Consider the following 56983-nt stretch of genomic DNA (forward strand, 5'->3'; position numbering starts at 1 on the left):
GGGCGGGGTCGGGAACAGGTCGCGCAGATGCACCCCGGTGAGGCCGCTCTCGGCCGGTGGGGTGGCCCAGAACACCGACAGCTGGGCGTCGAAACGGAGAACGGATGCCCAGACCAGTGGCAGGCCCAGGGCCGCGCAGGTGTCGTTGACCAGGAAACGGGTGGGGAAGTTGTCGGTGCCGTCGATGACCACGTCGTAACCGCCGATGATCGCGGCGGCGTTGCCGGCGTCGAGCCGTTCGGCGTGCTGCACGACCACGGCCTCCGGCGCGATCTGGGCGATCGATTCGGCGGCGCTGGCCACCTTGGGGCGTCCGACATCCGCCTGGCCGTGCACGATCTGGCGTTGCAGGTTGCTGGGTTCGACGTCGTCGCCGTCGACGATGCCGATCGTTCCCACGCCGGCCGCAGCCAGGTAGATGAGCGCGGGGGACCCCAGCCCGCCGGCGCCGAGCACGAGCACCCGGGCGTTGGCGAGGCGGCGCTGGCCGAGCTCGTTGAGCTGGGGCAGACGGCGTTGGCGGGCGGTGCGAACGGATTCGGCGCCGCTCAGGCGGGCGATCGGCTCGACAAGGGGGGGAATGGCCATGCTTCCACGGTAGGCGTTGGCAGCGCCCGGTGTGTACCCAAAACAGTCATCTGAGCACACCCCTTGAATTTCAGGCCGCAATGTAGTCCTCTAGATGTGAAACAGGCACCAACTAGAAATTTCGATGCAGTCTCGCGCGGCCCGACGGGTCTCGCTGTGAGGGAAGCAAACAGGAACTAGGAAGGTACTTCATGACTGGGAACAGAGCAGTTGCCTACAAGAGCCCGGGCGTCGTCGAGGTCATCGACATCGACTACCCGACCTTCGAGCTGAAAGACGGACCGGGTGTCAACCCGGCGAACGTGGGCCGCAAGGTGCCGCACGGGGTCATCCTCCGCACGGTCACCACCAACATCTGCGGCTCGGACCAGCACATGGTTCGCGGGCGCACGACCGCGCCGTCGGACCTCGTCCTCGGCCACGAGATCACCGGCGAGGTGGTCGAATGCGGACCCGACGTCGAGTTCATCAAGGTCGGCGACATCGTCTCGGTGCCGTTCAACATCTCTTGCGGCCGGTGCCGCAACTGTAAGGAGCGCAAAACCGGAATCTGTCTCAACGTCAACCCCGACCGCCCGGGCAGCGCCTACGGCTACGTCGACATGGGCGGTTGGGTCGGCGGCCAGGCCGAGTACGTGCTGGTGCCGTACGCGGACTGGAACCTCCTGAAGTTCCCGGACCGGGACCAGGCGCTGGAGAAGATCATGGACCTCACCATGCTCTCGGACATCTTCCCGACCGGCTTCCACGGAGCGTTCAGCGCGGGCGTCGGGGTCGGATCGACCGTATACATCGCCGGAGCGGGCCCGGTGGGTCTGGCCGCGGCGGCATCCGCTCAGCTGCTCGGGGCCGCCGTCGTCATCGTCGCCGACCTCAATGAGGAGCGGCTGGCGCAGGCCCGCAGCTTCGGCTGCGAGACCATCGACCTGCGGAAGGGCGAACCGCAGGATCAGATCGAGCAGATCCTGGGTGTGCCCGAGGTCGACTGCGGCGTGGACGCGGTCGGCTTCGAGGCCCGCGGCCACGGCAAGGATGCCGGAACGGAGCGTCCGGCCACGGTGCTGAACTCGCTGATGACGGTCACGGCCGCCGGTGGTGGCCTGGGCATCCCGGGCCTCTACGTCACGGGTGACCCGGGCGGGGTCGACGAGGCGGCGAAGGTCGGCTCGCTGTCCATCCGGCTGGGCCTCGGCTGGGCCAAGTCCCTGTCCTTCGCTACCGGTCAGACCCCGGTGATGAAGTACAACCGGTCGCTGATGATGGCGATCCTGCACAACAAGGTGCAGATCGCGAAGGCCGTCAACGCTCAGGCGATCAGCCTGGACGATGCCCCGCGCGGCTACGCCGAGTTCGACGCCGGCAAGTCGATCAAATACGTGCTGAACCCGAACCAGTACATCAAGTAAGCGCGTTCGACCGGTAACAGGGCATCCGGCCCGCGGTTCGCCCGGGCCGGATGCCCTGTTCTGCTGAGGCCGGGCATTTGTCACCGTCCCGAAGGACTGTTGCCGCGGAGGGCGGCGGTTAGTGTGGAGACATGATTGATCAGTTCCAACGCCCGCTGCACGATCTGCGCATCTCGGTCACCGACCGCTGCAACTTCCGCTGCGTGTACTGCATGCCCAAAGAGGTCTTCGGCAAGGACTTCGCTTTCATGGAACGCGACGAACTGCTCTCCTTCGAAGAGATGACCCGGCTGGCGCGGATCAGCGTGGCGCACGGGGTCGAGAAGATCCGCCTCACCGGCGGTGAGCCGCTGCTGCGCAAAGGGATCGAGGAACTGGTGGCGATGCTGGCGGCGCTCCGCACCCCGGACGGCCGCCCGATCGACATCGCGATGACCACCAACGGTTCGGTGCTGGCGCTGAAGGCCCGGGCTCTGAAGGACGCCGGGCTGAAGCGCGTCACGGTGTCGTTGGATTCGCTCGACGACGCCACGTTCCGGGCCATGAACGACGTGAAGTTCCCGGTCGCCAAGGTGCTGAACAGCCTGGACGTGGCCCACTCGGTCGGGCTCGGCCCGATCAAGATCAACATGGTGCTCAAGCGCGGGCAGAACGATCAGGACATCGTTGCCATGGCGCGCCACTTCAAAGGCACCCCGTACATCCTCCGGTTCATCGAGTTCATGGACGTGGGCTCGAGCAACGGCTGGGAGATGGGTGACGTGGTGCCCTCGGCCGAGGTCGTGGCCCGCATCAACGCTGAACTGCCTCTCGAGGAGGTGGCCCCCAACAAGACCGGTGAGACCAGCCGCCGGTGGCGCTACCGCGACGGCGAGGGGGAGATCGGCGTGATCTCCAGTGTCACCCAGTCGTTCTGCCATTCCTGCTCGCGGGCGCGGGTCTCCACCGACGGCAAGCTGTTCACCTGCCTGTTCGCGACCGAGGGGCACGACCTGCGTGCCCTGATGCGCGGCGGTTGCACCGATGAGCAGCTGACCGAGGTGCTGAAGCAGATCTGGCGCGAGCGCACGGACCGCTATTCGGAGCTGCGCAGCGCCGAGACCGGCCGGCTGCGCGCATCCGGCAAGAAGAGAATCGAAATGTCGTACATCGGTGGGTGAATCCAGATGAGCAGGATCACGGCCAGGCGCAAGGTCGTGCGACTGACGGCGGGCGAGAATCCCACCAGCCGGGAAGACGTGCTGGCGGTCGAAGAGCCACTCGAGATCCGCGTGAACGGCCGCTCCCTCGCCGTCACGATGCGAACCCCCGGCAACGATTTCGACCTCGCCGCCGGGTTCCTGGTGTCGGAGGGCGTCATCACCCGGAACGAGCACTTTTCCACGGCCCGGTACTGCGCCGGCGCCACCGTCGAAGGCGTGAACACCTACAACGTGCTCGACGTGTCGCTCGCGCCCGGGGTCACACCGCCCGACCCGAGCCTGGAGCGATCGTTCCTGACGACCAGTTCCTGCGGGCTCTGCGGCAAGGCCAGTATCGACGCCGTGCGCACGAAGTCGGCGTTCCCGGTGACGGCTGACCCGCTTCAGGTCGACGCAGAGCTCCTGACGAGCTTTCCCGAGGTCTTGCGCGACGCCCAGGACGTTTTCGAGAAGACCGGCGGCATCCATGCGGCCGCCCTCTTCGACGGGACCACCGGTCGGATGCTGGTGCTGCGCGAAGACGTCGGCCGCCACAACGCGGTCGACAAGGTCATCGGCTGGGCGCTGAAGGAAGACCTGCTTCCGCTCACCGGCACGGTGCTGATGGTGTCGAGCCGGGCGAGCTTCGAACTGGCGCAGAAGGCGCTGATGGCCGGGATTCCGGTGCTCGCCGCCGTGTCGGCGCCGTCGTCGCTGGCCGCCGAGTTCGCGGACGAGGTCGGCATGACGGTGGTCGGGTTTTTGCGCGGCGACTCCATGGTGATCTACGCCGGGGCGGAACGCATCACGAGCGGCGAGCGGACGCCGCAGAGCGTCCCCGGCTAGCCGCGCTCCGCGGGTTCGACCACCCGCCCGGTGCGCCAGGTGTCGACCGTGATCACGCAGCCCACCACTATCAGGGAGATCGAAACGGAGGCCAGGGCATCCGTGGTCCAGTGGTAGCCGAGGTACAGGCGGCTGAGGGCCGCCAGCGCGATGCCGACCACGGCGATGCTGAGACCGAGGGTGGTGGCCCGCATGCTGCAACGGCGCGAGAGCAGAAGGTAGGCGGTCACCAGCAGGAAGTCGGATGCACCCAGCACGTGGCCGGAGGGGAACGAGAACGTGAGATCCGTGCCGTACAGCATCAGGTCGATCGGCGGCCGCTCGCGGCCGACAGTGCGTCCGATGACCTGGGCCAGCACCACGCCGGTTGCCATGGCACCGGCGAGCAGCAGGGGGCGCCAGGCGTGCCGGGTGAGAAGACCCCAGCCGACGCACACGACCAGCACGATCAAGGGCAGCGCGACCGGCCCGAATACGACCGCCAGCACCACCATCACGGTCGTCAGAACGGGGGACCGGGCTTCCAGCAGCCACTCCTGCACGGGGAGGTCGATCGCGGTGACGCCGCCGCCGCTCTGCACACTCAGCAGCGTGAGCGTGAAGACGACGGCGCCGAAACCCAGGCAGGCGATCGCGGTGACTTGGAGCATGCGGCGGGACCGGGCATTGCGTTCCCACGTCTCGACGACGTACCGGTCGTGGAACGTGCGCCACGGATGCGACGCGCGGCTGCGTCGGCGTTCGCGATCGAGTGTCACGGCCAGGGGAGCCCAGACCGCCACCGCGATCCCGATGCCGAGCAGTGCCGCCCCGACGGTGTCGGTCAGCCAGTGAGCGCCCAGGTAGGTGCGGCTGAGCATCATCAGCGCCGTGTACAGCGCCCCGGCCAGCCACACCCACCAGAACCGGAAGAGCAGCGCCAGGATTATCGCCAGCGTCGCCGCATTGGCGACATGGCCGGAGGGGAACGACCCGAAATCGACGCTGACCAACAGATCGTCGAGCTCGACCGGGCGGGCCCGGCCGAACAGCCACTTGAGGAGGTGCACGGCGGCACCGGAGACCACGGTTACCGCGAGGGCGAAGCCCGCGGCCCACGGGTGCTTGAAGAACAGGAGCAGGCCGATGAGCAGACCGGGCACGACGACGGAGGCGGTGAGACCGCCGCCCAGGCTGTTCATCACGAGGGCGAGGGAATCCCACACCGGTGCCCGATTGCCGGACACCGCGATCATCCACTCCGTGTCCAGGGCGAACGGCTTGCCGTTCCGGGAGATGACCAGGCCCAGACCCACCGCCAGCGCGACGGTGACCAGCCCGGAGAGCAGCGGCCACCAGTGGGTGACGCGCTGTGCCCCAGCGCCCGTGTTCACGCCTCGGCTCACGTCAGCGGTGCTGAATTCGCTGCCTCGTGGGCGATGAATCGCACGGACATGGCCTTGTAACCGGGGGTGTTCGACTCCCGGGCCACGAGCTCGCGGTGCATCAGGGCGTTCGCCTCGGGGAAATACGCGGCCGCGCAGCCCCGCGGGGTGGGGTAGACCACCAGGCGGAACTCGTTGGCGCGCCGCTCCTCGCCCCGGAAAGTGCTGATCACGTCGACCATGTCGCGGTCCGCAAAGCCCAGCTCGGTGACGTCGTCCTGGTGGATCAGGATGACCCGGCGGCCGCCGGAGATTCCGCGGTAGCGGTCATCCAGGCCGTAGAACGTGGTGTTGTACTGGTCGTGGCTGCGCATGGTCTGCAGGATCAGGTGGCCGGCCGGCGGGGTGAGGTACTCGAGCGGGCTGACCGTGAACCGGGCCCGGCCGATGTCGGTGGCGAAGCTGCGGGTGTCGCGGGGTGGGTTGGGCAGTACGAAACCGTTCTTCGTCTTGAGGCGCGCGTTGAAATCGGTGAAGCCCGGGAGAACCCGCGAGATGCGGTCACGGATGACGTCGTAGTCGTCGGCCATCGCCTTCCAGTCGATCACGTGGTCGTCGCCGAGGGTGGCGCTGGCCATCCGGGCGACGATGACGGGCTCGGCGAGCAAGTGCTCGGAGACCGGGTCCAGACGCCCCTGCGTGGTGCGCACGACCGACATGGAGTCCTCGACCGAGAGCACCTGGCGACCACCCGGGTGCTTGTCGTCCGTGTCGGTGCGCCCCAGCGTCGGCAGGATCAGCGAGGTCGTGCCGTGCATGATGTGCGACCGGTTGGGCTTGGTCGACACGTGCACGGTCAGGCCCACGCGCTGCATTGCCGCCTCGAGGGCCACTGTGTCGGAGCAGGCGAGGGCGAAGTTGCCGCCCATCGACACGAACACGTCGACGTCGTCGTTCTCGAAGGCCGCGACGGTGTCCACCGAGTCGAGGCCGTGCTTGCGAGGGGACTCGATGCCGAATTCCTTGTCCAGCGCGGCGAGCATCGATTCCTTGGGCTTCTCCCAGACGCCCATGGTGCGGTCGCCCTGCACGTTGGAGTGGCCGCGAACCGGGCAGGCGCCGGCGCCCGGCTTGCCGAAGTTGCCCTGCAGCAGGAGTAGGTTGATGATCTCCTTGAGTGTGTTGACCGAGTGCGGCTGCTGAGTGAGTCCGAGCGCCCAGCAGATGATCGTGGCCGTGGAGTCGATCATCATCTGCGCGACGGTGGAGATCTCCACCGCGGTGAGCCCGGTGGCCTTCTCCGTCTCGGCCCAGTCGATGGTCGTGCGGGCGGCGCGGTACTCGTCGAGGCCCTGGGTGTTCGCCGCGACGAACTCCGCGTCGACGACGGAGCCGGGAACGCGCTCCTCCGCTTCGAGCAGCAGGTGGCCGAGGGCCTGGAACAGGGCCAGGTCGCCGCCGACCTTGATCTGCAGGTACTCGTCGGCGAGTGCTGTGCCATCGCCGATCAGGCCGGAGACCGACTGGGGATCCTTGAAATTGAACAACCCGGCCTCGGGCAGCGGGTTGACGGCGACGACCCGGCCACCGTTGTCCTTGCACTCCTTGAGGGCCGACAGCATCCGCGGGTGGTTGGTGCCCGGGTTCTGGCCGACGACGAGGATCAGCTCGGCATGGTGGATGTCTTCGAGCGAAACGGTGCCCTTGCCGATGCCGATGGTGGCGTTCATGGCGCTTCCGGAGGACTCGTGGCACATGTTCGAGCAGTCGGGCAGGTTGTTCGTGCCGATCGAGCGGGCGAACAGCTGGTAGAGGAACGCCGCCTCGTTGGCGGTGCGTCCCGAGGTGTAGAAGACCGTACGGTCGGGAACGGTGGCTCGGATCCGCTCGCCGATGAGCTCGAAGGCTTCGTTCCAGGAGATCTGGGAGTAGTGCGTGTCGCCGGGACGGATGACCACCGGATGCGTGATGCGGCCCTGGTTGCCGAGCCAGTACTCGGTCTTCGTGGCGAGCTCCTCGATCGAGTGCTCGGCCCAGAACGCCGGCGTCACGGTGCGCAGGGTGCTCTCCTCGGCGACGGCCTTGGCGCCGTTCTCACAGAACTCCGCGGTCTTGCGGTGGCCCTGCGACTCCGGCCACGCGCAGCCCGGGCAGTCGGTGCCGTCGCGCTGGTTGAGGCGCAGCAGCGCCTTCGCCGTGCGGGGAACGCCGGCCTGCGCGAACCCGCGATCGAGCGCCACCAGAACCGCTTCCACTCCGGCCGCGGACTTCTTCGGCTTCGTGACGACCAGATTGTCTTCGTTGATGTCTTCGATCGGAGCGCGTCGTGTCATGTGACCATTTTGCTCCATTTCACAGGGCGTTCCGACATCGGCTACGTGTATGTTCGGATCGGACTGCTTGAAGCAGGAGACAGGGGGGGCACCGTGGGAACTCACACGACGCTGGACACGATGCGGCAGACCCGGTCAATCCTGGACGGCATTCGCTGCGCCGACGACCTGACCATCGCAGCGAGCCGGGACGGCGGCATCCGCGCCGTGCGCCTGCTCGCGCAGGCGGCGACCGACCCTGGCGACCAGCTGACCGCGATCGCGGCCATTCACTCGCTCGGCCAGGTGTTCGACGAGTCCGCGGATGACGTGCTCGTGTCGCTGCTCACCCACGACTCCCTCTTCATCCGCGAACACACGGCCTGGGCGTTCGGCGCCCGGCTGCCCCGGTTCGAGGCGATCTCCGGACTGCTGAGCATGGTGGTCGACGGCGGCTTCTCCGGCATGATCGCCCAGCGCACGCTGGAGCAGTGGAGCTCGTCGGTGCCGGTGCATGTGGCGCTCGCCCTCGAGGGCACCCTGATCGGCGTGCATGAGTGCGGCGCCCGCGCCCGCCTGGTCGAAACGATGGGTCTCATCGCCGGGCGCATCCCCGAACGTCTGCTGCGCCGGGTCGCAGTCGACGGCTCCGAGCCGAACGCGGTGCGTGCGGCGGCGATCGCGGCCATCGGCGACCTCGGTCCGAACGAGGCCAACATCCGTATCGTGAGCGACCTGTCGCAGGGCAGCGGCGTGCTTGCCGACGTGGCCCGGCTCGCCCTGATCGACTTGACCGTGCCGGCCTACCCGCGCCCGCCGTGGAGCCGGGGGCTGACGGTGGCCCAACTCTTCCTGCACGCCGACATCGACCGCGAACTCAGCCAGGTGGGAGCCGGCGATAACGGCGGCATCGCCACGCTGCTCGTGCGCCTGGGCGACGCGCTCGTCTCCGGCGGCAGCGGCAGCGGCGGCAGTGAGCGCGGCGGCTCCGTGGAACGGGTGCTCACCCTCTCCCGCGGCAGCTTCGCCGGCGCGCTCACCTCTTTGTCCGAGGTCGGGTCTTCCCTCGCGGAGCACGCCTTCGCGACCGTGCCCTTCCTGGGCGAACCCGTCGCCTCGGTCGATGCCTGGCCGCGGCGGATTGCGACGCAGCGCGGCATCCGTCGCATTCTGCGCGCCGCCGGCACCGTCGACGCGATCCACCTGCGAATGGCCGACATCGGCACGCTGGCTGCCTCCACCGTCGCCCGCGAGCTCGACATTCCGATCGTGTTCACGGTGGCCCCCGACCCGCACAGCGTCATCCACTCCCTCGACAGTTCCGGGGTGCTCACCCGGGCGAACTTCGGCACGGTCGACGAGACCGAGCACTTCTGGTTCCGGGCCCGGCTCGTGCAGCGGCTGGCCGCGGATGCCGCGCACACCGTTCTCTTCCCGAGGCCCGAGCTGCGGCGTGACATGCGCGACCTTGTGGGAATCGATATCCGGCAGCATCCGGAACGCCACTCCGTGATCGCGGAGGGCATCGACCTCGCCGTGATCGAGCGTGCCCTGGCGGATGCCCGACTCGCGGCCGACCCGCCCGCCGCGCACGCGACCGGCGCGACCGGCGTGACCAGCGCGGCTGGCGCGGCGGGCGCAGCGGCGCTAGCTGAACTGGACGACCTGCTCACCACCCTCCCGCCGAGCCGGCGCGGGCTTCCGCTCGCCGTCACCGTCGGACGCCTGCACCGCGTCAAGGGCATGGCTGCCCTGGTGCAGGCGTGGGCTGCGGATGTTGACCTGCGCGCCCGCTGCAACCTGCTCATCCTCGGCGGGGACCTGAATTCTCCCTCCCTCGACGAGAAAAGCCAGCTGGACCAGATGGCCGCGGTCGTCGACCTCGCCAATGCGGCCGACCAGGGCCTACTGCTCGCCGGGCACCGCACCAACGACACCGTGGCGCACTGGCTGGCCGCGGCCCGGTACGGCCGGCCCGGACTGGCGGCCCCCAATGGGGCGTATGTCTGCGCGAGCATGAAGGAAGAATTCGGCATCGCCCTGCTTGAGGCCATGGCGACCGGGCTCACCGTCGTCGCCCCGAATTCCGGCGGCCCGGCCACCTATGTGGAGCACGCAGTGACGGGTTTCCTCGTCGACACCGGCAACCAAACGGCCCTGGCGGGCGGGATCATCGCTGCACTCGAGTTGGCTGCCGGCCCCCTCGGACCGGAGTACGCGGACCGGGCCGGGGAAATGGTGTCGCGTTCCTTCACGATCCAGGCCATGGCTGAGACGCTGACCCGGGTCTACCGCGACGTCGCCGACACGAACGAGTCGGGCGCGTACCTGATGAGCGTTTCATGACGCTGCTGATCATCAGCCCGGACTACGCCTCCCACCTGTTCCCGCTGGCCACTCTGGGCACCGCGTGGCTGGAGGCCGGCGAACGCGTCGTGGTGGCCAGCGGTTCGGCCACTGCCGACATCGTGGCCGCGTTCGGATTCGAGCGCATACACCTGCAACTGGGCCGCGGCTCGAACCCCGGCACGATCCGCGCCGAGGAACAGCCGACGGGCGAGGACGACGCGCTCCGCGGGTTCTTCGACGCCACCCGGCTCGGAATGGTGGAAACGCTCTGTTTCCAGGCCAAGGCACGCAGCAGCGACCTGCTCTGGAACCCGGTGGAGGTGGCCCGCGCGGTACAGCTCATCGTGGCCGAGGTGCAACCCGACCACGTGATCGTCGATCACCTGGCGTTCAGTGCGCGCCTCGCTTTGGTGAGTGCGGGCATCCGTCACGCCGATGTGGTGCTCGGTCACCCGTCGGCGCTGCCCGTGGGCGCGGAGGTCTACGGTTTCCCGCCGGAGTGGCCGCTCGCCTTCGCGCCCGACAGCGACGACCTCGGCGCACTCCTGACGATCTGCGAGAGCGTGCGGGATGCGTTCACCACCCAGTGGAACGACGCCCTGCGGGTTCTCGACCCGGCCGCGCTGCCGAGCCCGGATGCGTTCATGGAGTCCGGAGACATCCTGCTGCTCAATTATCCGGCCGAGCTGCACGACACCGCACGTGGCGAGTTGCTGCCGGCGCACGCGTTCCTCGGCTCCGCCGTGCGCAACGAGGCCGCCGACGGCGAGGTGAACGCCTGGCTCGCCGCCGACAGTGACCGGCCCATCGTCTATGTCAGTTTCGGCAGCTTCCTGTCGGTGCGCGGGGATGTTCTCGCCCGGGTGGCCGAGGCGCTTGCCGCACTCGACGTGCGGGTGGCCGTCGCCACCGGTGCCACCGACCCCGCGGAACTCGGGCCGATCCCCGACTCCTGGCTCGTGCGCGCGTTCCTGCCGCAGGTCACCGTGCTGGCGCGCTCGGCTCTGGCGGTGTCGCACGGCGGCAACAACAGCGTCACCGAGGCGATGACCTCGGGGGTGCCACTGCTGCTGCTGCCCTTCTCCACCGACCAGTTCGCCGGGGCCGCCGCGGTCGAAGCGGCCGGATTCGGGCTGTCCCTCGCGCCCAACACGGCTACGGTTGAGGAGCTTCGGGCCGGAATAGCCGAACTGCTCGCGCTCGACGGGGACGCCCGGCGAAGCCTGGATCGGTTGAGTTCCTCGCTGCAGGGCGGGGCCGGGCCCAAGCGCGCGTACGCGGCGCTGCTGGCGGTGCCGGTCGAGCTGTAGGTTGCGAGTATCCGGGAGGTCAGACGTCGATCGCGTAGACCAGGGATTCCTGCACCATACCGAACCAATCGTAGATGTCGTTCAGGAACGGTGCCGCGTCGGCGCTCCGCGCCGGCACCCCGTCGGGCCCGATCTCGAGGCGTTCGGCAAGGGTGAGGCGCAGGTCGGTGAGCGTGCGCAGCCAGGACTGCACGTCGTCGGCGTCGAGGTCGATAATCACGGGCGCCTCGGCGGATGCGGCCGCGTCGGCGGTCGCAGGTAGCTCGGCGTCGTTCGGTTCGTCGGCGATGTCGGCGGGCGGTTCCTCGCCGAGCGTCGCAAGCATGCACCGGGCGTTCCGCACCTTGCGCTCGAGCAGGTCATCGGCGGTGAACCGGCGGAATTCCGCGGCGGCCTCGGGGTCATCGGCGTAGGCATCCGGCAGCAGCCGACGCAGGGCCGGGTCACCGGATGTGCCGAGTGCGTGGGTTTCGGCGCCCTCCAGCAGGTCAATCAGCTGGCTCGCGGCCAGGCGCAACAGGCCGATCTCGACGGGTTCGAACCGGGCGGTCACGCTGCGGGCGTTCTCGCTGCCCGTCATGAACTGCATCATGCGTCGGCCTTGGCGAGGGTGGCCCACAGCCCGTAGCCGTGCATGGCTTCGACGTGGCGTTCCATTGCTTCCCGGTTGCCGGAAGCGACGACGGCCTTCCCGTCGTTGTGCACCTGCAGCATGAGGCGCTCGGACTCCAAGGCGGAGATGCCGAAGTAGCTGCGGAACACGTAGGAGACGTAGGACATCAGGTTCACCGGGTCGTCCCAGACGATGGTGATCCAGGGGCGATCGAGGGACACGGCGTCTCGCAGATCGAGTCGTTCGTCAGTCTTCGGCACGGGTTAAGCCTCACACGGAGGGGGGGCAATTCCAACCCGGTGTGGCCGGTGTCCGGGGGCGTGGTGCGGTGCGGTTTCGGTGCTCAATCGCGCGTGTCGACGTCGAGCCCGGTCTCGAGGTCGGCGCAATCGACCAGCCGGGTGTTGTGAGACTGCAGGTAGGGACGTGCGCCGGTGTCGCCGGTGGCGGTGTCGATGAGCGCGCCCCAGTGTGCTCGCCCGATCACCACCGGGTGTCCCGGGCGGGCGTCGAAGCCGGCCTGCCGGAGCGTGAGCGGGCCGACGGGGTTCGCGTCGGCATCCGTGGCACCGGGCACGGTGTCACCGGGCAGGGTGTCGATGGGCAGGGTGCCGATCAGTCGTGCGACCGTGCCGGGCAGCAGACCCGGGATATCGACCGGGACGATCGCCACGGCGACCGGAGCAGGCAGGAGCTCGGTGGCCTGCAGCTCGGTGGCTTGTCGCAGGCCCGCCCGCAGGGACGCGGAGAGTCCCTCTGCCCAGTCTTCAGCCTGCGTGAGGACGACCGACGGGGTCATGCCGAATTGGTGGAGCAGTGCCCGGACTTCTGCGGTTTCGGCGCCGAGCACGACGATCACCGGTGAGCAGCCGGCATCCGTGAGCGTGCGGATCGTGCGCACCAGCCAGGGGATGCCGTCGTCGCCTCGCGCAAGTGCCTTCGGCATGCCGTAACGGGAGCCGGCGCCGGCTGCGAGCACGAGGCCGGCGATTGGTGCGGAGGAAGTGGCCATGCCTGCCATCGTAGGGCGGTGCGGGTGTGGGCACGGGTGTGGAGGTCGGTCGGGCACGGCCCGCACGATTCTCACCTTTTAGTCCATCAACCCCTGACGAATTCGACGGAGATTTTACCGATTTCGCGCCCAAACGGATGCTCGGGGCCGGTTCTAAGCAAAATCTCCGTCGAATTCGTTCGGCCAGGGCGGGATTGAGGGCGGGACTGGAAGGCGGGAGGGCGGCTCAATCGCCGGGCGGCTCAACCACCGGTCGGGGCGAGCACCCGGCGGCCGCGCACGAAGACGCCGGCGATCGCGGGCTGGCGGAGGGCCAGCAGAAGCGCGAAGAGGGTCTGGTCGGTGGCCATCTCCTCGTCGTCGGCCCGGATGCCGCGCTCGAGCACCGTGGCAAGGGGCTCCCAGCGGTCCGGCTCGATCAGGAGGAAGTCGGCGTCCTTGCCCACGTCGAAGTTGCCGAACCGGGCCTCCATGTCGAGTGCGCGCGCGCCGGCCAGGGTGCCGGTGAAGAGCAGGGCGGCCGGATCCAGCGACAGGCCCGCCTCTCCGGGCTCGGAGAGGTGCACCTTGAAACAGTCGTTGAGCACCCGGGAGATGAGCCATTCGTCGCCCGCGCCGACATCCGACCCGATCGCCACATTCACGCCGAACGACGTCGTGCGCAGCCACGGCATGGTGCCCGATCCCAGGAACTGCTGCGACGTGGGGCAGTGCGCCACGCTCGTTCCCGTCTCGGCCAGGCGAGCCAGCTCGCTGTTCTCGCAGTGCACGGCGTGGGCGAGGATGCTGCGCCGCCCCAGCAGGCTCGACCCGCCTCGCGCCGAACCCGGCAGGAACCGGCCGTCGTAGGTGTCGAGGTAGGTGTCGACCTGGTAGACCGACTTCACGGCCTCGATCTCGCCCGTGCCGGGCCGGTTGTTCTCGTTCAGGTGGCTGTGGAAGTAGACCCCCTGGCCGCGCACCGCGTCGTAGAGCTCGCCGAGCCCCGCCAGGGTCGTGGGGGTGACGGAGAGGCTGAATCGCGGCACCACCGCCACCTGAAGCAGCGCGGTGGCGGCGTCGCCGGTGTCGACCGCGTGCCAGCGGGCGATCTCATCCGTCACAAGCTCCAGGGCCCTGGCCTCGCTCGTGAGCAGCGCCTGCGAGGGCTTCGAACCGACCGTCTGGATTCCGCGCCCGCTGACCAGGCGCAGTCCGGCCCGGTGCGACTCCTCGAACAGGGCGTCCTGCGCGGGAGGGAACGCGGAGCCGAAGACCAGGGCGCTGGTCGTGCCCGCGGCGACGCGGCGACGGGTGAAGTCCCGGGCGATCTGCTCGCCGAACCCGGGGTCGGCCAGGCGAGCCTCGGCCGGGAAGACGCAGTTGTCCAGCCACTCGAGCAGCTGGCCGCCGCCATAGGAATCCGTGGAATAGGTCTGCGGGAAGTGCACGTGGGTGTCGACGAAGCCGGGCAGGATGAAACCGCCCCGGTTGTCGGTGACCGCCAGGGTTTCGTAGACGGCAGGGAGGTCGACGAATGAGCCCACCCAGGCGATCCGGCCCGTGTCGGTGGTCACCAGGACGCCGTCGGGCAGGGACACGAGGTGCCGGTGCGCGGCGGCCACGGTGGGGGAGCCGGCAATGTGGAAGATGTGGCCGCGGTAGACCCGGCTGGACGGTGTCACGTGAGAGCCCGTTCTCTGTTCGTCGTTCTCTTCCACTGGACTCGTTTCCACCGGACTCGTTCAGTGTATTGGGGGTCGTCAGGCTCGACCGCCGCGCGATCAAGTAAACGCTTGCAGCAAACGCTTGCATAAGCGGTACGCGACGGAGTAGCGTCACATCTGTTGTTCTCAGCGCCACCGGGCGCGAGACAGGGGGAGTCACTGTTGACGAAACGCACCGCTACACGCCGCCCGGCCATCCGCCGCATTGTGGCCACGATCGGAGCCGGCGCGATCGTTCTCTCCGGTCTCGCCTTCTCCGAGATGTCCGCGGCCGCCGCCACCCCGACGGTCGCCCTGGTCGGCAGCCTGCAGAGCGAGTTGGGCTGCACGGAGGACTGGCAGCCGGCCTGCGAGTCCACCGAGCTGGCCCCGACGGGCGTCGACGGGGTCTGGTCCGCCGAGTTCACGGTGCCGGCCGGCAGCTACGACTACAAGGTCGCCCTCAACGACGCGTGGGACGAGACCTACGGGCTGGACGGTGGCGCCGACAACATCTCGCTGACCATCGCCGGTGAAAGCCGAATGAGCTTCACCTTCGACCTCGGCCGGAAGCGCGTCGGCCTCGAGGTACTCTCCCTGGCCGGTGCCTACTCCGCGGAGGACGAGGCCGTGGCGGCCGCGCCCATCCGCCAGCCCGGCAGCGACGAGCAGTTCTACTTCGTGATGACCGACCGGTTCAAGGACGCCGACCCGGCCAACAACACCGCCGGCCTCGGCGACGACCCACTGGTATCCGGCTACGACCCCGCGAACAAGGGTTTCTACAACGGCGGCGACCTCGCCGGGCTCCGTTCCCAGCTCGACTACATCGAGGGTCTCGGCACGAGCGCCCTCTGGCTCACGCCGTCCTTCAAGAACCGGGCCGTGCAGGGCGAGGGCGCGAACGCGTCCGCGGGCTACCACGGCTACTGGATCACCGACTTCACCCAGATCGACCCGCACCTCGGCACCAACGCCGAGCTCAAGGCGCTCATCGACGACGCGCACGCCCGCGGCATCAAGGTGTACTTCGACATCATCACCAACCACACCGCCGACGTCATCGACAACGAGGAGAAGCAGTACTCCTACATCGACAAGGCGACGTCGCCCTACACGACCGCGGCCGGCGAGCCCTTCGACCCGGCCGACTACGCGGGGACCGACGAATTCCCGACCCTCGACGGGACATCCTTCCCCTACACGCCGTTCGTCGCGGCCGCCGACGCCACGGCCAAGGTGCCGGCCTGGCTGAACGACCCGACGCTTTACCACAACCGGGGAGATTCGACCTTCGAGGGTGAGAGCAACCTCGACGGCGACTTCTCCGGCCTCGACGACCTGATGACCGAGAACCCGGCCGTCGTGAACGGCTTCGTCGACGTGTACACGGACTGGGTCGACCTCGGTATCGACGGCTTCCGCATCGACACGGTCAAGCACGTCAACCTGGAGTTCTGGGACACGTGGTCCACGCAGGTGCTCGACTACGCGCACGCCGCGGGCAAGCCCGACTTCTTCATGTTCGGTGAGGTCTACGACGCGGATGCCGCGAAGACGTCCCCGTACGTGCGCAAGACCGACCTCAACTCGGTGCTCGACTTCGGATTCCAGTCGCAGGCGACCAGCTTCGCCGCCGGCAACTCCGCGAAGGGGCTCAGCCAGCTGTTCGCCTCCGACGACCTCTACACGACTCCCGACTCCAACGCCTCCGCGCTGCCGACCTTCCTCGGCAACCACGACATGGGCCGGATCGGCTACTTCTTGAAGAACACCGATGACCCGCTTGCCCGCGACGTGCTCGCCCACGAGCTCATGTTCCTGACCCGCGGCTAGCCGGTGGTCTACTACGGCGACGAGCAGGGTTTCATGGGCGCGGGCGGCGACAAGGACGCCCGCCAGTCGCTGTTCGCCAGCCAGGTGCCCGAGTACGCGAACCAGCCGCTGATCACCGGCGAGACCGCCGGCTCGATCGACCGGTTCGGGACGGATGCGCCGCTCTACAGTCGGATCGCTGAGCTCTCCGCGCTGCGGAGCGACCACCCTGCCCTCGCGACGGGCGCCCAGATCGAGCGCTACGCCGACACCGGGGCCGGCGTCTACGCGTTCAGCCGGGTCGACCGCACGGAGAAGATCGAACACCTCGTCGCCGTCAACAACTCGGCCGCGGCGAAAACCGTGACGATCCCCACCCTCACCACGGGTGCGTCCTACTCGGTGCTGTTCGGCGACACCGCTTCCGCGGTATCCGGCGACACCGGGGATCTGGCCGTCACCGTGCCGGCCCGCGGCTCGGTCGTGCTCGTGGCCGACCGACCCGTCAGCGCTCCGGCCGCGGCCGCCGCGATCACGGTCGCCGCCCCGGCAGCCGGAGCCGGCGTCACCGGCGTCTCACCCGTCGGGGCCACCGTCGACGACGGGACCTGGCAGGAGACCGGCTTCGCCTGGCGGGTCGTGGGTGACACTGCGTGGACCAGCCTCGGCACCGCCGAAGACACCACTCCGCGGGTCTTCCACGACACCGCCGGCCTCGCCACGGGCACCCTGGTCGAATACCGCGCCGTCTCCACGGATGCCGCCGGCCAGCGGGCCGCCGCGTCCAGCTTCGCCTCCGTGGGCAACACGGTTTCGCTCGCCGATACCGGCACGCCCGACGCCGCGATCGACCTGGTCACGGTGGCCGGTAGTCACAACTCCGAGATGGGTTGTGCCGGGGACTGGCAGCCCGGCTGTGAGGCCGCGAAACTGGCCCTCCGGGCCGACGGCATCTACGCCGGCACCTTCGACCTTCCGGCCGGCGACTACGAGTACAAGATCGCCGTCAACGGCTCCTGGGACCTCAACTACGGTTCCGGCGGGGTTCCCGGCGGCGACAACGTGAGCTACACGACCGACGGCGGCCCGGTCACGTTCTACTTCGACCCGCGCAACAACTTCTTTCAGGGCACGGCCGAGGGCGATATCGTCGTCGCGGCCGGTTCCTTCCAGGAGGAGGCCGGTTGCCCCGGAGACTGGAAACCGGACTGCCTCGCAACCTGGCTGCAGGACGTGGACGGCGACGGCATCCTCACCCTGAGTTCGAACACCCTGCCGACCGGCTCGTACGAGGCGAAGGTCGCGCACAACCTCGGCTGGGACGAGAACTATGGCGCCGACGGCGTGCCGAACGGAGCGAACCTGTCGTTCACGGCCACCGAGGGCAAGGAAACCCTGTTCAGCTACGACCTCGCCGCCCACGTGCTCACGATCACGGTGACCGACCCGCCGCTGGCCGGCACCGGAGCGCAGCGCGCGCACTGGGTGAGCGAGAAGACCCTCGCCTGGCCGCGTGACCTGCTGCCCGCGAATGCCGACCCGGCCGCGCTCGGTTACACGCTGCACTCCTCGTCGGCCGCCGACCTGGCGGTCACCGACGGAGCGGTGACCGGCGGTGACACGGTCGCCCTCGAGTACGACCCGGCCGGTCTCTCCGACGCGGAGAAAGCGCGTTTCCCGGCCCTCGCCGGGTCCGTGGCCCTGCGCCCGGTCGGTGTGGACCGGGTGGAGCTGGAACGGCTGCTGACCACCCAGCTGGCGGTGGCCCAGTCCGGCACCGGCACCGGCACCGACGACACCACAGGCATCCTCACCGCGTTCACGGGCGTGCAACTGCCCGGCGTGCTCGACGACCTCTACGCGGATGCCGCAGCGGACCGGACGCTCGGCGTCACCTGGTCCAAGAAGCGGCCCACGATCGCGGTCTGGGCTCCCACGGCGCAGAACGTCGACGCGCTCGTCTGGACGGCGGGCGACACGGCCGACCCGGAGCGCATCGCGTTGACGCGCCAGGATGACGGCACGTGGACCGCGACCGGCGCCAAGAACTGGACCGGCGCATCCTTCGTCTTCGAGGTCACGGTGTTCGCGCCGACGACGGGGAAGATCGAGGTGAACCAGGTCACCGACCCGTACTCGGTCGCCCTGACGCAGAACTCCACCCGGTCGGTGCTCATCGACCTGGCCGATAAGGCTTACCGCCCCAAGGCGTGGGAGAAAGCGAAGGCGCCGGTCATCGAGAAGGCCGTGGACCGGTCGATCTACGAACTGCACGTGCGCGACTTCTCGATCTCCGACGACACCGTGCCGGAAGAGCTCCGCGGCACCTACGGCGCGTTCGGGGTCGACAGCGCGGGAACCCGGCATCTGTCCGAGCTGGCGGCTGCCGGGCTCAACACCGTGCACCTGCTGCCGACCTTCGACATCGCCACGATCCAGGAAGACCGTGCCCTCCAGGCCGTTCCGGCCTGCGACCTGGCCTCCTTCGGACCGGCCTCGCCGGGCCAGCAGGCGTGCATCCAGGCGATCAGGGACCAGGACGGCTTCAACTGGGGCTACGACCCGTTCCACTTCTCGGCGCCGGAGGGGTCCTACGCGGTGAATGCCCACGGCGGCGCCCGGGTGGCCGAGTTCCGCGGCATGGTGGGGGCCCTGCACGAGGACGGCCTGCAGGTCGTACTCGACGAGGTGTTCAACCACACCGCGCAGAGCGGCCAGGGGGAGAAATCGGTGCTCGACCAGGTCGTGCCCGGTTACTACCACCGTCTCAACCCGCAAGGCTCCGTCGAGACCTCCACCTGCTGCCAGAACATCGCCACCGAGCACGAACTGGCCCAGAAGCTCATGGTCGACTCCGTCGTGCTCTGGGCGAAGGAGTACCGCGTGGACGGGTTCCGGTTCGACCTGATGGGCCACCACTCGAAGGCCAACCTGCTGGCCGTGCGGGATGCCCTCGACGCGCTCACCCTGAAAAAGGACGGCGTGAACGGCCAGGCGATCTACCTCTACGGTGAGGGCTGGAACTTCGGCGAGGTCGCGAACAACGCCCTGTTCGAGCAGGCGACGCAGGGCCAGCTGGGCGGAACCGGCATCGGCACGTTCAACGACCGGCTGCGCGACGCGGTGCATGGCGGCAGCCCCGTCGACGGCAGCACCGTGCAGCAGCAGGGCTTCGGCACCGGGCTCGGCACCGATCCCAACGGCGTGGCGATCAACGGCACCCCCGAGCAGGCGCTCGCCCGGCTCGGGCAGGCCAGCGACCTGGTGCGGCTCGGCCTGGCCGCGAACCTGCGCGACTTCAGCTTCGTCACCAGCGACGGCACGGTGAAGCGCGGCGACGAACTCGACTACAACGGGTCGCCGGCCGGGTATGCGGACCAGCCGGACGAGGTGATCAACTACGTCGACGCGCACGACAACGAGACGCTCTACGACCTGCTCGCCCTCAAGCTGCCGGCCGACACCGGGATGAGTGACCGGGTGCGAATGAACACCCTGTCCCTTGCCACCGCGACCCTGTCGCAGGCGCCATCGCTCTGGCACGCCGGAACCGACCTGCTGCGCTCGAAGTCGCTCGACCGCGACAGCTACAACTCGGGCGACTGGTTCAACCGCATCGACTGGACCGGCCAGACCAGCAACTTCGGCGTCGGTCTGCCGTCAGCGGCCGCCAACGAGGACAAGTGGGCCATCATGCGCCCGCTGCTCGAGGACCCGGCCCTCAAGCCGACGCCGGACGACATCAGCTTCGCGTCGGCCCAGGCCCAGGACCTGCTGCGCCTCAAACAGTCGACCGAACTGTTCCGGCTCGGCGATGCGAAGCTGATCAACCAGAAGCTGACCTTCCCGGCCAGCGGACCGGACGCCACCCCCGGCGTCATCGCGATGAGCGTCGACGACACGGTGGGAGGCGACGTCGACAAGGAACTGGACGGCCTGCTGGTGCTCTTCAACGCCAGCCCCGAACCTCAGACGGTTCTGCTCAACGAGTTGGCCGGGCGCGGCTACGCCCTCAGCGGCATCCAGGCCGCCGGGATGGATGCGCTCGTCAAGTCGACGACCTGGGACACGGCGACCGGCACGGTAACGGTTCCCGCCCGCACGGTCGCGGTGCTCGTCGACGCGCAGGAGCGGACGGCGAAGAAGCGGTAACCCGCGGATCGCACCCCGTTCAGGAGCGAACGGGGTGCAGCAGCCGCCAGATCCGGTCGCGCGACATCGGCAGTTCGGTGGGACGGATGCCAATGGCGTCGCGCACCGCGTTCGCCAGGGCGGGTGCCACCGGGTTGTAGGGCGACTCGCTCATCGACTTCGCCCCGAACGGGCCTAGCACGTCGCTCGTGTCCGCGAAGTACACCTCGGTCACGGGCAGGTCGGCGAGCTGCGGGATGTGGTAATTCCGCAGCACGCTCGTGGTCACGGTGCCCGCCCCGTCGAGGATAACCTCCTCGTAGAGCGCGGTGCCGATCGCCTGCGCGACCCCACCCTCGATCTGGCCGCGGCACTGCTCCGGGTTCATCACGACCCCGGCATCCGCCGCCTGGATCGACTGCAGAATGCGCACCTCGCCGGTCTGCGTGTTCACGGCCACCCGGAATGCGTGCACGTTGAACGCCACCGAGCGGCGGGCGCCGTCTTCGGCGCCGACACCGCGGAGAGCGGAGGCCCCGGGCGCGGATGCCCCGGTTACGGATGCCTGCCCGGCCAGTTCGGCCAGCGACGTGAACACCGCTCCGCTGCGCAGCCCGTCGGGTTCCAGGGTCCAGGCGGCGGCGGGGATCTCCGGGTGCCTCTCCGTGGCGGCGGACCGCAGCGTGTCGGCCAGGTCGTTCGCCGCCGCGAGCACGGCCTTGCCGGCGATGACGACGCCCGCGGAGCCGAACGCGCCGGTGTCGTAGCCGATGGCATCCGTGTCGGACTGCAGGATCTCGATCCGGTCGGGAGTCGTGTGCAGGGCCGTGGCGGCGAGCTGCGCGTGCACCGTGGTGGTGCCGTTGCCGAACTCGGCCGTGCCGACGCGGACGGTGTAGTGGGTGGGGGATTCGAGGACCGCGTTTTCGAGGGTGACCGAGGCCTGCGCGTAGTGCCCGCGCGGCGGGGTGGTCGCGATCATGGCGGTGGCCATGCCCTCGCCGGTCTTCCAGTGCTCGCCGAGCGGCACGGTGGCGCCGTTGCCGCGGGCCAGGGCCGTCTGGGCCAGGTCGAAGCACTGGTCGAGTCCGTAGCTGCCGAAGATGAGGTCCTCACCCTCCACGTGGGTGACCACGAGCGGGTCGTTCGGGCCGACCGAGTTTCGCCGGCGCAGGTCGAACGGGTTGATGCCGACGGTGCGGGCGAGCTCGTCGAGTGCGGACTCGACGCCGAAGATCACCTGGCCGAGGCCGTAGCCGCGGAAGGCGCCCGAGGGGAGATTGTTCGTGTAGACGCTTCGGGCATCCACCCGCTTGTTGGGCACCCGATAGAGGCTGACCGACTCGGAGCTGCCGTGGAACATCACCCCGGGGCCGTGGTTGCCATAGGCGCCGGTGTCGGCGAGTACACCCAGCTTCAGTGCGGTGAGGCGGCCGGCGTCGTCGGCGCCGAGGGTGACGTCGATGCGCATGGGGTGACGGGCCGGGGAGAGGGTGAACTCGTCGGAACGGCTGAACTCGTATTGCACGGGGCGCCCGGTCTTCAGCACCGCGAGCGCGACGATGTCCTCGGTCAAAATTTCCTGCTTGCCGCCGAAGCCGCCGCCGACCCGGGCTGTGAACACGCGCAGCCGCCCCGGGTCGAGGGCGAACAGGCGGCAGATCTCGCGGTGCACCAGGAACGGCACCTGGGAACTGGTGCGCAGGATGAGCCGGTCGCCGCTTGCCGATGCGTCTGCCGTGCCGGGCTCCAGCCAGCCGATGGTGGCGTGCGTCTCCAAATGGGTATGCGCCACCCGTTGGGTCTGCCAGGTTCCGCTAACGCTGTGGGCGGCGCCGGCCAGGCCGGCCGCGATGTCGCCGTATTCGCCGTGCAGCTCGGCCACCAGGTTGCGGGTCGGGTCGGCCAGCCGGCTCGCGGTGGCATCCTTGTCGCCGTGCACCAGGGGAGCGCCGGGCAGGAGAGCGGCGTGCGGGTCGAAGACGGCCGGGAGCGTCTCGTAGTCGATCTCGATCAGGCGGCAGGCGGCCTCGGCGATGGCGAGGGTGTCGGCGACGACGGCCGCGACGCGCTGGCCGCGGAACCGCACGACCGAATCGAGCACGAGGGTGTCGTCGGGGTCGTCGAGGCGGTCCTCGTGCCGGGCGGTGGAGAACAGGGTGGCCGGGGAGTCGGCGTGGGTGAGCACGGCGTGCACCCCGGGCAGGGCCGCGGCTGCCTCGGTTTGGATCGAACGGATGCGCGCGTGCGCCTGCGTGCTCTGCAGCACGCTGAGGTGCAGGAGGCCGGGCACCGTGACATCGAGGGTGTACGGCTCCTGCCCGCTGACCACGCGTTCGCTGGCCGGGGCCGCCAGGGAGGTGCCGACCGTGCCGGGGCGCGGTCCGGTCTGGACGACCGGGCCCAGGCCGGTGCGTGCCGGTGCGTCGGTGCGACAGGAGCTGTCTGACCTGGCTGAGCCGTTGACGGGGGTGTGGCTGCCGCGGATGGCGTCCTCGATGGCGCGGTAGCCGGTACAGCGGCACAGGTTGCCCTTGAGCAGGCGGGGGAGGTCGTCAAGGTCGGTCTCGGTCAGGGCGGACGCGGTCACGATCATGCCGGCGGTGCAGAACCCGCATTGGAACCCGGCGGCGTCGACGAAGCGCTGCTGGATCGGGGCCAGATCACCGGGCAGGCCGAGCCCGGCCACGGTCGTGACCTCTGTGCCCTCGGCCCGGAACGCCGGGTAGATGCAGGAGTGCACCGGAGTGCAGTCGACCAGCACGGAGCAGGCGCCGCAGTCGCCGGTGTCGCAGCCCTTCTTGACTTCGAAGTGCTCCTGGTCGCGGATGAAGGAGCGCAGGCACTGCCCGGGGGCAGGGGAGGCGTCGACGGGTTCGCCGTTGATCTGGAATCTCATGAGCGGTCTCCGTTCCGGGGTGCCGCCTGGTCTCGCGCGGCCGGTTCGGGTTCTTGTCTCGGTTCGGGTTCTTGTCTCGGTTCGGGCTGCTGTTCCAGCTCTGCTCGGATCTCCTCGCCGAGCACGCCGCTCACGGCGCGGCGCCAGTCGGCGGCGCCGTGGGCATCCGTGAACCAGCAGTCGATGGCGGCGATGTCCTGGGCGAGTGTGCCCGCGTCGGGCAGGGAATCGTAGCGCAGTTGCACCGGACGCACAGTGCCGGCGGTGACGGTGAGCACGAAGCGGCCGGTGCCGTCGCTGGCGTCGCGGGCGGTCGTGTCGTCGCTGTCGGAGAGGTCGGCGCGGTCGAGCCGGCCGATCAGCACGGCGCCGGAGCGGCCGAGTGGGGAGAGGGCGATCTTGCGGTATGCGGTGCGGGCCGCCAGCGAAGAGGTCGGCACGTGGATGGACCGCAGCACATCGCCGGTGCGGAGCGCGTTGGTGGTGTTGCCGGTGACGAAGGACGCTGCGGGCATCCGTTCGTCGCTGCCGTCACGACGCCAGATCAGCACCTCCGCGTCGAGGGCGGCAGCCAGGCTGGTCATCGGGCCAGCCGGCAGGGAGGCGCAGAGGTTGCCGCCGACGGTGGCGACGTTCCAGATCTTGAATGAGCCGTAGAGGGCGGTGCAGCACTGGTAGATCAGCGGATGCGCGGTCCAGCCGGGTGCGGCCGCCAGCCGGGAGAGTTCGGCGATGGTGCAGGTGGCGGCGATGACGAGGCCGGGGGTGGTGCCGGTGGCGCGCTCGCCGGTGTGGGCATCCGTGCCGGTGGCGGCACCTGGGCCGGTGTCCGGGGTGCCGGCATCCGTCGTCAGGGTCAGAGCGGGCCAGCCCAGGGTCTGCAGGTCGACCAGCCCGGTGAGGTGCGTCTGCGGGTCGGCGAACAGGTCGGAGCCGCCCGCGAGCGGGGCCACCTGGGCGTCGAGGAGCGCGAGATCGCCCCGGTGACGAGCGGGGGTGATCGTGAACACGGTGTTGAGGTCCATCGTTTCCCTCACTCGACCGCTCGGGTGCAGGTCGACACCCTGAATTATCCACTCGCCCGTGTCGCCCCGCGAGTCGACGCGCTCGCTCGCGGCATCCTCACGGCGAGCCACCCTGTTTTCGCGCAGGGCACGGGTGCGCGGAAGGGCGGGGGCGAACCAATTCGACGGAGATTTTTAGCCAAAAGCGGATTTTAGGCGTGTTTTGTGCCGATTTGACCAGAATCTCCGTCGAATTCGTTCGGGCCGGAGCCAGTGGGGCTAGTGGAGCCAGAGGGGTTAGTGGGGCTAGTGGAGCCAGTGGGGCTAGTGGAGCCAGAGGGGCCAGTGGGGCCAGTGGGGCCAGTCCAGCTAGTGGTCCACACCGTGGAGCTGGTCGAGGATGTGGTCGAGCACGTCGGCGAGGAGACCCAGTCCATCCTTCACGCCGTTGGGGGAGCCGGGGAGGTTGATCACCAGGGTGCGCCCGCGGGCGATCCCGGCGTGACCGCGCGAGATGACGGCCAGAGGGGTGGATGCGGCGCCGCGGCGGCGGAATTCCTCCATCAGCCCGGGGAGCAGCCGGTCGAGGTGCGGGAGGGTCTGCTCGGGGGTGAGGTCGTGGGGGCTGACGCCCGTGCCGCCCGTGGTGATCACAAGGTCGATGCCAGCGTCGAGGGCCTCGATCAGGGCAGCGCCGACCGGGGCGCCGTCGGGCACGATGCGGCGCTCGCCGAGCGTGAAGCCGCGCTCTCGCAGCCAGGCATCGAGGACGGGGCCGGTGCGGTCCGGGTAGACCCCGGCCGCGGCGCGGGTGGAGGCGACAATGACCTGCGCGCGGCGCGGTGCGCGCGGTGCGCGTGGTTCGGTGGGTTCGGACGGAGTCGACGGAAGGTTCGCTGTGGCGGTCACGCGCTCCATCCTGCCCCACTGCGGCAGCCGCGTTCCCGCCCCTCCCGGTGTCTATTCCGCAGATGCGGTAATAAGATGCTCAATATGTCTCAGATACGGATTAAGGAAGCCGCCGGATACCTCGGGGTCAGCGACGACACCCTGCGGCGCTGGATCGACAATGGGGCGCTCGCCGCGAGCACCGACGACGCCGGACGCATGGTCGTCGACGGATCCGACCTGGCCCACCTGGCCCGGGAGACCGCGCTGGCCCGAGAGGACGCGCTGTCGCCCGCGGATCCGTCCACGACGGCGAGCTCGGCCCGCAACCGTTTCGTCGGGCTGGTCACCCGCGTGGTGAGCGATCCGGTGATGAGCCAGGTCGAGCTGCAGTGCGGCCCCCACCGGGTGGTGTCCCTGATGAGCACCGAGGCCGTGCGTGACCTCGGCCTGGTGCCGGGGTCGGTGGCCGTGGCCGTGGTCAAGGCCACCACCGTGATCGTCGAAACCCCGAAGGGCCAGTCGTGACCCGATTGTGGAGCGTGCGCGTCGCGGTCGGGCTGTCGGCGGCATCCGTCGTGCTGGCCGGCTGCGCAGGAACGGCCGGGGCCTCGTCGGGGGCGACCGGGGCGTCTACGGAGCAGGGCGAGACGCTCACCGTGTTCGCCGCGGCATCCCTCACCGAGACCTTCACCGAGCTAGCCGACCGGTTCGAGGCCGTCCATCCCGGCGTAACGGTCGCGCTCAACTTCGGGGGCTCGGCCGACCTCGTTACCCAGATCCGGGAGGGCGCCCCTGCCGATGTGTTCGCGGCGGCGGACGCCAGGACCATGGCCAAGCTCAGCGGCGACGGCCTCCTCGACGGCGTCCCGGTGGTCTTCGCCACCAACACCCTCATGATCGCCGTGCCCGCCGACAACCCGGCCGGCATCGATTCCTTCGCCGACCTCGCCGCGCCGAATGTGGACGTAGTGGTCTGCGCGCCGCAGGTGCCGTGCGGCGCCGCGCTGCCGGCCCTCGAGGCGGCGGCCGGCGTCCGGCTCGCGCCGGTGAGCGAAGAGAACGCCGTCACCGGCGTGCTCGGCAAGGTCACATCGGGCGACGCGGATGCCGGGCTCGTCTATGTGACCGACGTCACCTCCGCCGGCGACGCGGTTCTCGGCATCCCGGTGCCGGAGGCAGATCAGGCCGTGAATGAATACCCGATCGCCGTCGTGGCGGGCAGTGAGCAGGCGCTGCTCGGGGCAGCCTTCACCCGGTTCGTGACCGGAGCGACCGGTCAGACCGTGCTCGGGGCGGCCGGTTTTGGCGCGCCGTGAGGTGGTGGTGAGTCGCTCCGACTCCCACACCGGCCCCCACGACGGCCGGGTCACCCTCGGCGTGCCCCGCTGGACCCTTCCCGTGGCTGCCCTCGGCGCCCTGTTCATCGTGCTGCCGATCGTGGGCATGACCCTGCGCGTTGACTGGTCCCGGTTCGGTGCGCTCGTGACCTCCGAAGCGGCGGTCGCGGCGCTGCTGCTCAGCCTGCGCACCGCCATGATGAGCACCGTGCTCTGCCTGCTGTTCGGCGTGCCGATGGCTCTCGGCCTGGCCCGCAGCCGGTTTCCCGGACAACGCCTCGTGCGCGCCGTCGTTCTGCTGCCGCTCGTGCTGCCGCCCGTTGTGGGCGGTATCGCCCTGCTGTCGACCTTCGGGCGCCGCGGCCTGCTCGGCGAGACCTTCGAGGTGCTCGGCATCCAGATCGCGTTCTCGACCACCGCCGTCGTGCTCGCGCAGACCTTCGTGGCGCTGCCGTTCCTGGTGCTGAGCGTGGAGGCGACCCTGCGGGCCTCCGGCGCGCGCTTCGAGGCGGTCGCCGCCACGCTCGGCGCCACCCCCGGCACGGTCTTCCGGCGGGTGACGCTACCGCTGGTGCTGCCCGGTCTGCTCTCCGGCGCGGTGCTCGCGTTCGCGCGCGCGCTCGGTGAGTTCGGGGCGACCCTCACGTTCGCCGGCAGCCTGCAGGGGGTCACCCGCACGCTGCCGCTCGAGATCTACCTGCAGCGGGAAACGGATGCGGATGCGGCCGTCGCCCTGGCTCTCCTCCTCGTGGCCGTCGCCCTGATCGTGATGGTCGCCACCCACCGGCCGCGCGGACTGTCGTGACCTTCGAACTGGCCGCCGTGATGCGCCGGCGCGGACTGGAGGTCGCCTTCACCGTGTCGCCGGGCGAGACGGTGGCGCTGCTCGGCTCCAACGGGGCCGGCAAGTCCACCATCGTCGAGCTCTGCGCGGGTCTGCTGCGGCCCGATTCGGGTAGGGCCACCCTCGACGGGCAGGTCTTCTTCGATCTGGCGGCCGACGGTGCAGACCGTGCCGACGGGAGGCGGCCGGGCATCTTCACACCGCCGCACGCCCGACGCACGGTGCTGCTCGCCCAGGAGCCGCTGCTCTTCCCGCACCTGAACGTGCGCGACAATGTGGCGTTCGGGCCGCGCAGCGCGGGGGAATCCCGGGCTGCGTCACGACTTCTCGCCGACGAGTGGCTCGCCGCCGCCGAGGTGTCCGACTTCGCCGACCGGCGGCCCGGGATGCTGTCCGGCGGCCAGGCCCAGCGGGTCGCGGTGGCCCGGGCTCTCGCGGCCAGTCCGCGGCTGCTGCTGCTCGACGAGCCCATGACCGCGCTCGATGTGGCGGCGGTGCCCGCCCAGCGCCAGTTGCTGCACCGGGTACTGTTCGATCGGTCCGTCATCCTGGTCACCCACGACCCGCTCGACGCCCTCGCGCTGGCCGACCGGGTGATTGTGCTGCAGGGCGGGCGCATCATCGAGGAGGGGCCGACCCGTTCGGTGTTCGCGCACCCGCAGGCCGAGTTCACCCGGGCCCTGACGTTCGGGCTCGACCTGTCTGCCTCGCCGTGATACCCCTGTCAGAGTTCGGTGTGCATTGCCCGGGGGAGGGAATACGCTGGATGATATGACGTCTTCCGCTTCACCGTCCACCCGTGCGATGGCTCGCCCGCTGACGGACGAGGAAGTCGACCGCATCCGCAACGACTTCCCGATCCTCGATCAACTGGTCAATGGGCATCCGCTCAATTACCTCGACTCGGGCGCTACCTCGCAGAACCCGCTCAGCGTCATGGAGGCCGAGCAGGAGTTCTACGAGCAGCGCAATGCAGCCGTGCACCGCGGGGCCCACACGCTCGCGTTCGGAGCCACCGAGACGTTCGAGGCAGCCCGGGCGACCGTGGCCGCGTTCATCGGGGCGAAGGCCGACGAGATCGTCTGGACGTCGAACGCGACCGAGGGCATCAACCTCGTCGCCTACGCCTTTTCCAACGCGTCGCTCGGCCTCGGCGGCCCCGCGGCGACACGATTCTCACTCGGCGCCGGCGACGAGATCGTCGTCACCGAGATGGAGCACCACGCCAACCTGATTCCGTGGCAGCAGCTCGCGTTGCGTACCGGCGCGACCCTGCGGTTCATCCCGGTTCTAGATGACGGCACGCTCGACCTGGCCGCGGCGGCGGGAGTCATCGGAGCCCGCACCCGCCTGCTCGCGCTCACGCACGCCTCCAACGTGGTGGGCACGATCAACCCGGTCGCCGAGCTCGTAGCTCTGGCCCGCTCGGTGGGCGCGCTGGTGCTGCTGGACGCCTGCCAGTCGGTGCCGCATCTTCCTGTGGATGTCGCCGCCCTCGACGTGGACTTCGCCGTCTTCTCCGGGCACAAGATGCTCGGCCCGACCGGCATCGGTGTGCTCTACGGCAAGGCCGAGCTGCTCGCGGGCATGCCGCCGTTCCTCACCGGCGGATCCATGATCACCACCGTGGACATGCACACCGCCGAGTTCCTCGCCCCGCCGCAGCGGTTCGAGGCCGGTACCCAGCGCATCTCCCAGGCGATCGCCCTGGCCGCCGCGGTGGAGTACCTGACCGAGACCGGGATGGAACGCATCGCCGCGCGCGAGGCCGAACTGGGGCAGCGCCTCGTGGCTGGGCTCGTCGGCATCCCCGGGGTGCGTCTGCTCGGGCCGCCGGCCGGAGTCGACCGCATTGGTCTGGCCAGTTTCGACCTGGCCGGGGTGCACGCCCACGATGTCGGTCAGTACCTCGACGAGGCCGGTATCGCGGTGCGCGTCGGGCACCATTGCGCCCAGCCGCTGCACCGCCGGCTCGGCGTGACCGCGTCGACGCGGGCGAGCACCTACCTGTACACGACCACCGACGAGGTGGACCGGTTCCTGGCGACCCTGGCCGAGGTTGCCCCGTTCTTCGGAGTGAAGTCATGACCCAAAGTGCCATGCAGCAGCTCTACCAGCAGATCATCCTCGACCACGCCAAGTCCCGGAACGGTGCCTCGGCGGAGGGGCTGCCACCGCTCGAGGCAGCCGGGACTGCTGCCGGTGCTTCTCTTGGCGCTGCTTCTCCTGCCGGTGCGGGTTCCGGGTCGCGCGTGACGGAGTCGCACCAGGTGAACACGACCTGCGGGGACGAGGTGACCGTGCGCATCGGCCTGCGTGCCGGTGAATCCGGCGGCTCGCCCGCGTCGGCCGGCGAGCCTGCCGACGATGTCGTGATCGAGGAGTTCGCCTGGGCCGGCGACGGATGCTCGATTTCGATGGCCTCGGCATCCGTGCTGCACGACATCGTGCGGGGCGAGAACGTCGCCACCGCGCGGGCCGTGCTGGACACCTTCCGCGAGATGCTGCGCTCGCGCGGCACGATCGAGCCCGACGAGGAGGTGCTCGGTGACGCTGCCGCCTTCGCCGGCGTCTCCCGCTACCCGGCCCGCGTCAAGTGCGCGATGCTGCCGTGGGTGGCGTTCGAGGCGGCTCTGCTCGCGGGGTAGGGCTCGTGTAGGGCTTGTGTAGGTCTGCGCAGGGATCGCGCAGGCTCGGAGGCTAGGGTGGTCGGAGGCCGCGCGACGCGGCTCCGGACGACGGTTCAGTACCCGGCACGCGACAAGACTGGCCACGGGAGCTGTTGTCATGTCGTGGATCATCCTCATTGTGTCCGGGGTTCTGGAAGCGGTCTGGGCCACGGCGCTCGGTAAGTCGGACGGGTTCACCCGACTGTGGCCATCCGTCGTGTTCGCGGTGGCACTCGTGCTCAGCATGGGCGGGCTGGCCTTTGCCATGCGGGACATCTCGACCGGGACCGCGTATGCCGTCTGGGTCGGGATCGGCGCGGCGCTCACCGTGCTCTACGCCATGGTCTTCGGCGCTGAGCCGGCCTCCCTGCTGAAGATCGTGCTCATCCTCGGCCTGGTGGGGTGCGTCGTCGGGTTGAAATTCGTCGACGCCGCGCACTGAGTCGGTCGCTGAGCGCGTCCGACGCTGCGAGCATCAGGGCATCAGAACGGTGGCGGCTCGTCCGCTTCGGGTGGCCGAGACCTCGCGTCAGATGGAGGCCTCGGCGGCGGCCCCGGATGCGGCCCCGGCTTCGGTCGACGCTCCGGCGCACGGATGATCGTGGCCGGCTCACTGATGAACGTGCGCCCGGTCGGCGATGTCCACTTCAGCGTGCCGTCCGACAGGTGCATGTAGGTCCACCGGGTCTCTGACTTCAGCGCATGGTCGGCCGGACACAGATGCGCCAGGTTATCGTGCTCCGTCAGCCCGTCGAACTGCCAGTCGAGGGTGTGGTCGATGTCGCACTGTGTCGCCGCCCGGCGGCAGCCCGGCCACCGGCAGGTTTCGTCTCGCACCCGGAGGTACCGTCGCAGTTCCTTCGGCACCTTGTAGCGGGTGCGCCCGACCGAGAGCACCACTCCCGTCTCCGGGTGGATCAGGACTCGGATGAAGCCGGGTGCCCGAGCCGCGATCTCGCGTGCGGTGTCGGGGTCGATCGGTCCGTATCCCTCGAGGTGCCCGGGTTCCTCGGAGTGGCCGAGGAGCGTCATCACCGGGACGGTCACGTGCACCGAGCCCCGGATTCCCTTGCCCACCCCGGAGGCGGTGACCCCGTCGAGGATGAGGTCTTCGAAGACGTCCGCCCGCAGCTGCGTCAACGCGCGGGTCTCGTTCGGGCCCTGCAGGCTCATCCCCATCACTGTGAGGCGGTCGTACCCGGCCTTCACCTTCTCCGCCGAGTCGAACCAGTACAGCGACGCCATCCCGTCGGGCTCCGGCTCGAAGACCACCTTGCGGTCGGCCACCGATTTCTGGTGCCGGGCTGTGATCGACTCCGGGTGCTGCCGTTCCCGCATGACGCGTGCCTTGTACTTCAGGTTGGCCACGGTCAGGTGCGGAGCGGATTTCAACAGCGCCTCTTCGAACCCGGCCAGTGCCTCGGCGGGGAGTGACCAGGCCTGGTTCATGATCGCCTGCGCGTGCCGGTACGTGATCGACCCGTCCTGCAGCGCGGCCCGGGTGGCGGGCAGCTCATTCATCAGGGTCTGGCTTTCGGCGATCAGGGTCTCGGTCGAGCGCACCGGCAGCCGCAGGGTGCACGCCAGCTCGGTGACGAACTCCCGTTTGGCGACCATGGCGGCATCCCACCGGGCACGAGGCACCCCGGCCGTGACCCCGGATATGGCCGGAGGACCTTCCCGAGCCTTGTCTTTGGCTGCCTGGACCGCGTCCAGGGCCAGTACCTCGGCGAACCGGCGGGCCTGATCGACCTGCTCGGCCAGGCGGGCGTCGACCCGGGCGGACTCCGCCTGCGTCTCCCGGATCGCATCGAAGTGACGACCCAGGCGTTCTAGCTGCTCACGGTAGGAGGGCTTCATGAGTCACACGTTACGGGCGGCCACTGACATTCGTGGGGCCAGATCGGCACCCGTCAGTACCCTGTGGATAACCTGATCACACCCGTATTGTGGAGGAGTAGAGCAATGCGCCCGGGGCCCGCTGCGGGCATCCGCTACTGGGCCGGCGGCACGCATCCGTTGTCACGTAAACGCGGAGATTTCTGGCAAAACACCGGTTGTGGTCGCCGGTTGCCCGGCGTGTCGCGAGAATCTCCGAGGTCAGCGAATTCGACCGCGACGGATGCCCCGGCGAACCTCTGGAGGTCGACGCACCGGGTCTCGACAAGCTCGACCACCGGGCCGACCACCGGGGCTGGCCATCGGAAACGGCTCTTCACTCGGGCGGGCCTTCGGCGTATGTTTGAGGTGGAAAAAGCGAAAAGTCAACGCCCGCCGGGGTGGTCAACCTACCCCTGCTGGGCGAGGAGTTCCGGCCACGATTCGCGCTCACCGCTTCACCGACAGTCGGCTCTCCGCCTCGGAAGCACGCCCTGATCGACATCCAGTGCGGCGCGGGATGCCCGATACGCGGCGGCTTCAACGTCTACCCCTCCACACGCGCCACGAATCACCTGCACCACCAAGGAGGCGTTTCACAATGATGAAAGAACTGCACACCGTGTTACCGGCGGCGGACCTCAAACGAGCCCAGTCGTTCTACCACGACGCGCTTGTCCTCGACCCCGACGAAACCAACGAGGGAGTCCTCGTGTATCACGTCGGGTCGGGATCGGTCTTCGAGATCTACGAGACCAGTAACGCCGGCACGGCCCAGAACGCCCAGATGGGCTGGATCACGGATGACCTCGACACCGAGATGAGCACGCTCCGCGAACGCGGAGTCGTCTTCGAGGAATTCGACATCCCCGGCATGAAGACGGTGAACGGGGTCGTCACGGCCGAAGACATAAAATCGGCCTGGTTCCGCGACACCGAAGGCAACTTCATCTGCATCTCGCAGACGATCTAGCCACCCCAGTCACCCCACTCACCGATCCCGGGCGGCGCGGAGGCGCCGCCCGGTCCCTCGCTTGGCCGTCATGCTCGGCGCGTGCTCGGCGCGTGCCCGGTGCGTGCTCGGCGCGTACTCAGTGCGCGCCCAGCCGGTGTGCCAACTCGCGAAGCACCACGGCCAGGCGGTCGCCGAAACCCTGCGGGACCTGCTGCGGCAGGGCATCCGTCGGCCACCAGGCGACGTCTTCGCTCTCGTGGCTCGTCACGGGCATCGCATCGGCCCGTGCGACAGCCGCGAAACCGATGTCCCAGTGCGTGGTGCAGCGCCCGAACCGCGAACTGAGCGCGTGCCGGTGCACGTCGACCGGCAACGGGTCGCCGGTCCCGGCGACGAGTCGGCCGTCGAGAGGACTGAGTTCGGCGATGCCGCCCTCTTCGCGGGCCTCGCGCAGGGCGGCCGCGGCCACGGAGAGGTCGGATGCCTCGATGTGCCCGCCGAGTTGCACCCAGAACCGGCCCTTTTTATGGAAGCAGAGCAGCACGCGACTCATGTCCGGAGTGAAGACGAAGCAACTCGCGGTCAGATGCTCGGCGCCGCCGTCGCGGTCGAGCGCAGAACCGCGGCCCGCCCGCACGAAGTCGATATATGCGCTTCGCAACCGGGCCTGGGCCGGGTCGACCGGCATCCAGCCGGCCAGGAGCGTCTCAACGTCGAGTGCCGCGGGGAGGTGGTCTGCGCCGGAATGCAGATCGATGCCCTGGGTCATATCCGAAGGCTATCCGCCGGGCGACACCCAGCAGTGCAGCCACTCGGTCGCCAAGCCGGCAGGGTGAGCCGTCCGCTCAGGCCGAGTGGGCACCCAGCTCGGCGCGGAGCGGCCAGTCCTGGCCGTCGAGGATGATCTGCGCCGAGCGACCGGTGGCGGCATTGACGACGATCGGCGCCATCAGGTTCACGGTCGTTCCGTCCTCGCCGGGGTTCGTCACCACGAGCAGCAGCGCGTCATCCGGCCCGGTCAGGTCGAGCGATGCCGCGTGCTCGTCGCTGATCACGGGGGAGTAGTCGGGCAAGTAGACGGATGCGTCGAGCACGAACAGACGGGTTCGCTGGTCCTCTGCGGACTGCAGCGAGAACAGGCCGTCGGCGCCGGGAATCTCGGTCAGGCTGAACTCGGTCAGCGGGTCCAGCCCGGGCGGCGGGGACACGAAGCTCAGGGCGGCGGTCACGGTGCCGGCGGTCGAAACGGCGCTCATCGGAGGAAGTCCATCAGCGTCGGCTGGAGCACCCGGGCGGTGACCGACAGGGCCGCCTGGTAGGTGACCTCCTGCAGTTTCAGGTCGAGGATGGCCTGGCCGAGGTCGACATCCTCGATTCCGGCCCGCTGGGCCTCGAGATTTCCCTTGTGCTGCACGAGTGCTTCCCCGGCTTTCTGGATCTGGGCCTGACGCACACCGACATCGGTCTGCGCCGTGAGCACGGTCTTCATTGCCAAGTCTATGGCTGTGAGGTGGGTACCCACGTTCGTGCCGGTGCGCAAGTCGTCGGCGATGGTGCCGATCAGAGCAAAAATCGAATTCGTAGCCGTGCCGAAGATGGCGGCGCCGTCGGCGTCGACCCTCACGGTGGTGTCCGCGCCGATGCGGCGGTCGACGCTCGCGGTCGCGGTGCCCGTGAAGGTGAAGTCGGGGTCGTCCCGGAAGGCGAGCCCGGCATCCGAATTTCCGGCGAAGACGCTGCGGCCCAGGTAGTCGGCGTTCGCCTGCGCGAGCAGGTTCTGGGTGAGGCCGTCGAGGCGGGCCGCGATGGCCTCCTTCGCGGCGGGGGAGAGAGCACCGTCGTTGGCACCCTGCACGGTCAGGTCGCGCACCTGGTTCAGCAGGTTCGTGGCCTCGGCCAGTGCCATGCTGGCGGTGGTGAGCCAGCCGTCGCCGTTGTCGGCGTTGCGGGCGTACTGCGTGACCGCGCGCTGCTCGGCGCGCACGGTGAGGGAATCGGCTGCCCGAGCGGGGTCGTCGGAGGGGCGGGCGATGGCCTTGAGCGAGGTGGCCTGCTCCTGCAACTGCGCCATCCGGGCGAGGTTGGCCTGCAGATTGGTCTGCGCGGAGCGCATCTGGGTCTGGGAGGTGACGCGGGCGATCATGGGTTACCTTCCCACCAGTCCGGTGCGATTGATCAGGGTGTCGAGCATTTCGTCCACGGCGGTCAGCACCCGGGCGGCGCCCTGGTACGCGTGCTGGAACATAAGCAGGTTGACGTTCTCCTCGTCGAGATCGACGGAGGAGTTCGAGAGCTGAGCGCCCACCGCGGCGGTCGAGGTGAGGTCGGCGAGGGATGCCTGGCGCAGCGCGTTCTTCGTGGTCACGGCCAGCGAGGTGACAATGTTCGACCAGTCGGTGCTGGGGGACCGCACCGGGTTTCCCGCGGCGTCCACGACCGTGCCGGCGCCGAGCTGGGCGATCCTGTCGGCGATGGAGCCGTCGAGGGCGCCGTTCGCGGTGAGCCCGGTTGAGAGCTCGGCGGCGTTCGTCGGCAGGACGGACAGGCCGAGCGCGGCCGGTCCCGTGCCCGCCGAGCCGAAGAAGGGGCCGGGGCGGGTCGAGTTGTCGCCGGTGGAATAGATCGCGTTGACCTTCGCGGCCAGGCCCGTGGCGAAGAAGTTGTACGCCGCGGCGGCTTCGGCGAGGGCGCCGCCGGTGCCGGCGGCATCCGTTTTCGTGAGCAGGGAGAGCGCGCCGGCGAGCTCGCCGCCGTCGACGGGGATCGCGCCGGTGCGGTCGGCCCACTCCACGCGCACGGGCCCGGCGGTGCCGACCGGGTCGGTGAGGCCGTTCGGACCGTCGAGGGTGCGGGCACCGAGCGCAACGAGTGGGCGGGCGGTGTCGCCGGTGACCAGCGCATTGCCGCCCACGAGCACGTCGACGGTGCCGTCGGGGCGGTTGACGACGGTGCCGCCGGTGAGGGCGGCCAGGGTCGTGGTGAGACCGCTGCGCTGGTCGATCAGCTCGTTGGCGTTTCCGCCGCCAGCAATCGACTGACGGATGCGCGCGTTCAGCTCGGCCACCTGGGCGGCCGCGCCGTTGATCTCGGCGACCATGGTGTCCACGCTTCCGCGTTCCGACGACCACTTCGCGGCGACCGCCTGGTACCCCTGCCTGATCTGGGTGGTGACGGCGCCGGCCTGGCCCAGCAGCACCCCGGCGGGCGCGGTCTCACCGGCGGCGTTGGCCACGTCGTGCCAGCCGGCCCAGAACTCCTGCAGCTGGGCGGAGAGCCCGTTCTCGCCGGGCTCCTTCAGCGAGGCCTCGACGGCGCTCAGCGCGTTCGCCCGCACCGCGGAGTAGCCGGCGACCGCGGCGGTGCCGCGCACCTGGGCGTCCAGCGACGCGCTGCCGAGGCGGGCGATTCCGTCGACGCTGACACCCTGGCCGGGGCGCACCCCGGAATTCATCAGGCCCACACGGGTCGACGCGTCTACCGCGGAAGTCGTCACCCGCTGCCGGGTGTACCCCTCCGTGTTCGCGTTGGCGATGTTCTGGCCCACGACGTCGAGACCCTGCCGGGCGGCGACCAGGCCGGTGTAGGCGGTGTTGAGTCCTCCGAAGGTGCTCATCGCGGCACCCTCACAGAATCTGGTCGAAAAGTCGGGAGCCGGTGGGGCGCGCACCGGCGGCCCCGGTGGCGTCATACGTCTGAGTGTTCGCGCGCACGTCGGCCAGGGTCTCCTGGCTGGAGCGGACGGCGGAGCGCAGCAGCTGCTCGTTGGCGTCGCGCAGTTCCTTGATCTGGGTGGTCAGTTCACCCATCGCCTTGAGGTGCGCGGCCATGATCTCGGACCACGGGCCGGCGGGGGCGTGAGCCACGAGCTCGCGCAGGGTGGCGTCTTCGGCCGTTCCCCAATCGAGGGCGACGGCGGCAACCTCGACCGAGCGGGCGAGGCCGGCATCCCGAACGTGGCCGAGCACCTGCTCCACCTCACGGGTGCCCTGCTGCAGCCAGCGGGTCTTGCCGTTGGTCAGCAGCAGCTGTTCCTCGTCGAGTTTGAAGACGAGCAGTTCGAGGAGCTCCCGCTCGCGCCACAGCAACGCTGATAGTTCACTGGCGCCCACGTCTCCTCCAACTGCCTGTCGTCTGGTGCGGCCGGTCCGCGCAAAATCGCGCAGGTCAACGGCTTGTTACTACGACTATCGGCAGGTGACGGCCCCCGGTTAGCCACGGTGTGGATTCAGACTGCCAGCCGAGACTGAAGGTGTCCACTAAAGGGAGGACACGATTCCGGCAGACACCGGATGCCTGGCCCCCGTTGCGGGGTGATCCGCCCCGATGTGGGGGTGCCTGGCCCCGTTGTGGGGGCACCGTTGCGCATTCGGCCACCGACCGCGCCTTTACGTTTTAATCATGGCCGCGAAGTTCGGTGGCCTGGGCCCCGAACCCCTGCGTCACATCCCCGCTTTCTCGCAACGTCCCCGTGCCTACCCGGCCACTCGTTCGACCAGGCCCTTGCCTGATCGATCGGGACAATTCAGGTGTCAAGCACTCAGGGAGTTTCGTGTGAATCGTGCAGAACGCAACCAGTTGGTGATCGACAACCTCCCGCTCGTCGGCTACCTCGTTTCCGAAACCTGGGCCAAGGCCCGGCACCTCTCCCGCGACGACCTGGCCTCGGCCGGAGCTCTCGCCCTGATCACCTCGGCGGATGCCTTCAACGCCGACCTCGGCGTTCCGTTCGGAGCGTTCGCACGGCGCCGCATCATCGGCGCCTTCGCTGACGAGATGCGCTCCAATGACTGGGCCACTCGGATGGCCCGCCGCCGCATCAAGGAGACCCGTGCCGTTCAGCAGACGCTGGCCGGCGCCCTCGGCCGCGCGGCATCCGTCGACGAGGTTGCCGCCGCCCTCGGCGTCGACCGGGAGACCGCGATCGCCGGCCTGTCCGACTCCGAGCGCACCGTCTCGACCCTCGATGACGCAACCGCCGAGTTCCTGGTTTCCGGAACCGAACTCCCCGGCGACTCGCTGCTCTCCGCCGAGCGCCTGGCCTACCTGCACGCCGCCATCGCGGCACTGCCGGATAAGATGCGCGTGATCGTGCAGCAGGTCTACTTCGACGACCGCTCGGTCAAGGAGATCGCGGTCGAGCTCGGAATCACCCACTCGGCGGTGTCTCAGCAGCGGGCGGAGGCCATCCGTCTGCTCCGCGACGGCCTGGGCACGCACTACTCCGACGACGCCGAGGTGGAATACGTTCCCGAGTCCCGCATCGCGCCGGCCCGCCGCAGCGCCTACCTCGCCCGCCTCGCCGACCAGGCCATGCTCGGCCTCGCCACCGCGAGTGGGGTGGCGTACGCCGCCGGGTCGACGGATGCTGCCGATCCTGCCGGTTCAGACACCCGGGAAGTTTTTTCGATCAACGGCTAACGCGGTCTCAGCAGAGGCCGATAGCTCACTGTGTCAGGCCATGGATGGCCTGGCGTTCACCACCCAATCACGGAGGATTTCATCATGGGTATGCAGATCAACACCAACCTCGCGGCCAACAACACGTACCGCAACCTGGCCGCCACACAGAACGACATGTCCAAGTCCCTGGAGAAGCTCTCCAGCGGCCTCCGCATCAACCGCGCAGCGGATGACGCGGCCGGACTGGCCATCTCCGAGGGCCTCAAGTCGCAGGTCGGTGGCCTCACGGTCGCCAGCCGCAACGCCCAGGACGGCATCTCGGTCATCCAGACCGCTGAGGGTTCCTTGAACGAGGTCACCTCGATCCTGCAGCGCGTTCGTGACCTCGCAGTCCAGGCCGGCAACGACTCGAACAACACCGATTCGCGTACCGCGATCACGACCGAGGTTCTTGCCCTGGGCAAGGAACTTACCCGTATCGGTGCCTCGACCAACTTCAACGGTACGGCCCTGCTCGACGGCGTCAAGGCGTCGCTGACCTTCCAGGTCGGCGCTGGCAGCGTCGCTGCAACCGACCAGATTGTCGTGAATCTCACGAACGTGTCTACTATCGGTGCCGCCATTGAGGTGCTGGGAACTGCAGCGACTGACGGTTTCAAGGACGCAGCAACGGCCCTGTCCACCATCGCCGCACTGGACCTGAACATCAAGGCCGTGTCCACGTCACGCGCCGAGCTTGGCGCGAACCAGAACCGGTTCGAGAGCGTCATCAAGAACCTGGCCGTCTCCAAGGAGAACCTCACCGCTGCCGGCTCGCGCATCCGCGACACCGACATGGCCGAGGAAATGGTCAAGTACACCCGTTCCAGCATCCTCTCGCAGGCCGGTACCGCCATGCTCGCGCAGGCCAACCAGTCCGCTCAGGGCGTGCTGTCGCTGCTCCGCTAACCCTGAGTAGCTGAACCTTTCGGGAAACCGCACGGTGAACTATGGCTGGTGGTGACCTAAGAGATGAACTGGACCTCATCCCTCGGTCGCCACCAGCCATTCACGTTTACACCCGCACCATCCAGCTTGATCGCAGAAACGTAAGGAGGGGAAGACATGACGAACGCCATCGACGGACTCGTCTCCGGGCTCGACACCACCTCCCTGATCAACTCCTTGATGCAGGTCGAAGCCGTTCCGCAGACGCTGCTGAAGGCCAAGGTCTCCTCGTCGCAGAACCTGATCTCGGCGCTGCAGGGCCTCAACACCCAGATCGCCGGCCTGGCCGATCTGGCCGGCAAGGCCGCGAAGCCGGCCGCACTCGACCTCTATTCGGCCACCATTACCTCTCCCACCGTCACGACGGCGGTCTCGGCCAACGCCAGCGCCGGGCAACTCGACGTCGTCGTCACCAACCTCGCTCGCAGCCAGGTCGGCGTCTCCGCGGCCATGACCGCCTGGCCCGCCGACCCGGCCGTGCTGACCATCGTCTCCGGCGGTGTCACGACCGAGATCTCCGTCAGCTCGACCTCTCTCGACGCCGTCTCCACGGCCATCAACGCCGCCAACACCGGAGTTACCGCCACGAAGGTCGCGTCCGGAGTGGATGCCGGCGGCGTCGCCCAGTACCGGCTCCAGTTCACCGGGAATGACTCCGGTGCGGCCAAGGCCTTCAGTGTCTATCAGGGCACCGCCGCCGAGGTCACGGCGAACAGCGCGCCCGATTTGCTGGCCGCCGCGGGTGCCGCCGTCATCCGCACCGCCCAGGACGCCAGCGTCACCCTGTGGGCCGGCAGCACCGCCGCCCAGACGATCACCTCGGCCACCAACACGTTCGCGAACCTGCTGCCCGGCGTCGCGATCACGGTATCCGCCGTCTCCGTTGACCCCGTCACCATCAAGGTCGCTCGTGACGACGCGCAGATCGGCTCCCTGGCCTCGGGTCTGGTCAGCTCCCTGAACGGCGTCTTCGCGCTGATCTCCACCAAGTCCGCGGTCGTCAACAGCACCAACGCGTCGGGGGCCGCCGTGTTGTCGGCCGGCATCTTCACCAGCGACAGCACCGTGCGCGACGTCAAGCAGCGCATTCTCACGGCCGCCTCGGCACCGATCAACGGGCACTCGCCGTCGGAGTACGGCATCAGTATCACCCGATCCGGCACCATGGAGTTCGACGCGGCCAAGTTTGCCGCGGCCCTCGCCAAGGACCCGGTAACCGTCAAAGCAGCAGTGCAAGAGATCGCGACCCGCGTCGCAGCAGCGGCGTCATCGGCCTCGGACAAATACGACGGTCAGATCACCGCGAAGATCACCGGTCAGCAGTCCACGGTCAAGAACTTAGGCGACCGCATCGCCGACTGGGACCGCAGCCTGGCCACCCGCCGGGCGACCCTGCAGAGCACCTACACCGCACTGGAAACCCAGCTCAGCGCCCTGAAAGCACAGTCCTCGTGGCTGAGTGCCCAGGTTGCCGGGCTCCCGACCTCGAGCACAGGATGATGATGGCTGTTATGAGCATGATGGGTGGGGCACAGGCCCGGCGCGCACAGTTGAACCGCGAAGCGGTGCTCTCGGCCACGCCGGTGCGCCTGCTCACGATGCTCTACGACCGGTTGCTGCTCGATCTCGGCCGCGCCGAGATCGCCCAGAATATCGAGGACTGGGCCGTCGCCTCGGAGCACCTCCTGCACGCCCAGGCGATCGTCTCCGAACTGTCGACCTCGCTCAACGTGGAGGCCTGGGAGGGCGGCGAGGGTCTGTTCGCCCTGTACACCTACGTGTCCAACGCGTTGATGAGCGCCAACATCCATCGGGATGTCGCCCGTACCCGGGAGGCCATCGCCCTGCTCGAGCCGCTGCGGCAGACCTGGCACGAAGCGGCCGAGCTGCTGCCGGCCCAGAGCGCGGCGCGTGCGGGCGGGGAGTACGGTCTTGCCTAGGGTTCTGCTCGACACCCACGAATCTGCGAACGACCGCCAGGAGTGGCTGGATGTGCTCGACCAGCTCGAGTCGAGCCTCGGCTCGGGCGCGCGCGACGCCGTGCTGGCCGGCCCGGGGGAGCGCTTCTCTACCGGCGTGCAGTGGCGTGCGCCCGAACACCTGGGCCAGCTGCCCGCCGACCTCGAGACGCGCGCCCGGCGCCTGCTCTCCGGCCAGCTCGAACTGATCAGCGAGATCGAGGATGCCCGGCGCTCCGCCGGCGTGCACCTCGCCGCCGTGCGCACCATCATCTCGGCCCAGCACACCGACCAGGCCGTCTACCTCGACATAGCCGGCTGACTGCCCGCCCACCTCGCGCCCGTTGCCGGCTACCGCCGCTGCGGGCCAACTGTTGCCCGCTCGGACATTTGTTGCCCGTGCGCGGGCAACAGTTGTCCGTTTCGACAACAGTTGCGGGGTTCCGCTCGAAAACGTGAGGAAAGAAGTTCCGCGACAACTCCTTACGCGCCTCGGCCACCGGCCGATAGCTAGGAGCGAGCAGGGATTGCTCGACCACAGGCCACGGATCGGCCGCCCTCGTTTTGCCGACGAATCGGGTATCCGTGTTTGAATCCGTGACCATGACGGCGCTCTCCAGCGCGCTGGACGGGCTGGCCCTGCGCCAGCGCACCATCGCGAACAACATCGCGAACGTGAACACGCCGAACTACCACGCCAAGCGTGTGGCGTTCGAGGATGCCCTGGCGCAGTCTGTGCAGGCCGGCAGCGGCAGCACTGTCGCCACCACCGCCAGTTCCCTCGAGCCCACCCGCCTCGACGGCAACAACGTCAACCTCGACACCGAGACCCTCTCCAACATCGACACCGTGCTGCGGTACCAGTTCGCGGCGCAGGCCGTCAACGGGCCGTTCACGGCCATGCGCTCCGCGATGCGAACCAGCTGATGACCCTCGACGCCATCGGGATTGCCGGCAGCGGCCTCACCCTGCACCGCAAATGGCTCGACGCCGTCGCGGACAACATCGCCAACGCCAACACGGTCACCGCCACCGACGGTGACGCCTTCCAGGCGCGCTACATCGTCGCCCAGGCCGGCCAGGGCACCACCGGCGCCTATGCGGCCGGGACGGCACTCGGCGACGCCGAGGGAATCCTGACCTTCGACCCGAGCAACCCACTCGCCGACGAGGCCGGCTACGTGCGCCGCCCGGACGTCGACATGGCCGAGCAGATGGGCGCGCTGATCATGGCGCAGCGCGGCTACCAGGCCAACGCCGCCGTCGTCGACCGTGCCAAGACGACCTACGAAGCCGCACTCCAGATTGGACGCTCCTGATGACCATCGGTTCGATCAACCCGATCCAGTCCGTGACCGGCACGGGATACCTCTCCGGCGTGCAGGGCATGCAGGGTGTGCAGGGAACCACGGGGAGCCAGGGCACCGACGGTTCGGCCTTCGGCAGCGCCCTGGTCGGCGCTGTCGACAATCTGCAGCAGCTGCAGGCCACCTCCAACACCCTCACGGTGCAGGCCGTAACCGGAAACCTGACCGACATCCACTCGGCCACCCTGGCCTCGACTCGCGCCCAGGTCACCCTCGAACTCGTGGCCGCCGTGCGCAATAAGGGTGTCGACGCGTTCAACGAGATCATGAGGATGCAGGCCTGATGCCGCGCCCGATCACGTCGGCCTTCGCACGCCTCGGCCAGAGCATCCGGTCCTTCTCCGTCGCCCAGCGCACGGTCGCCATCATCGGCGTCGCCGTGCTTGCCCTAGGCATCGCCGCCCTGAGCATGTGGGCCACCAAGCCGGCCTTCACGCCCCTGTTCTCCGGGCTGAGCGGTTCCGACGCGAATACCATCGTCGAGCAGCTTCGCACCGACGGCGTCGCCTACGAGCTCAGCGACGGTGGCGCGACGATCCTGGTGCCGCAGCAGAACGTCTACGACGAGCGCCTCAAGGCCGCCGCAGCCGGCCTGCCGTCCTCCAGCACGGGCGGCTACGGGCTGCTCGACACCATGGGTGTCACTTCCAGCGAGTTCCAGCAGTCGGTCACCTACAAGCGGGCGCTCGAGGGCGAACTCGCCAACACCGTCAAGGCCATGAAGGGCGTCAAGAACGCCTCGGTGCGCCTGGCGATCCCCGAAGAGACCGTGTTCGCGTCGGAGCAGAGCGACCCCACGGCATCCGTCTTCGTGGAGACGGCCACCGGCAGCACCCTGAACGCCGACCAGGTGCAGTCCATCGTGCACCTCACCTCGGCCTCCATCGCCGGGATGGCACCCACCGACGTGGCCGTCATCGACTCCACGGGTGTCGTGCTCTCGGCGGTCGGCGTGGGAGCGACCGGATCCGCCGACCAGCAGGCCGGCGCCTACGAGGACCGCGTGCGGGGGGCCGTGCAGGCCATGCTGGACAAGGTCGTCGGGCCCGGCAACGCCACCGTCGTCGTGGCCGCCGACATGAGCTACCAGTCGGCCCAGCGGGTCGAGGAATCGTTCACCACCCCGACGGATGCCCCGGCCCTCAACGAGGCCGTCAAAACCGAGTCGTACACGGGCTCCGGCGGCTCCGCGGCCGGCGTCCTCGGCCCGGACAACATCGCCGTCCCGGCGGGCACCGAGGGCGATGGAACCTTCACCTCCGAGGACACCACCAAGAACAACGCGGTCAACAAGGTCACCGAGACCCGCACCATCCCGGCCGGGGAGATCAACCGGCAGACGGTCTCGGTGGCCGTGAACGCCGACGTCGTGGGTCAGCTCAACGTCGCCGACGTCACCTCGCTGGTGGCCTCGGCCGCCGGCATCGACGTGCAGCGCGGCGACGCGGTCACCGTGGAGGTAGTCAGCTTCAACGGCGGCGCGGCAGAGGATGCCGCCGCGGCCCTCGCGGCGACCGAAGCGGCGGCCGCCGCCGACCGGTTCGCAGAGATCATGCGCATCGCCATCATCACCGCGGGGATTGTCATCACTTTCGTGCTGGGGCTCATCCTCTACGCGCGTCGTTCGCGCCGCCAGAGCCGCGAGTCCATCGAGCTTGACGAAATGATGGAGGTCCGGCCCGCGCTGTCCGTGCCGGAGGTGCCGTTCCCGCTGAGCGCCCCGATCGCGCCGATCATGATCGACCCCACCCCGACCGTGGCCTATCTGCCGCCGGCCTCCGACCGGATGCGGGTGGAGATCGACGCACTCGCTCAGCGTGACCCTGCGAAGACCGCGGAATACCTCCGCGGCCTGATGGATGACCGGCAGCCCGCATGATCGACGCCCAGCCGGCCCTGACCGGCACGCAGAAGGTCGCCGTGGTGCTGATGAGCATGGAGCACCAGCGCGCCACCGAAGTGATGAAGCAGTTCACCGAGGCCGAGGCGGCCGATATCGCCGCGGAGATGGTGCAGTTGCGCCGGGTCGACCCGGAGGTGACCGAAACCACCGTTCTGGAGTTCCACGAACTCACGGTCAAGGGTGCCCATACCCGGCGCGGCGGTCACGCCTATGCGATCGGCCTGCTTGAGGCATCCTTCGGCGCGGAACGAGCGGCCGGCGTCATGGTCAAGGTGGCCTCGTCGATGGCCGGCAAGGCCTTCGAGTTTCTCGACGCCGCCGAGCCGTTGCAGATCCTCACCCTGCTTGACGGCGAATTGCCCCAGACCATCGCGCTCGTGCTCGCGCACCTGCGCCCCGGGCACGCCTCCGCCGTGCTCGGCGGCCTCGACGCCGACCTGCGCGCGGAGGTGGCGCAGTGCATCGCCGGCATGGGCACGGCCACCCCCGAGGCCGTGCGCGTGGTCACCGAGACCCTCAAGGCCCGGGTCGGCGCCGTCGCCTCCTCCCGCGACTCGGTGGAGATCGTCGGCGGTATCCAGCCGCTCGTCGAGATCATCAACCGGGCCGATGTGGCCACCGAACGCGCCCTTCTCGAAGCCCTCGATGCGCGCGATCCGGCCCTGGCCGAAGAGGTCCGGTCACGGATGCTGACCTTCGCCGACATCGTCAAGCTCGAAAACCGAGACGTACAGCAGGTGCTCCGCGGCATCGACGCGGGCATCCTCGCCATCGCCATGAAGGGCTCCGCGGACGCTGTGGTCTCGATCATTCGCACCAACCTGTCCGAGCGCAACCGGGAGATCCTCGACGACGAGGTCAAAGCCATGGCGCCCGTGCGGGTGTCGCAGGTCGAGGAAGCGCGCGCCACGATCGTGCGGGCCATCCGCGACCTCGAGGCGCAGGGGAGCATCACCGTGCAACGTGCCGAGGAGGACGACTATGTTGTTTGACGCAGCGACCGCCCGGTCGAACTTCTCCGCCGTGACCTTCCCCAGCCTGCAGGGCGAGCGGGACGCAGGCGGCGACGCCTCCCGGGCCCGGGGGCACGCCGCCGGCTACACCGCGGGACTCCGGGCGGCCGCCGCCGAGGTGGATGCCCGGATCGCGCGGCTCGACGCCGAGCAGGCCGCCGCCGGTGCCATCGGCCAGGCGCGGATCGACCGGGCGGTCGCGCTGCTGGGTGCCGCCGCCGCCGCGCTGCACGAGCGCACCGTTCCGGTGATCCAGGAGGCGGAGGACACCCTTGTCGCGACCGCGCTCGAGCTGGCCGAAGCGATCCTCGGCTACTCACTCGGCGACGCCGACGCCTCGGCGCGGGCCGCACTGGGCCGCGCCCTCGCGACCGGAGTGACCGGTGCGACCGTCACCACCGGCGCACTCGGTACCGTTCGCCCGCACTCCGTGCGGATGAACCCCGCCGACCTTGCTCTGATCGACCTGATCACCCGCGCGGATGCCGGCGTGGACTTCACGGCGGACGCCGACCTCGCCCGTGGCGACGCGATCGCCGAGTTCCCCGATGGATTCCTTGACGCCCGGATCGGCACCGCGCTTACCCGCGCGAAGGCCGCCCTCACCGGAGCCCGGTCGTGACCCTGGCGCAGGCCCCCGCCTGGCGTCCGCGCGCGGGAAAGATCCGCTCCGCCCTCGACGCCGCGCGGCCCCAGCGGGTGGGCGTCGTCTCTTCGATCGTCGGTCTCGGTCTGGAGGTGCGCGGGCTCAATTCCGCGATCGGCGATCTGGTCACGGTCGGCGACGGCGGGGAGATCGACGCCGAGGTGGTCGCCACGACGCAGGGCGGCATCCGGTGCATGCCGCTCGGCCGGATGACCGGTATTCGGATCGGCGCGCCCGTGCGCTCGGACGGAACCCCGCACCTCGTGCCCACCGGCGCCGGCCTGTTCGGGCGCGTCATCGACGGCCTCGGCCGGCCCATCGACGGCAAAGGCCCTCTCTCCGGTGCCCGGTTCGTCGGCCTCGATCACGACAGCCCCTCCGCGATGGCCCGCTCCCGCATCCAGACGCCGCTCCAGTTGGGTGTGCGCGTGCTCGACACCCTCACCACCGTCGGGAAGGGACAGCGGATGGGCCTGTTCGCCGGCTCCGGCGTCGGCAAGTCCTCGCTGCTTTCGATGATCGCCCGCGGCACCGACGCGGAGGTCTCGGTCATCGCCCTGGTGGGGGAGCGCGGCCGCGAGGTGCGCGAATTCCTTGAAGACGACCTCGGACCCGAGGGGCTCGCCCGTTCGATCGTGGTCGTGTCCACCTCCGACGAACCGGCCATGATGCGGCTGCGCGCCGCCTTCCTGGCCACCCGGATCGCCGAGTCGTTCCGTGACGAGGGAGCCGACGTGATGCTGATGATGGATTCACTCACCCGGGTGGCGATGGCCCAGCGCGAGATCGGCCTCTCGGTCGGCGAACCCCCTGCCACCCGCGGTTATCCGCCCTCGACCTTCTCCCTGCTCGCCCGCCTACTCGAACGGGCCGGCACCGACGAAACCGGGTCGATCACGGGCGTCTACACGGTGCTCGTCGACGGCGACGACCACAATGAACCGATTGCGGATGCCGCCCGCTCGATCCTCGACGGACACGTCGTACTCGACCGCAAACTGGCTGTCCTCGGCCATTTCCCCGCTGTCGACGCGCTCTCCTCGATCTCCCGTGTCGCCTCCCGGGTCAACAGCCCCGAGCAGAACCAGGTCGCCGGCCTGTTGCGCCGGGTGCTCGCCGCACGCCGCACCGCGCAGGACCTGCTCGACGTCGGCGCGTACCGGCGGGGCACGAACCCGCTTGTCGACGCCGCCGTCGACAACGAGGGCGCCATCAACGCGTTCCTCCAGCAGCGCATGGACGACCAGACCTCGGCCCCGCTCGCTTGGGACCAACTCACGACACTTACTCGAACGCTGGGGGCGCTCTGATGAAACGCACTTTCGCTTTGGCCGGGCTCCTCCGGCTTAGGCACCTGCAGCAGGACCAGGCCGCCGGCGACCTGGCCCAGGCCAACGCCGTCGTTCAGGCGAACGCGGCTCGCCGGGCCGCGACCAGGGCCACTCTGCGGCACGCGCCGAGTCTGGCCAGCGGGGCTGACACGCTGTCGGCGATCGCCTCCGCCCGCGCCTCGGCGCACAGCATGTTGGCCGACATGGAGGCCCTCGGCCGCAACTACCAGGTTGCCGTCGGCGAGGCGCAGGTCGCCTTCGAAGCGACCCGTGCCGATACGGTGCGGTTGGAGAAGCTCGAGGGCAGGCACGGAGCCCTGGTCGCGGCCAACGACCTGCACCGCGAACAGGCCATCCTCGACGAGATTGCGTCGACCGGCTGGCACCGCAACCGGGGCGCGGGCGGTGACCCGCGATGACCATGATCGCGGCGATGAGCCGGGTCAGCGAGATCCAGGCGACACTCGTTCAGCTCTCGGCCGGGGCGAACGCCCAGAAGGCGCAGGCTACTGCCGCAGCCGGCAGCGCCACCGCCGGGGCGGGCGCGAGCACCTCGGCGAACACCTTCGCCGACGCCCTCGCGTCGGCGTCGGGCGCCGCCGCGGTCGGCCCGGCCGCACCGAGCCCGGGTGGGGCCACCGGCGCCGACGTGGTCGACGCCGCGAAGAAGTACCTGGGCGTGCCCTACGTCTTCGGCGGTGAAGACGCCAGCGGCATGGACTGTTCCGGGTTGGTGCAAACCGTGTATGCCGAAATGGGCATAGACGTGCCGCGCCTCGTGTCGGGCCAGATGAAGATCGGCACCGAGGTCGGCTCCCTCGCCGAGGCCAAGCCCGGTGACCTGATCGTCACCGGCGGCGGCGAGCACATCCTGATCTACGCCGGCGACAACAAGGTCATCCACGCGCCCTACGAGGGCCGCACGGTCTCACTGGTCGAGGCCTACATGGACGACTCCGAGATCGACACCATCCGCCGTGTGATTCCGGATGCCCCGGCCGCCACCGCGAGCCCGGCGTCCTCGAGCACGGCCTCCGCTTCGTCAGCCGCCGGCAGCCAGCTCAGCGCCGCACTGGCCTCATTCATGAACGGAGCCTCCCGATGAGCGCCACGTCCGTCCGGCTGGCGCCGACGCCCCACACCGCGGCGCAGGCGCTGGCATCCGCGTCCTCATCCGCTGCCGCGTCCTCATCCGCCTCCTCCGCCGCCGCCTCCCCCTCGGCTTCGCGTGGCCCGCTGGGTGCCCGCCCGGGTGCCGGCTCATTCGCGTCCGTGCTGCAGGGCACCCTCGTGGGCCCGCGCACCTCGGCGATCGCGTCTCCGCCGGGTTCCGCGTCAACCTCATCCCGGGCTCCCGAGCCGACCTCGGAGCGCACCGCCGAACCGGCCTCCGGACCGACCACTGATCTGAGGAACGCCCTGACCGGCGCGGCGCCGGCCCCGGAGCACCAGCAGCCGCGCGCCATCCCGACCGCCGCCGGGTTCAGCCTCTCGCCACTGCCGACCGGTGCGAAAGCCACCGGAGCCGACAGTGCTGCCCTCGCCGACTCCGTCGGGACCGAGGCCGTGACCATCCCGACCGCCGCCGCCGGCACCGCCGGCACCGCCGAGACTTCCACCATCGCCGCCACCGAATCCGAAGCCGACTCAGACTCCACGGAGACGTCCGCCGCAGACTCCAACACTTTCACCGCAGCGAACGCCGCTGGCGGTACCGCGCTTCCGGCCGGGACTCTCGCTGCCCCGATGCCGGTGCCACCGGCACCCGCCGCCGCAGCACCCGCCACCGTAGCACCCGCCGCCGTAGCGCCCGTCACCGCCGCGCCCGTCACCGCCGCAGGGCCCGGTGCCACCGCAGGGCCCGTAGCCGGGACGGCATCTTCCGCCGGAGCGACTGTCGCGGGCACGGCGCCCACGGGCCTCACGGCGCCCACCGGCCTCGGCGCGGCCGCAGGGACATCCGTCGCCGGTGACCGCGCGGCCACCGTGAACCTGAACCAGGCCGAAGCCTCGGCGCCCGCCGCCCTGCTCGTGCCGCTCGGCACGCCGGCCACGGCGGCCACCCCGGCCACCGCCCCCCTTGTGCCGTCCGGCGCCCCGGCCTCGGCCCCGGCAGCACCGCCCGCGCCACTGGCCGGCCAGGTGTCCCGACCCCTGTTCACCCTGGTGGGCGCCGCCAACGGCGACCACGTGCTGACCATCAGCGTGAGTCCCGACAATCTGGGCCCGGTCACCGTGCGGGCTCACGTGCGCGGGGAGCACATTCGGGTCGAGCTGTTCGCGCCCACGGACCTGGCCCGAGAGGCGCTTCGGGCCATCCTGCCCGACCTGCGCCGGGACCTGTCGGGCGGCGGGCTGAACGCGCAGCTCACCCTGTCGGCCGACGCCCGCGCCTCGGACCCCTCGGCCTCCCGACAGGGCGGACCCGACGCCCGCCAGGAGTGGCCGGCCGAAGACGACAGGGCGACCCGAGGCGACCGTGCGGCCGGCCCTGCCGCCGACCGTGCCGCTGACCGTGCCGCCGACCGTGCCGCCGACCTCAGACTGTCTTCCCTGCGCGCCGCCGGCTCACACACCACCATCGACGTTCTCGCCTGACCTGCTGCCACCTCAGACCCCACCGACACAGACCCCACCATCCCAGAAAAGAGACCCTTTGACCATCGACGCAGTGGCAGCAGCCGCCCCGGCCGGGATGTACTCGACCGCCCCCGTGCGCGCCCCGAAACAGACCCTGGATTCCGAGGCGTTCATGTCGTTGCTGGTCACTCAGCTGCGCAACCAGGATCCCAGTTCGCCCATGGACACCAACCAGATGATCTCTCAGACCACGCAGCTGGCCATGATGGAGAAGCTCGCGGCGCTCTCAACGACCGCCGACGAGAACTTCTCCCTGCAGATGCGCGTCGCCGCAGCGGCCCTGGTCGGACAGGACGTCACCTTCACGCGGGCCGACGGCACCGTGGGCACCGGTACCGCCTCGAGCGTCTCCTACGCCGGGGCCGTTCCCCAGGTCACCGTCGACGGGACCCTCGTCGCCCTCGACCTGGTGACCGGCGTCACCTCGGGCGCGAGCGCCGCCGCCGGCACCACTCCCGGCCTCTCCGCCTGACCCACACCTCACATCCGTTCTCGTTCTCGTTTCCCACCGAAAGGCAGCACCCCATGCTTCGCTCCCTGTACTCCGGCATCTCCGGCCTTCGCTCGCACCAGACCATGCTCGACGTCACCGGCAACAACATCGCCAACGTCAACACCACCGCGTTCAAGGCGTCGGCCGTACAGTTCCAGGACACCCTTTCGCAGCTGAAGCAGGGTGCGGGTGGCCCCCAGGAGCAGGTGGGCGGCACGAACCCGGCCCAGGTCGGGCTCGGCGTGCAGGTGGCCGGGATCGCCACGAACTTCTCCCAGGGCTCCGCGCAGTCCACCGGGCGGGCCACCGACATGGCGATCTCCGGCGACGGGTTCTTCGTCACCCAACTGGCCGGCGAGACGCTCTATAGCCGTGCGGGTGCCTTCGACTTTGACGCCGAGGGTCGCCTGGTCTCCCCGGACGGTGCGATCGTGCAAGGCTGGAACGGCGCCAACGGGCAGATCAACGAGGGTGGCCCGGTGGGCAACATCACCCTGCCGCTGCAGGCCATGATCCCGGCGAAGGCAACCGGCGGCGTCACCATGGTCGGAAACCTGCCGGCGGATGCGGCGGCAGGCTCCGCCATCGTGCGCGACGTCAAGGTCTACGACGCGCTGGGTGCCGCCCGTACCCTGTCGGTCACCTTCGCGCGTACGACCACCGGCTGGACCGCGAGCGGCACCGACGCAGTGGGTACCGGCTCCACGGCCTTGACCCTCGACGCAGAAGGTGTGCTCACGGCAACCGGTCCGTTCATCGTGAACGACGTCAAGGTGAATCTGACCGCCCTGACCGGGCAGGCTGGCCTGAGCACGGCCACGATCAGCAGCCAGGACGGTTCCACGGCGGGTTCCCTCCAGTCCTTCACCCTCGGCAAGGACGGAACCCTGGTGGGCCTGTTCAGCAACGGCAGCCAGACAGCCATCGCCCGCATCGCCCTGGCCACCTTCACCAACCCGAGCGGCCTCGAGAAGTCCGGTTCCTCGGCCTACCGCGCCACCTTCAACTCGGGCCAGGCGGCTCTCGGCGCCCCCGGTGACGGCGGCCTCGGCTCGCTCAGCGGCGGCACCCTCGAAATGTCCAACGTCGACCTCTCGCAGGAGTTCACCAACCTGATCGTCGCCCAGCGCGGCTTCCAGGCGAATGCGCGCATCATCACCACCTCCGACGAGGTGCTTCAGGAGCTCACCAACCTGAAGCGGTAGCGCCTACGCCGATAACCGGCGTCGGCGGGTCGTCAGGCCGCACATTTTTGCGCGCCATACTGGAATGACCGACGTTTCAACTGAGGAGCAAAGATGCAAATCCTGGTCAACACCGACAACAACATCGCGGGTACGGACGCAGTCGTGGCGGAGGTGGAGTCCTCGGTCGAAACTGTTCTGGCCCGGTTCAGCTCCCGGTTGACGCGGGTCGAGGTCCACCTCAGCGACGAGAGCGCAGGCAGGGCGACGACCGAGGACATCCGTTGCCTGCTCGAGGTGCGTCCCGCCGGGGGCAACCCCCTCGCGGCAACCGACCATTCCTCCACGATGACCGGGGCCGTCAGCGGTGCGCTGCACAAGCTGGCCAGCGTGCTCGAGACCACGTTCGGTCGCATGGACGACCACAAGGGCGCATCCGCCATGGGTGACGACCACACGCCCTGAACCGCCTGCCTGACACGGTAAAGTTGGCCGTCCGCCTCGCCCGGGGGCTGAACCGAACCCGAGAGGACGGCCACAGTGAGCCTGATCAGGCTGAACGACGTCAGCATCCGTTTCGAGAACACCCAGATTCTGCGTGAGGCCTTCTTCCGACTGGAACCAGGCGACCGGGTTGGACTGATCGGCCGCAACGGGTCAGGTAAGTCGACGATTCTCAAGCTGGTCCTCGGCCAGGTGAGCGCGGATGCCGGCACCGTCACCCTCGAGGCCGGCACCCGGGTGGGCTACTTCTCCCAGTTCTCCGAACTGAACGGCGAATCCACGATCACCGAGGTGCTCGACGGCCTGTTCGCCCCGATCAAGGCCCTCGAGGCCGAGCTCGCGTCGATCGACGCCCGGATCGCGGCGGATTCTGCGCAGAGCGCCGAACTCGACCGGCTGATCCACCGCCAGGCCGAGCTGTTCGAAGACATGGACCGCCTCGATGGTTGGGACTACCCGCGGCGTATCGACGCCGCGCTGACCACCCTCGGGTTCGACGAGGCCCACCGCGTCTGCGCCATCGATTTGCTTTCCGGCGGTTGGCGCAACCGGGCGGCGCTGGCGAAGATCCTGCTCGAGCGGCCCGACGTGCTGCTCCTGGACGAACCAACCAACTACCTGGACGTCGCCGGCGTCGAGTGGCTCGAGGCCTGGTTCCGCTCATTCCGCGGTGCGGCCATCATCGTCTCGCACGATCGCCGGTTCCTTGACGGGGTCGTCACCCGCATCATTGAGGTCGAGAACTACCACCTGCACGAGTACCCCGGCAATTTCGGCGACTACGTGGTGCAGAAGCAGTTTCGCCTGAAAACCCTCGAGCTGCAGTTCCTGCACGAGTCGGAACTGCTCGCTTTCGAGGCGGAGGGGATCAGCGACCGCCGCGAGGCCGCAAAGGCTGCCAGCCGCACCCTCGACAGCCAACTCGCGCACATCAAGAAGACCCGCAGCCCGCGGCCCGTCGACACGATCATCACCGAGATCTACGGCGGGCTGCACGTGAAGGACTCGCTCTGCCGCATCGAGTCGCTCAGCAAGTCCTACGGCGAGAAGGCGCTGTTCACCGACCTCACCTTCGAGATCCGGCGCGGCAACCGCATCGTGGTCCTGGGCTCCAACGGCAGCGGCAAGACCACCCTGCTACGGGTTCTGGCGGGGGAGGAGAAGGCCGATTTCGGCGAGGTGGCCTGGGCCTCCGGCGCCGCCGTGGTCTCCTACAACCAGGTGCTCGACGGCCTTGACGACGATGACACCGTCAGCCACTCCGTGAACGCGATGCCGGGCAGTCTCGCCTTCACAGCGACCCGCAAGTCGGTCAACCGGTTCCTCGCGATGTTTCAATTCTCCGAGGCCGACCTCAAGCAGAAGATCGGCAACCTCTCCGGTGGGCAGCGGGCCCGCGTCGCCATGGCACAGTGCTTGCTGTCGGGGGCCGCTGTGCTCCTGCTCGACGAACCGACGAACCACCTCGACCTGGCCAGCACCCAGGTGATGGAGCGCGCCCTCATCCACTTTCCGGGGGCTGTGGTGGTGGTCAGCCACGACCGGTTCTTCACCGACAAGATCGCCACCCGACACCTGATCTTCGGCAGCGATGCGGCCGCGCCCGGCGAGATCCTGGTGCGCGCGGCGTAACCATTTCGACGGAGATTTTTGCGACAGAGCGCGGTTTTCTCGTCTTTGAGTGCGTTTTGGGCAGAATCTCCGTCGAATCAGTTCGACGGAGATTCTGGCTCCCCACACTCTTCCGTGTGTGCCGCCCCGGCGGAGCCCGTGTGTGCGGCCAACTCAGGACATCCGGCGGCCGGGTTGACCGTCCGCCGCGGACCTGTGCGGAAGCAGACCGGATTTCCGGCTCGGCCAGACGGATCTCCTGAGTTGGCCACAATCGGCGACGGATGTGGTCGTGCGGCTTTCCAGGTCAGGTCACGGGCTCGATGCGGCCGGCAGCTAACGCGCCCGGCCGGGCGGCCGACAGTGAGGCGTAACGGTTGCTGGAACCGTTCTGAACCCGGGGTGGACATCATGATCGTTGTGACGCGGCTGAACAACAGCCAGTTCGCGATCAACCCGGACCTGATCGAGCGCATCCACGCGAGCCCTGACACGACCCTGGTCATGGTCGACGGCGCCAAGTTCATCGTCACGGAGACCCTCGACGACGTCATCGAGAAGATCGCCCGGTTCCGGGCCCATGTGATCTCGCTGGCCTACCTGACGCCGGATGCCGACTACCGGCCGGGCATCCGCTCGCTCGAAATCGTCGAGGGGCCGCACGCGATCGAGGAAATCATCGAACCGGGCAGCACTGTTCCCGCCCGCCCGCGGAGGCTCTGATGGATCCGGCAACCCTGGTCGGAATCGCCATCGCCTTCGGCTCACTCTTCGCTATGATCACCCTCGAGGGCAGCAGCCTGCACTCGATCCTTCTGCCGGCACCGATGATTCTCGTGTTCGGCGCCACCATCGCGGTCGGCATCGCCGGCGGCACGATCAGGGACGCGATCTCCGCGTTCAAAGCCGTGCCCGCCGCCTTCATCGGCAAGACCACTCCGCCGCAGCAGGTCATCGACCAGGTCGTCGGCTTGGCCGAGAAGGCGCGCAGTTCCGGTCTGCTCGCCCTCGAGCAGGAGGCTGACAACGTCGCCGATCCGTTCCTGCGTGGCGCCCTGCAGAACATCGCCGACGGCACCGACGGCGATGAACTGCGCATCCTGCTGGAAGACGAGCTCGCGACCGCCACCAAGGAGAGCCGCAACGCTGCCAAGTTCTTCACCAGCCTCGGCGGCTACGCTCCCACGGTCGGCATCATCGGAACCGTCGTCTCGCTCACGCACGTGCTTGAGAACCTCGACACCCCGTCCACCCTCGGCCCGATGATCGCGGCCGCGTTCGTCGCGACCCTGTGGGGCCTGCTCACGGCCAACTTCCTCTGGCTGCCGATCGGCAGCCGGCTCAAGCGCCTCAGCGACATCGAAGTCGAACGGATGACCCTGCTCCTGGAGGGTGCGCTGGCCGTGCAGGCAGGCAGCCAGCCTCGGCTCCTCGGCGAGAGACTGCGCGCCATGGTGCCCGCGCCGGCCTCCGCCAGGGCAGGCAAACCAGGCAAACCGGGCAAACCCGGCAAGGGCCCCAAGGCGGACAAGGCGGACACGTCCCTGCCGAAGGCCGCATGAGCGGGCACGGACGCGGGCACGGCCGCAGGCGGGGCCTCGAGGAGGAGCACGTCGAGCACGTCGACGAGCGGTGGATGGCGTCGTACATGGATATGGTCACCGTGCTGATGTGCATGTTCATCGTGCTGTTCGCGATGTCCTCCGTCGACCAGGAGAAGTTCCTGCAGCTGAAGAACTCGCTCGCGACCGGGTTCGGGGCCACCGACGTCGGTAAGGTCGACACGGCCAAGGGCGTGGTCGTGACCAAGGACAAGGTCGCCCAGTCCGAGGTGACCGGGTTCACCGACATCGACCTCGCGGCGGCAGAGGTCACGGACCTCACCGCGGTGAGGGACGCCCTGCAGGCCGCAGTGGATGCCCAGGGCGTGGCCCAGGAGGTGCAGTTCACCATTGACGACCGCGGCCTGATCATCGGGCTGATCGGCTCCGAGGCGTTTTTCGAACCCAACCTCGCCAACCTGAGCCGCCAGGCCGTGCAGGTCCTCGACGCCGTGGCGCCGATCCTCTCCGCCAACACCCGCGAGGTGAAAGTGGAGGGCCACGCCGACCGGCACGGCGTCACCACCAACTACCCCACCGACTGGGAGCTATCCGCCGGCCGGGCGACCGCCGTACTCCGCCGCCTGGTCGAGTTCGGCGGCGTGGGTCAGGAACGGGTCTCCGCCGTCGGCTACGGCTCGGCCCGGCCGGTCGCGGAGGGAGCCGATCTGGCGGCCCAGGCGCAGAACCGACGGGTCGACGTGGTGCTCCTCTCCAGCCAGCCGGAGGCGGTGCGCACGCTGATCCCCGACATCGTCTCGGGTTTCACCGTCGCCGGCACGGAACCTGCTGAAGACACGGGAACCACGGAAACCGTGGATACCACGGAAAAGACGAAAACCATGAAGACCGCGGGAACCGAAGTCGACAAAGACGCGGAAAAAGCACACTGAGCTGCTAACCATCCGTTTGCCCTGACCGATAGTCCTCACCGTGACGGTCCAGGAACAAGCAGTGATTGGTGTGCCCGCTTCGGCGAAGCGCACGGTCGAGGTGTACGACTTTCGTCGCCCGACAACGCTCGCACGCGAGCACTCCCGGGTGCTCGAACTCGCCTTCGAAACCTTCGCGCGCCAGTGGGGCACCCAGCTCACCGCCAAGGTGCGCGTCATGTCCCAGGTGAAATGCGACCACGTGCTCATGCGCACCTACGACGAATACGCGTCGTCGCTGCCTGCCACGACCGCCATGGTGCTCTGCCCGGTGAGTGGCATCCCCGCGAAAGCCGTCGTGCAGTTCCCGACCTCCGCGGCCCT

The 56983-nt window shown here is 69.1% G+C and carries 54 protein-coding genes and 1 riboswitch (2 of these 55 running past the window's edge); of the genes, 38 read left to right on the top strand and 16 right to left on the bottom strand.

Annotated elements, in window-relative coordinates; all coding sequences use genetic code 11:
• Positions 1–588 carry the beginning of a ThiF family adenylyltransferase gene (locus E3N86_RS10820; RefSeq protein ID WP_134511930.1) on the bottom strand. It extends 663 nt beyond the left edge of the window, so the window shows 588 of its 1251 coding nt (coding positions 1–588); the start codon lies at positions 586–588; its stop codon lies beyond the left edge, outside the window.
• 191 nt (positions 589–779) lie between these two features.
• On the opposite strand from E3N86_RS10820, the gene fdhA reads away from it, so the two are divergent.
• The 3 genes from fdhA to fdhD all read left to right on the top strand — a co-directional run bounded on the left by fdhA (position 780) and on the right by fdhD (position 4021).
• The gene (gene fdhA, locus E3N86_RS10825; protein ID WP_134511931.1) at positions 780–1994 is read left to right on the top strand and encodes a formaldehyde dehydrogenase, glutathione-independent; all 1215 of its coding nucleotides are present in this window, start codon (positions 780–782) and stop codon (positions 1992–1994) included.
• A gap of 131 nt (positions 1995–2125) precedes the next feature.
• Positions 2126–3154, top strand: a complete 1029-nt coding sequence (gene moaA / locus E3N86_RS10830; protein WP_134342182.1) for a GTP 3',8-cyclase MoaA — start codon at positions 2126–2128, stop codon at positions 3152–3154.
• Positions 3155–3160: 6 nt separating this feature from the next.
• On the top strand, positions 3161–4021 hold the full coding sequence (fdhD, locus tag E3N86_RS10835) for a formate dehydrogenase accessory sulfurtransferase FdhD (RefSeq protein ID WP_104101323.1): 861 nt from the start codon (positions 3161–3163) through the stop codon (positions 4019–4021).
• On the opposite strand, the gene E3N86_RS10840 is transcribed toward fdhD, so the two are convergent.
• Positions 4018–5406, bottom strand: a complete 1389-nt coding sequence (locus tag E3N86_RS10840) for a phosphatase PAP2 family protein (protein ID WP_174843017.1) — start codon at positions 5404–5406, stop codon at positions 4018–4020. The two genes, fdhD and E3N86_RS10840, sit on opposite strands and share 4 nt — an antisense overlap.
• Entirely contained in the window at positions 5403–7718 is a 2316-nt protein-coding gene (locus E3N86_RS10845; protein ID WP_104101320.1) for an FdhF/YdeP family oxidoreductase, read from the bottom strand. Before E3N86_RS10845 ends, E3N86_RS10840 begins: the two co-directional genes overlap by 4 nt.
• Positions 7719–7811: 93 nt before the next feature.
• On the opposite strand from E3N86_RS10845, the gene E3N86_RS10850 reads away from it, so the two are divergent.
• Together E3N86_RS10850 and E3N86_RS10855 are read left to right on the top strand one after the other, a co-directional pair.
• On the top strand, positions 7812–10043 hold the full coding sequence (locus E3N86_RS10850) for a glycosyltransferase (RefSeq protein ID WP_134511932.1): 2232 nt from the start codon (positions 7812–7814) through the stop codon (positions 10041–10043).
• Entirely contained in the window at positions 10040–11356 is a 1317-nt protein-coding gene (locus E3N86_RS10855) for a glycosyltransferase (RefSeq protein WP_134511933.1), read from the top strand. Before E3N86_RS10850 ends, E3N86_RS10855 begins: the two co-directional genes overlap by 4 nt.
• Before the next feature lie 19 nt (positions 11357–11375).
• On the opposite strand, the gene E3N86_RS10860 is transcribed toward E3N86_RS10855, so the two are convergent.
• The 4 genes from E3N86_RS10860 to E3N86_RS10875 all read right to left on the bottom strand — a co-directional run bounded on the left by E3N86_RS10860 (position 11376) and on the right by E3N86_RS10875 (position 14645).
• Positions 11376–11948: a DUF2017 family protein gene (locus tag E3N86_RS10860; RefSeq protein WP_134374386.1), complete on the bottom strand. Its 573-nt coding sequence runs from the start codon at positions 11946–11948 to the stop codon at positions 11376–11378.
• Positions 11945–12229 (bottom strand): ATP-dependent Clp protease adapter ClpS, encoded by a 285-nt coding sequence (gene clpS, locus E3N86_RS10865; RefSeq protein ID WP_233191428.1) that lies wholly within the window; start codon positions 12227–12229, stop codon positions 11945–11947. The genes E3N86_RS10860 and clpS overlap by 4 nt, the downstream gene beginning before the upstream one ends.
• 83 nt (positions 12230–12312) lie before the next feature.
• Positions 12313–12981, bottom strand: coding sequence for an NTP transferase domain-containing protein (locus tag E3N86_RS10870; RefSeq protein WP_134511934.1), 669 nt, complete (start codon positions 12979–12981; stop codon positions 12313–12315).
• 242 nt (positions 12982–13223) lie between these two features.
• Entirely contained in the window at positions 13224–14645 is a 1422-nt protein-coding gene (locus tag E3N86_RS10875) for an amidohydrolase family protein (RefSeq protein WP_104099389.1), read from the bottom strand.
• Positions 14646–14849: 204 nt separating this feature from the next.
• On the opposite strand from E3N86_RS10875, the gene E3N86_RS17890 reads away from it, so the two are divergent.
• Entirely contained in the window at positions 14850–16502 is a 1653-nt protein-coding gene (locus tag E3N86_RS17890; protein WP_370295421.1) for an alpha-amylase family glycosyl hydrolase, read from the top strand.
• A gap of 3 nt (positions 16503–16505) precedes the next feature.
• On the top strand, positions 16506–20633 hold the full coding sequence (pulA, locus tag E3N86_RS10880; protein WP_370295422.1) for a pullulanase-type alpha-1,6-glucosidase: 4128 nt from the start codon (positions 16506–16508) through the stop codon (positions 20631–20633).
• A 19-nt stretch (positions 20634–20652) separates the two neighbouring features.
• Here the strand turns inward: pulA and E3N86_RS10885 are convergent, their stop codons facing one another.
• The 3 genes from E3N86_RS10885 to E3N86_RS10900 form a co-directional block, all read right to left on the bottom strand.
• Positions 20653–23511, bottom strand: a complete 2859-nt coding sequence (locus E3N86_RS10885) for a molybdopterin cofactor-binding domain-containing protein (RefSeq protein ID WP_134511935.1) — start codon at positions 23509–23511, stop codon at positions 20653–20655.
• On the bottom strand, positions 23508–24536 hold the full coding sequence (locus E3N86_RS10890; RefSeq protein WP_134511936.1) for an FAD binding domain-containing protein: 1029 nt from the start codon (positions 24534–24536) through the stop codon (positions 23508–23510). Before E3N86_RS10890 ends, E3N86_RS10885 begins: the two co-directional genes overlap by 4 nt.
• 348 nt (positions 24537–24884) lie before the next feature.
• A complete protein-coding gene (locus tag E3N86_RS10900; RefSeq protein ID WP_370295423.1) occupies positions 24885–25424 on the bottom strand; it encodes a molybdenum cofactor biosynthesis protein B in 540 nt (179 codons plus the stop codon).
• A gap of 84 nt (positions 25425–25508) precedes the next feature.
• Between E3N86_RS10900 and E3N86_RS10905 the strand changes: the two genes are divergently transcribed.
• The 7 genes from E3N86_RS10905 (at position 25509) to E3N86_RS10935 (ending at position 30698) form a co-directional block, all read left to right on the top strand.
• The gene (locus E3N86_RS10905; RefSeq protein WP_104171331.1) at positions 25509–25931 is read left to right on the top strand and encodes a molybdopterin-binding protein; all 423 of its coding nucleotides are present in this window, start codon (positions 25509–25511) and stop codon (positions 25929–25931) included.
• Positions 25928–26722 (top strand): molybdate ABC transporter substrate-binding protein, encoded by a 795-nt coding sequence (modA, locus tag E3N86_RS10910; RefSeq protein WP_198412908.1) that lies wholly within the window; start codon positions 25928–25930, stop codon positions 26720–26722. Before E3N86_RS10905 ends, modA begins: the two co-directional genes overlap by 4 nt.
• A gap of 7 nt (positions 26723–26729) precedes the next feature.
• Positions 26730–27548 (top strand): ABC transporter permease, encoded by an 819-nt coding sequence (locus E3N86_RS10915; RefSeq protein ID WP_241986044.1) that lies wholly within the window; start codon positions 26730–26732, stop codon positions 27546–27548.
• Positions 27545–28303, top strand: a complete 759-nt coding sequence (locus tag E3N86_RS10920) for a sulfate/molybdate ABC transporter ATP-binding protein (RefSeq protein WP_134511937.1) — start codon at positions 27545–27547, stop codon at positions 28301–28303. The genes E3N86_RS10915 and E3N86_RS10920 overlap by 4 nt, the downstream gene beginning before the upstream one ends.
• 55 nt (positions 28304–28358) lie before the next feature.
• On the top strand, positions 28359–29675 hold the full coding sequence (locus tag E3N86_RS10925; RefSeq protein WP_104099378.1) for a cysteine desulfurase: 1317 nt from the start codon (positions 28359–28361) through the stop codon (positions 29673–29675).
• On the top strand, positions 29672–30235 hold the full coding sequence (gene sufU, locus E3N86_RS10930) for a Fe-S cluster assembly sulfur transfer protein SufU (protein ID WP_134511938.1): 564 nt from the start codon (positions 29672–29674) through the stop codon (positions 30233–30235). Before E3N86_RS10925 ends, sufU begins: the two co-directional genes overlap by 4 nt.
• A gap of 63 nt (positions 30236–30298) precedes the next feature.
• Positions 30299–30362: riboswitch (guanidine-III (ykkC-III) riboswitch) on the top strand.
• Positions 30363–30374: 12 nt separating this feature from the next.
• Positions 30375–30698, top strand: coding sequence for a multidrug efflux SMR transporter (locus E3N86_RS10935; RefSeq protein ID WP_104099376.1), 324 nt, complete (start codon positions 30375–30377; stop codon positions 30696–30698).
• Between the two features lie 41 nt (positions 30699–30739).
• On the opposite strand, the gene E3N86_RS10940 is transcribed toward E3N86_RS10935, so the two are convergent.
• A complete protein-coding gene (locus E3N86_RS10940; protein WP_134511939.1) occupies positions 30740–32116 on the bottom strand; it encodes an HNH endonuclease signature motif containing protein in 1377 nt (458 codons plus the stop codon).
• Between the two features lie 619 nt (positions 32117–32735).
• Between E3N86_RS10940 and E3N86_RS10945 the strand changes: the two genes are divergently transcribed.
• Entirely contained in the window at positions 32736–33107 is a 372-nt protein-coding gene (locus E3N86_RS10945) for a VOC family protein (RefSeq protein WP_104099374.1), read from the top strand.
• A gap of 118 nt (positions 33108–33225) precedes the next feature.
• Here the strand turns inward: E3N86_RS10945 and E3N86_RS10950 are convergent, their stop codons facing one another.
• From E3N86_RS10950 to E3N86_RS10970, 5 genes are all read right to left on the bottom strand, one after another.
• The gene (locus E3N86_RS10950; RefSeq protein WP_241986046.1) at positions 33226–33858 is read right to left on the bottom strand and encodes an NUDIX domain-containing protein; all 633 of its coding nucleotides are present in this window, start codon (positions 33856–33858) and stop codon (positions 33226–33228) included.
• Positions 33859–33934: 76 nt separating this feature from the next.
• Positions 33935–34345: a flagellar assembly protein FliW gene (locus tag E3N86_RS10955; protein WP_134342035.1), complete on the bottom strand. Its 411-nt coding sequence runs from the start codon at positions 34343–34345 to the stop codon at positions 33935–33937.
• Positions 34342–35232, bottom strand: coding sequence for a flagellar hook-associated protein FlgL (gene flgL / locus E3N86_RS10960; protein WP_134374366.1), 891 nt, complete (start codon positions 35230–35232; stop codon positions 34342–34344). Before flgL ends, E3N86_RS10955 begins: the two co-directional genes overlap by 4 nt.
• A gap of 3 nt (positions 35233–35235) precedes the next feature.
• Positions 35236–36702, bottom strand: a complete 1467-nt coding sequence (gene flgK, locus E3N86_RS10965; RefSeq protein ID WP_134511940.1) for a flagellar hook-associated protein FlgK — start codon at positions 36700–36702, stop codon at positions 35236–35238.
• Between the two features lie 10 nt (positions 36703–36712).
• The gene (locus E3N86_RS10970) at positions 36713–37198 is read right to left on the bottom strand and encodes a flagellar protein FlgN (protein WP_134511941.1); all 486 of its coding nucleotides are present in this window, start codon (positions 37196–37198) and stop codon (positions 36713–36715) included.
• Between the two features lie 442 nt (positions 37199–37640).
• Here E3N86_RS10970 and E3N86_RS10975 point away from each other — a divergent pair, with 442 nt between their 5' ends.
• The 23 genes from E3N86_RS10975 to E3N86_RS11085 all read left to right on the top strand — a co-directional run.
• Positions 37641–38507, top strand: coding sequence for a sigma-70 family RNA polymerase sigma factor (locus tag E3N86_RS10975; RefSeq protein WP_104099368.1), 867 nt, complete (start codon positions 37641–37643; stop codon positions 38505–38507).
• Between the two features lie 84 nt (positions 38508–38591).
• A complete protein-coding gene (locus tag E3N86_RS10980) occupies positions 38592–39437 on the top strand; it encodes a flagellin (protein ID WP_194085914.1) in 846 nt (281 codons plus the stop codon).
• A gap of 156 nt (positions 39438–39593) precedes the next feature.
• On the top strand, positions 39594–40976 hold the full coding sequence (fliD, locus tag E3N86_RS10985) for a flagellar filament capping protein FliD (protein ID WP_134511942.1): 1383 nt from the start codon (positions 39594–39596) through the stop codon (positions 40974–40976).
• A gap of 11 nt (positions 40977–40987) precedes the next feature.
• Positions 40988–41416, top strand: a complete 429-nt coding sequence (fliS, locus tag E3N86_RS10990; RefSeq protein ID WP_104171316.1) for a flagellar export chaperone FliS — start codon at positions 40988–40990, stop codon at positions 41414–41416.
• Positions 41409–41756 carry a hypothetical protein gene (locus E3N86_RS10995; RefSeq protein ID WP_134342030.1) on the top strand — a complete coding sequence of 116 codons (348 nt, stop codon included), beginning with the start codon at positions 41409–41411 and terminating at the stop codon, positions 41754–41756. Before fliS ends, E3N86_RS10995 begins: the two co-directional genes overlap by 8 nt.
• Before the next feature lie 263 nt (positions 41757–42019).
• Positions 42020–42361, top strand: coding sequence for a flagellar basal body protein (locus E3N86_RS11000; RefSeq protein WP_104099364.1), 342 nt, complete (start codon positions 42020–42022; stop codon positions 42359–42361).
• A complete protein-coding gene (locus E3N86_RS11005; RefSeq protein WP_104099363.1) occupies positions 42361–42753 on the top strand; it encodes a flagellar basal body rod protein FlgC in 393 nt (130 codons plus the stop codon). Before E3N86_RS11000 ends, E3N86_RS11005 begins: the two co-directional genes overlap by 1 nt.
• Positions 42753–43085: a flagellar hook-basal body complex protein FliE gene (fliE, locus tag E3N86_RS11010; protein ID WP_166785076.1), complete on the top strand. Its 333-nt coding sequence runs from the start codon at positions 42753–42755 to the stop codon at positions 43083–43085. Before E3N86_RS11005 ends, fliE begins: the two co-directional genes overlap by 1 nt.
• Positions 43085–44680, top strand: a complete 1596-nt coding sequence (gene fliF, locus E3N86_RS11015) for a flagellar basal-body MS-ring/collar protein FliF (RefSeq protein ID WP_134342029.1) — start codon at positions 43085–43087, stop codon at positions 44678–44680. Before fliE ends, fliF begins: the two co-directional genes overlap by 1 nt.
• Positions 44677–45696: a flagellar motor switch protein FliG gene (fliG, locus tag E3N86_RS11020; protein WP_104099360.1), complete on the top strand. Its 1020-nt coding sequence runs from the start codon at positions 44677–44679 to the stop codon at positions 45694–45696. The genes fliF and fliG overlap by 4 nt, the downstream gene beginning before the upstream one ends.
• On the top strand, positions 45686–46339 hold the full coding sequence (locus tag E3N86_RS11025) for a hypothetical protein (RefSeq protein ID WP_104099359.1): 654 nt from the start codon (positions 45686–45688) through the stop codon (positions 46337–46339). The genes fliG and E3N86_RS11025 overlap by 11 nt, the downstream gene beginning before the upstream one ends.
• Positions 46336–47673, top strand: a complete 1338-nt coding sequence (locus E3N86_RS11030) for a FliI/YscN family ATPase (protein ID WP_370295424.1) — start codon at positions 46336–46338, stop codon at positions 47671–47673. The genes E3N86_RS11025 and E3N86_RS11030 overlap by 4 nt, the downstream gene beginning before the upstream one ends.
• The gene (locus E3N86_RS11035; RefSeq protein ID WP_134374352.1) at positions 47673–48113 is read left to right on the top strand and encodes a flagellar export protein FliJ; all 441 of its coding nucleotides are present in this window, start codon (positions 47673–47675) and stop codon (positions 48111–48113) included. The genes E3N86_RS11030 and E3N86_RS11035 overlap by 1 nt, the downstream gene beginning before the upstream one ends.
• Positions 48110–48799 (top strand): C40 family peptidase, encoded by a 690-nt coding sequence (locus tag E3N86_RS11040; RefSeq protein ID WP_134374350.1) that lies wholly within the window; start codon positions 48110–48112, stop codon positions 48797–48799. The genes E3N86_RS11035 and E3N86_RS11040 overlap by 4 nt, the downstream gene beginning before the upstream one ends.
• The gene (locus E3N86_RS11045; RefSeq protein WP_134511943.1) at positions 48796–50292 is read left to right on the top strand and encodes a flagellar hook-length control protein FliK; all 1497 of its coding nucleotides are present in this window, start codon (positions 48796–48798) and stop codon (positions 50290–50292) included. Before E3N86_RS11040 ends, E3N86_RS11045 begins: the two co-directional genes overlap by 4 nt.
• A gap of 58 nt (positions 50293–50350) precedes the next feature.
• Positions 50351–50806 carry a flagellar hook capping FlgD N-terminal domain-containing protein gene (locus E3N86_RS11050; protein WP_369827908.1) on the top strand — a complete coding sequence of 152 codons (456 nt, stop codon included), beginning with the start codon at positions 50351–50353 and terminating at the stop codon, positions 50804–50806.
• 53 nt (positions 50807–50859) lie between these two features.
• The gene (locus tag E3N86_RS11055) at positions 50860–52032 is read left to right on the top strand and encodes a flagellar hook protein FlgE (protein ID WP_104099148.1); all 1173 of its coding nucleotides are present in this window, start codon (positions 50860–50862) and stop codon (positions 52030–52032) included.
• A 93-nt stretch (positions 52033–52125) separates the two neighbouring features.
• Positions 52126–52476 (top strand): HPF/RaiA family ribosome-associated protein, encoded by a 351-nt coding sequence (locus tag E3N86_RS11060; protein ID WP_104099147.1) that lies wholly within the window; start codon positions 52126–52128, stop codon positions 52474–52476.
• 75 nt (positions 52477–52551) lie between these two features.
• Positions 52552–54147, top strand: coding sequence for an ABC-F family ATP-binding cassette domain-containing protein (locus E3N86_RS11065; RefSeq protein WP_104099146.1), 1596 nt, complete (start codon positions 52552–52554; stop codon positions 54145–54147).
• A gap of 390 nt (positions 54148–54537) precedes the next feature.
• The gene (locus E3N86_RS11070) at positions 54538–54849 is read left to right on the top strand and encodes a flagellar FlbD family protein (protein WP_104171347.1); all 312 of its coding nucleotides are present in this window, start codon (positions 54538–54540) and stop codon (positions 54847–54849) included.
• A complete protein-coding gene (locus E3N86_RS11075; protein WP_134343326.1) occupies positions 54849–55688 on the top strand; it encodes a motility protein A in 840 nt (279 codons plus the stop codon). The genes E3N86_RS11070 and E3N86_RS11075 overlap by 1 nt, the downstream gene beginning before the upstream one ends.
• Positions 55685–56620, top strand: coding sequence for a flagellar motor protein MotB (locus E3N86_RS11080; protein WP_134511944.1), 936 nt, complete (start codon positions 55685–55687; stop codon positions 56618–56620). Before E3N86_RS11075 ends, E3N86_RS11080 begins: the two co-directional genes overlap by 4 nt.
• Positions 56621–56681: 61 nt before the next feature.
• Positions 56682–56983 carry the 5' end (the start) of a flagellar motor switch protein FliM gene (locus E3N86_RS11085; RefSeq protein WP_134511945.1) on the top strand. 586 nt of this gene lie beyond the right edge of the window, so 302 of the gene's 888 nt are visible here — the first part of the coding sequence; the start codon lies at positions 56682–56684; the stop codon falls past the right edge of the window.

Origin of the sequence: Cryobacterium sp. Hz7 (assembly GCF_004402815.1) — a bacterium.
Lineage (GTDB): Bacteria > Actinomycetota > Actinomycetes > Actinomycetales > Microbacteriaceae > Cryobacterium > Cryobacterium sandaracinum.

What these genes read in the sequence shown, in the direction of transcription:
- E3N86_RS10950 (WP_241986046.1), bottom strand. Translation starts at nt 33,858, where the DNA reads ATGACCCAGGGCATCGATCTGCATTCCGGCGCAGACCACCTCCCCGCG.
- E3N86_RS10885 (WP_134511935.1), bottom strand. Translation starts at nt 23,511, where the DNA reads ATGAGATTCCAGATCAACGGCGAACCCGTCGACGCCTCCCCTGCCCCC.
- flgK (WP_134511940.1), bottom strand. Translation starts at nt 36,702, where the DNA reads ATGAGCACCTTCGGAGGACTCAACACCGCCTACACCGGCCTGGTCGCC.
- E3N86_RS11075 (WP_134343326.1), top strand. Translation starts at nt 54,849, where the DNA reads ATGGATCCGGCAACCCTGGTCGGAATCGCCATCGCCTTCGGCTCACTC.
- E3N86_RS10980 (WP_194085914.1), top strand. Translation starts at nt 38,592, where the DNA reads ATGGGTATGCAGATCAACACCAACCTCGCGGCCAACAACACGTACCGC.
- E3N86_RS10945 (WP_104099374.1), top strand. Translation starts at nt 32,736, where the DNA reads ATGATGAAAGAACTGCACACCGTGTTACCGGCGGCGGACCTCAAACGA.
- fliD (WP_134511942.1), top strand. Translation starts at nt 39,594, where the DNA reads ATGACGAACGCCATCGACGGACTCGTCTCCGGGCTCGACACCACCTCC.
- E3N86_RS11035 (WP_134374352.1), top strand. Translation starts at nt 47,673, where the DNA reads ATGAAACGCACTTTCGCTTTGGCCGGGCTCCTCCGGCTTAGGCACCTG.
- fliS (WP_104171316.1), top strand. Translation starts at nt 40,988, where the DNA reads ATGAGCATGATGGGTGGGGCACAGGCCCGGCGCGCACAGTTGAACCGC.
- E3N86_RS10905 (WP_104171331.1), top strand. Translation starts at nt 25,509, where the DNA reads ATGTCTCAGATACGGATTAAGGAAGCCGCCGGATACCTCGGGGTCAGC.
- E3N86_RS10955 (WP_134342035.1), bottom strand. Translation starts at nt 34,345, where the DNA reads ATGAGCGCCGTTTCGACCGCCGGCACCGTGACCGCCGCCCTGAGCTTC.
- E3N86_RS11055 (WP_104099148.1), top strand. Translation starts at nt 50,860, where the DNA reads ATGCTTCGCTCCCTGTACTCCGGCATCTCCGGCCTTCGCTCGCACCAG.
- E3N86_RS11060 (WP_104099147.1), top strand. Translation starts at nt 52,126, where the DNA reads ATGCAAATCCTGGTCAACACCGACAACAACATCGCGGGTACGGACGCA.
- E3N86_RS11040 (WP_134374350.1), top strand. Translation starts at nt 48,110, where the DNA reads ATGACCATGATCGCGGCGATGAGCCGGGTCAGCGAGATCCAGGCGACA.
- fliG (WP_104099360.1), top strand. Translation starts at nt 44,677, where the DNA reads ATGATCGACGCCCAGCCGGCCCTGACCGGCACGCAGAAGGTCGCCGTG.
- E3N86_RS11070 (WP_104171347.1), top strand. Translation starts at nt 54,538, where the DNA reads ATGATCGTTGTGACGCGGCTGAACAACAGCCAGTTCGCGATCAACCCG.
- E3N86_RS10935 (WP_104099376.1), top strand. Translation starts at nt 30,375, where the DNA reads ATGTCGTGGATCATCCTCATTGTGTCCGGGGTTCTGGAAGCGGTCTGG.
- E3N86_RS10940 (WP_134511939.1), bottom strand. Translation starts at nt 32,116, where the DNA reads ATGAAGCCCTCCTACCGTGAGCAGCTAGAACGCCTGGGTCGTCACTTC.
- E3N86_RS11080 (WP_134511944.1), top strand. Translation starts at nt 55,685, where the DNA reads ATGAGCGGGCACGGACGCGGGCACGGCCGCAGGCGGGGCCTCGAGGAG.
- E3N86_RS10855 (WP_134511933.1), top strand. Translation starts at nt 10,040, where the DNA reads ATGACGCTGCTGATCATCAGCCCGGACTACGCCTCCCACCTGTTCCCG.
- E3N86_RS10925 (WP_104099378.1), top strand. Translation starts at nt 28,359, where the DNA reads ATGACGTCTTCCGCTTCACCGTCCACCCGTGCGATGGCTCGCCCGCTG.
- E3N86_RS10845 (WP_104101320.1), bottom strand. Translation starts at nt 7,718, where the DNA reads ATGACACGACGCGCTCCGATCGAAGACATCAACGAAGACAATCTGGTC.
- fdhA (WP_134511931.1), top strand. Translation starts at nt 780, where the DNA reads ATGACTGGGAACAGAGCAGTTGCCTACAAGAGCCCGGGCGTCGTCGAG.
- fdhD (WP_104101323.1), top strand. Translation starts at nt 3,161, where the DNA reads ATGAGCAGGATCACGGCCAGGCGCAAGGTCGTGCGACTGACGGCGGGC.
- E3N86_RS10890 (WP_134511936.1), bottom strand. Translation starts at nt 24,536, where the DNA reads ATGGACCTCAACACCGTGTTCACGATCACCCCCGCTCGTCACCGGGGC.
- E3N86_RS11005 (WP_104099363.1), top strand. Translation starts at nt 42,361, where the DNA reads ATGACCCTCGACGCCATCGGGATTGCCGGCAGCGGCCTCACCCTGCAC.
- fliF (WP_134342029.1), top strand. Translation starts at nt 43,085, where the DNA reads ATGCCGCGCCCGATCACGTCGGCCTTCGCACGCCTCGGCCAGAGCATC.
- sufU (WP_134511938.1), top strand. Translation starts at nt 29,672, where the DNA reads ATGACCCAAAGTGCCATGCAGCAGCTCTACCAGCAGATCATCCTCGAC.
- E3N86_RS11045 (WP_134511943.1), top strand. Translation starts at nt 48,796, where the DNA reads ATGAGCGCCACGTCCGTCCGGCTGGCGCCGACGCCCCACACCGCGGCG.
- E3N86_RS11025 (WP_104099359.1), top strand. Translation starts at nt 45,686, where the DNA reads ATGTTGTTTGACGCAGCGACCGCCCGGTCGAACTTCTCCGCCGTGACC.
- E3N86_RS10860 (WP_134374386.1), bottom strand. Translation starts at nt 11,948, where the DNA reads ATGATGCAGTTCATGACGGGCAGCGAGAACGCCCGCAGCGTGACCGCC.
- flgL (WP_134374366.1), bottom strand. Translation starts at nt 35,232, where the DNA reads ATGATCGCCCGCGTCACCTCCCAGACCCAGATGCGCTCCGCGCAGACC.
- moaA (WP_134342182.1), top strand. Translation starts at nt 2,126, where the DNA reads ATGATTGATCAGTTCCAACGCCCGCTGCACGATCTGCGCATCTCGGTC.
- E3N86_RS10870 (WP_134511934.1), bottom strand. Translation starts at nt 12,981, where the DNA reads ATGGCCACTTCCTCCGCACCAATCGCCGGCCTCGTGCTCGCAGCCGGC.
- fliE (WP_166785076.1), top strand. Translation starts at nt 42,753, where the DNA reads ATGACCATCGGTTCGATCAACCCGATCCAGTCCGTGACCGGCACGGGA.